Annotated in this window: 41 protein-coding genes; 24 read left to right on the top strand and 17 right to left on the bottom strand. The window is 64.2% G+C overall.

Features of this window, described 5'->3' with window-relative positions:
• Positions 1 to 101: 101 nt before the first annotated feature.
• The 4 genes from feaR to AC1RCO_RS04650 form a co-directional block, all read right to left on the bottom strand.
• The gene (gene feaR / locus AC1RCO_RS04665; protein WP_019095317.1) at positions 102 to 1,040 is read right to left on the bottom strand and encodes a transcriptional regulator FeaR; all 939 of its coding nucleotides are present in this window, start codon (positions 1,038 to 1,040) and stop codon (positions 102 to 104) included.
• Between the two features lie 149 nt (positions 1,041 to 1,189).
• Positions 1,190 to 1,783, bottom strand: coding sequence for a DUF3156 family protein (locus AC1RCO_RS04660; RefSeq protein WP_210458657.1), 594 nt, complete (start codon positions 1,781 to 1,783; stop codon positions 1,190 to 1,192).
• A complete protein-coding gene (locus AC1RCO_RS04655) occupies positions 1,749 to 3,269 on the bottom strand; it encodes an APC family permease (protein WP_019095319.1) in 1,521 nt (506 codons plus the stop codon). Before AC1RCO_RS04655 ends, AC1RCO_RS04660 begins: the two co-directional genes overlap by 35 nt.
• 251 nt (positions 3,270 to 3,520) lie before the next feature.
• On the bottom strand, positions 3,521 to 5,008 hold the full coding sequence (locus AC1RCO_RS04650; RefSeq protein WP_210458653.1) for an aldehyde dehydrogenase family protein: 1,488 nt from the start codon (positions 5,006 to 5,008) through the stop codon (positions 3,521 to 3,523).
• A gap of 284 nt (positions 5,009 to 5,292) precedes the next feature.
• Between AC1RCO_RS04650 and AC1RCO_RS04645 the strand changes: the two genes are divergently transcribed.
• The 5 genes from AC1RCO_RS04645 to AC1RCO_RS04625 all read left to right on the top strand — a co-directional run bounded on the left by AC1RCO_RS04645 (position 5,293) and on the right by AC1RCO_RS04625 (position 10,599).
• The gene (locus AC1RCO_RS04645) at positions 5,293 to 6,627 is read left to right on the top strand and encodes an aspartate aminotransferase family protein (RefSeq protein WP_019095320.1); all 1,335 of its coding nucleotides are present in this window, start codon (positions 5,293 to 5,295) and stop codon (positions 6,625 to 6,627) included.
• A 175-nt stretch (positions 6,628 to 6,802) separates the two neighbouring features.
• A complete protein-coding gene (locus tag AC1RCO_RS04640; protein WP_492617440.1) occupies positions 6,803 to 7,477 on the top strand; it encodes a helix-turn-helix transcriptional regulator in 675 nt (224 codons plus the stop codon).
• 87 nt (positions 7,478 to 7,564) lie between these two features.
• Complete coding sequence (locus AC1RCO_RS04635) at positions 7,565 to 8,380, top strand: molybdenum cofactor biosynthesis F family protein (protein WP_492617439.1); 816 nt, start codon at positions 7,565 to 7,567, stop codon at positions 8,378 to 8,380.
• 78 nt (positions 8,381 to 8,458) lie between these two features.
• Positions 8,459 to 9,841: an aspartate aminotransferase family protein gene (locus AC1RCO_RS04630; RefSeq protein ID WP_011061506.1), complete on the top strand. Its 1,383-nt coding sequence runs from the start codon at positions 8,459 to 8,461 to the stop codon at positions 9,839 to 9,841.
• Positions 9,838 to 10,599 (top strand): SDR family oxidoreductase, encoded by a 762-nt coding sequence (locus AC1RCO_RS04625; RefSeq protein WP_492617438.1) that lies wholly within the window; start codon positions 9,838 to 9,840, stop codon positions 10,597 to 10,599. Before AC1RCO_RS04630 ends, AC1RCO_RS04625 begins: the two co-directional genes overlap by 4 nt.
• 162 nt (positions 10,600 to 10,761) lie before the next feature.
• Here AC1RCO_RS04625 and AC1RCO_RS04620 read toward each other — a convergent pair whose 3' ends face one another.
• The 4 genes from AC1RCO_RS04620 to AC1RCO_RS04605 are packed head-to-tail and all read right to left on the bottom strand — an operon-like array spanning position 10,762 to position 14,573.
• Entirely contained in the window at positions 10,762 to 11,853 is a 1,092-nt protein-coding gene (locus AC1RCO_RS04620; RefSeq protein ID WP_011061508.1) for a polyamine ABC transporter substrate-binding protein, read from the bottom strand.
• 47 nt (positions 11,854 to 11,900) lie between these two features.
• Positions 11,901 to 12,242, bottom strand: a complete 342-nt coding sequence (locus AC1RCO_RS04615; RefSeq protein ID WP_019095326.1) for a cupin domain-containing protein — start codon at positions 12,240 to 12,242, stop codon at positions 11,901 to 11,903.
• A 57-nt stretch (positions 12,243 to 12,299) separates the two neighbouring features.
• Complete coding sequence (locus AC1RCO_RS04610; protein WP_011061510.1) at positions 12,300 to 13,706, bottom strand: NAD(P)/FAD-dependent oxidoreductase; 1,407 nt, start codon at positions 13,704 to 13,706, stop codon at positions 12,300 to 12,302.
• Positions 13,707 to 13,757: 51 nt separating this feature from the next.
• Complete coding sequence (locus AC1RCO_RS04605; RefSeq protein ID WP_011061511.1) at positions 13,758 to 14,573, bottom strand: helix-turn-helix domain-containing protein; 816 nt, start codon at positions 14,571 to 14,573, stop codon at positions 13,758 to 13,760.
• A gap of 277 nt (positions 14,574 to 14,850) precedes the next feature.
• Between AC1RCO_RS04605 and AC1RCO_RS04600 the strand changes: the two genes are divergently transcribed.
• Complete coding sequence (locus AC1RCO_RS04600; RefSeq protein ID WP_011061512.1) at positions 14,851 to 15,120, top strand: DUF1652 domain-containing protein; 270 nt, start codon at positions 14,851 to 14,853, stop codon at positions 15,118 to 15,120.
• 45 nt (positions 15,121 to 15,165) lie between these two features.
• Here the strand turns inward: AC1RCO_RS04600 and AC1RCO_RS04595 are convergent, their stop codons facing one another.
• On the bottom strand, positions 15,166 to 17,631 hold the full coding sequence (locus AC1RCO_RS04595; RefSeq protein WP_492617437.1) for a UvrD-helicase domain-containing protein: 2,466 nt from the start codon (positions 17,629 to 17,631) through the stop codon (positions 15,166 to 15,168).
• A gap of 275 nt (positions 17,632 to 17,906) precedes the next feature.
• Here AC1RCO_RS04595 and AC1RCO_RS04590 point away from each other — a divergent pair, with 275 nt between their 5' ends.
• Complete coding sequence (locus AC1RCO_RS04590) at positions 17,907 to 18,602, top strand: pirin family protein (RefSeq protein WP_492617436.1); 696 nt, start codon at positions 17,907 to 17,909, stop codon at positions 18,600 to 18,602.
• 73 nt (positions 18,603 to 18,675) lie between these two features.
• On the opposite strand, the gene pgm is transcribed toward AC1RCO_RS04590, so the two are convergent.
• Both pgm and AC1RCO_RS04580 read right to left on the bottom strand, forming a co-directional pair.
• Positions 18,676 to 20,322 (bottom strand): phosphoglucomutase (alpha-D-glucose-1,6-bisphosphate-dependent), encoded by a 1,647-nt coding sequence (pgm, locus tag AC1RCO_RS04585; protein WP_011061515.1) that lies wholly within the window; start codon positions 20,320 to 20,322, stop codon positions 18,676 to 18,678.
• A 212-nt stretch (positions 20,323 to 20,534) separates the two neighbouring features.
• Positions 20,535 to 21,557, bottom strand: a complete 1,023-nt coding sequence (locus AC1RCO_RS04580) for a zinc-dependent alcohol dehydrogenase family protein (protein WP_011061516.1) — start codon at positions 21,555 to 21,557, stop codon at positions 20,535 to 20,537.
• 269 nt (positions 21,558 to 21,826) lie between these two features.
• On the opposite strand from AC1RCO_RS04580, the gene AC1RCO_RS04575 reads away from it, so the two are divergent.
• Entirely contained in the window at positions 21,827 to 22,741 is a 915-nt protein-coding gene (locus tag AC1RCO_RS04575) for a LysR family transcriptional regulator (RefSeq protein ID WP_011061517.1), read from the top strand.
• 166 nt (positions 22,742 to 22,907) lie between these two features.
• Here the strand turns inward: AC1RCO_RS04575 and AC1RCO_RS04570 are convergent, their stop codons facing one another.
• Positions 22,908 to 23,978, bottom strand: a complete 1,071-nt coding sequence (locus AC1RCO_RS04570) for an SDR family oxidoreductase (protein WP_492617435.1) — start codon at positions 23,976 to 23,978, stop codon at positions 22,908 to 22,910.
• A 74-nt stretch (positions 23,979 to 24,052) separates the two neighbouring features.
• Here AC1RCO_RS04570 and AC1RCO_RS04565 point away from each other — a divergent pair, with 74 nt between their 5' ends.
• The 8 genes from AC1RCO_RS04565 (at position 24,053) to AC1RCO_RS04530 (ending at position 36,488) form a co-directional block, all read left to right on the top strand.
• Positions 24,053 to 24,442 carry a MerR family transcriptional regulator gene (locus AC1RCO_RS04565; protein WP_019095332.1) on the top strand — a complete coding sequence of 130 codons (390 nt, stop codon included), beginning with the start codon at positions 24,053 to 24,055 and terminating at the stop codon, positions 24,440 to 24,442.
• 282 nt (positions 24,443 to 24,724) lie between these two features.
• The gene (mexE, locus tag AC1RCO_RS04560; protein WP_011061523.1) at positions 24,725 to 25,972 is read left to right on the top strand and encodes a multidrug efflux RND transporter periplasmic adaptor subunit MexE; all 1,248 of its coding nucleotides are present in this window, start codon (positions 24,725 to 24,727) and stop codon (positions 25,970 to 25,972) included.
• Between the two features lie 15 nt (positions 25,973 to 25,987).
• The gene (locus AC1RCO_RS04555; RefSeq protein ID WP_011061524.1) at positions 25,988 to 29,167 is read left to right on the top strand and encodes an efflux RND transporter permease subunit; all 3,180 of its coding nucleotides are present in this window, start codon (positions 25,988 to 25,990) and stop codon (positions 29,165 to 29,167) included.
• The gene (locus AC1RCO_RS04550; RefSeq protein ID WP_019095825.1) at positions 29,164 to 30,585 is read left to right on the top strand and encodes an efflux transporter outer membrane subunit; all 1,422 of its coding nucleotides are present in this window, start codon (positions 29,164 to 29,166) and stop codon (positions 30,583 to 30,585) included. The genes AC1RCO_RS04555 and AC1RCO_RS04550 overlap by 4 nt, the downstream gene beginning before the upstream one ends.
• Positions 30,586 to 30,923: 338 nt before the next feature.
• Positions 30,924 to 31,823 carry a bestrophin family protein gene (locus AC1RCO_RS04545; protein WP_123473602.1) on the top strand — a complete coding sequence of 300 codons (900 nt, stop codon included), beginning with the start codon at positions 30,924 to 30,926 and terminating at the stop codon, positions 31,821 to 31,823.
• Positions 31,824 to 31,897: 74 nt separating this feature from the next.
• A complete protein-coding gene (locus tag AC1RCO_RS04540) occupies positions 31,898 to 32,953 on the top strand; it encodes a tetratricopeptide repeat protein (RefSeq protein ID WP_065364159.1) in 1,056 nt (351 codons plus the stop codon).
• Between the two features lie 365 nt (positions 32,954 to 33,318).
• The gene (locus AC1RCO_RS04535; protein WP_145711957.1) at positions 33,319 to 34,821 is read left to right on the top strand and encodes an ATPase domain-containing protein; all 1,503 of its coding nucleotides are present in this window, start codon (positions 33,319 to 33,321) and stop codon (positions 34,819 to 34,821) included.
• Positions 34,818 to 36,488, top strand: a complete 1,671-nt coding sequence (locus AC1RCO_RS04530) for an ATP-binding protein (RefSeq protein ID WP_492617434.1) — start codon at positions 34,818 to 34,820, stop codon at positions 36,486 to 36,488. The genes AC1RCO_RS04535 and AC1RCO_RS04530 overlap by 4 nt, the downstream gene beginning before the upstream one ends.
• A gap of 10 nt (positions 36,489 to 36,498) precedes the next feature.
• On the opposite strand, the gene AC1RCO_RS04525 is transcribed toward AC1RCO_RS04530, so the two are convergent.
• The 5 genes from AC1RCO_RS04525 to AC1RCO_RS04505 form a co-directional block, all read right to left on the bottom strand.
• A complete protein-coding gene (locus AC1RCO_RS04525) occupies positions 36,499 to 36,876 on the bottom strand; it encodes a response regulator (protein WP_011061530.1) in 378 nt (125 codons plus the stop codon).
• A gap of 100 nt (positions 36,877 to 36,976) precedes the next feature.
• Entirely contained in the window at positions 36,977 to 38,158 is a 1,182-nt protein-coding gene (locus tag AC1RCO_RS04520) for a hybrid sensor histidine kinase/response regulator (protein WP_011061531.1), read from the bottom strand.
• Positions 38,148 to 38,756 carry a chemotaxis protein CheB gene (locus AC1RCO_RS04515; protein WP_011061532.1) on the bottom strand — a complete coding sequence of 203 codons (609 nt, stop codon included), beginning with the start codon at positions 38,754 to 38,756 and terminating at the stop codon, positions 38,148 to 38,150. Before AC1RCO_RS04515 ends, AC1RCO_RS04520 begins: the two co-directional genes overlap by 11 nt.
• Positions 38,753 to 39,568 (bottom strand): CheR family methyltransferase, encoded by an 816-nt coding sequence (locus tag AC1RCO_RS04510; RefSeq protein ID WP_011061533.1) that lies wholly within the window; start codon positions 39,566 to 39,568, stop codon positions 38,753 to 38,755. Before AC1RCO_RS04510 ends, AC1RCO_RS04515 begins: the two co-directional genes overlap by 4 nt.
• Positions 39,568 to 43,062: a response regulator gene (locus tag AC1RCO_RS04505; protein WP_492617433.1), complete on the bottom strand. Its 3,495-nt coding sequence runs from the start codon at positions 43,060 to 43,062 to the stop codon at positions 39,568 to 39,570. Before AC1RCO_RS04505 ends, AC1RCO_RS04510 begins: the two co-directional genes overlap by 1 nt.
• A gap of 256 nt (positions 43,063 to 43,318) precedes the next feature.
• Here AC1RCO_RS04505 and AC1RCO_RS04500 point away from each other — a divergent pair, with 256 nt between their 5' ends.
• The 8 genes from AC1RCO_RS04500 (at position 43,319) to AC1RCO_RS04465 (ending at position 52,340) form a co-directional block, all read left to right on the top strand.
• On the top strand, positions 43,319 to 43,678 hold the full coding sequence (locus tag AC1RCO_RS04500; RefSeq protein ID WP_011061535.1) for a response regulator: 360 nt from the start codon (positions 43,319 to 43,321) through the stop codon (positions 43,676 to 43,678).
• Between the two features lie 83 nt (positions 43,679 to 43,761).
• Positions 43,762 to 45,060, top strand: a complete 1,299-nt coding sequence (locus AC1RCO_RS04495; RefSeq protein ID WP_492617432.1) for a glycosyltransferase — start codon at positions 43,762 to 43,764, stop codon at positions 45,058 to 45,060.
• Between the two features lie 243 nt (positions 45,061 to 45,303).
• On the top strand, positions 45,304 to 46,209 hold the full coding sequence (locus tag AC1RCO_RS04490) for an AraC family transcriptional regulator (protein ID WP_011061537.1): 906 nt from the start codon (positions 45,304 to 45,306) through the stop codon (positions 46,207 to 46,209).
• A 279-nt stretch (positions 46,210 to 46,488) separates the two neighbouring features.
• Entirely contained in the window at positions 46,489 to 47,337 is an 849-nt protein-coding gene (gene efeU / locus AC1RCO_RS04485) for an iron uptake transporter permease EfeU (RefSeq protein ID WP_011061538.1), read from the top strand.
• A gap of 8 nt (positions 47,338 to 47,345) precedes the next feature.
• Entirely contained in the window at positions 47,346 to 48,545 is a 1,200-nt protein-coding gene (gene efeO / locus AC1RCO_RS04480) for an iron uptake system protein EfeO (RefSeq protein WP_019095342.1), read from the top strand.
• 15 nt (positions 48,546 to 48,560) lie between these two features.
• Complete coding sequence (gene efeB, locus AC1RCO_RS04475) at positions 48,561 to 49,871, top strand: iron uptake transporter deferrochelatase/peroxidase subunit (protein WP_011061540.1); 1,311 nt, start codon at positions 48,561 to 48,563, stop codon at positions 49,869 to 49,871.
• A 35-nt stretch (positions 49,872 to 49,906) separates the two neighbouring features.
• Positions 49,907 to 50,731, top strand: a complete 825-nt coding sequence (gene efeO, locus AC1RCO_RS04470) for an iron uptake system protein EfeO (RefSeq protein ID WP_011061541.1) — start codon at positions 49,907 to 49,909, stop codon at positions 50,729 to 50,731.
• A 403-nt stretch (positions 50,732 to 51,134) separates the two neighbouring features.
• Positions 51,135 to 52,340 (top strand): MFS transporter, encoded by a 1,206-nt coding sequence (locus AC1RCO_RS04465; protein ID WP_011061542.1) that lies wholly within the window; start codon positions 51,135 to 51,137, stop codon positions 52,338 to 52,340.
• Positions 52,341 to 52,603 lie beyond the last annotated feature (263 nt).

Raw genomic sequence — 52,603 nt, 5'->3', positions numbered from 1 at the left:
TCGCCGGCAAGCCGGCTCCTACAGGCGAAGGCGCAATCAAGAGCGACGCATGCCTTGCGGTGCGGCCGCCGGCAACGACGGCGGCCGCAAGGGCCATGCCGTCAGGCGTTCAGGGACCGGGCGCGGAAATCCCGGGGCGATTGTTCGAAATGCTTCTTGAAGGTGCGGCTGAAATGCGCCGAATCGGTGAAGCCCCATTTGAAGGCAATGTCGGTGATGGATTCGTTGCGCAGGTGCGGATTGCTCAGGTCCGCGGCGCTGCGCTTGAGCCGCGAGCGCTGGATGAAGCGGCAAACGCTGTCCCCCTGCTCCTCGAACAGCCGGTACAGCTGGCGCACCGAGATATTCAGCTGGCCGGCCAGTGATACCGGAGTCAGGCCCGGCTCATTGAGGGACTGGCTGATCAACTGCCGCGCCTGATCACGCAGGCATCCGCCATGCAGGCCCTCGTCAAAGCCATCCAGGCTGTTGACGGTCTGGCGCAAGGTCGGACCGAGCAGGGCAATCAGGGCTTCCTGCAAGGCCTGCCCTTCCTGCTGGGCCGCACAACCCTGCAATTCGCCGGCGCAGATCTGCTCCACCAGCAAACGCATCAGGCGCCCGCTGGCGCAATTTTGCGACAGCTTGCCGAACTTGCGCTGCTGGGCCGGCAGGTGGCGGTAGACCTCCTCCCGGCACAGATGGAACGAAGCATGCTCGATCAGGCCATGGGGCACGATCTCGCAGGCTCCGGCGGAGTCCAGCAGCGCCATGTCCCCCGGGGCCAGTTCGACACTTTCGCCGCCCTGGCTCAAGCGCGCATGGCCGCTGCGCTGGATGATGAGGAAGCAATGGCGATCGTCCTCATGATCGACCTTGGTGCTCTGGCGGGAGATCAGCCCGGCGTTGGTGCGGATCTGCGCCACCTCCAGCCCGGCGTAATCCTGCATGCCCACTTCACCAATGAACAAGGCGGGATTGCGCGCCGGACGGGCATCGAATCGACCGCAGACGCCCTGCAGGGCGCCCACCCAGGAACTGAAACTATGCGAAGCAAGCACTGTGCACCTCCAGAAGCCGGTTCCAACCGCCTTTGTTGTTATGGCGATATCATTAACATGTTATCTATTTGCCAGGCAAGGCGCCTGACAGCATGGATAGTCTGTTATGGCTTAAGCAGGCTGTATGCCAGCGCTTACGGTTATGTCCCTCAGAAATCTCGCAGTAGCTTGTACAACTCAGTGAAGCTGCCCAGTAGCGCCGCCCGCTGTTCAGCGCTCAAGCGGATATAGCGGCGGAACCCGGGCAGGCGGTTGACCACTTCGCTGGCGCCGAAATGCTCCAGGTGCACCTGCCAGCCCTGGGCATCGCGCCGCAATTCCAGGTGTTTGAAATCCAGGGGCAACAGGTGCTCCAGCAAGCGCTGGTCACTGCACAGGCGCTGTAGCAGCGGCGCCCATTCAGCGTCCTCCCCCGTGAGCAGCCGAGCCGCGACCCCCTGACGGCGGATCGCGCCAGTGTGACGCAGACGGATCCGCGCCTGCCGGGCCGTGTCGCAGGGCACCGGCAGGCGCCACTCACAGGCCACGATATGCATCAGGAACTGCGCCTGGGCGCGCTCTTGCACCTCGAACCTCAAACCGTTTTGCGGGCAATGAAAACCGCCCTGCACCTGGCTCCGTGGAGTGAAATCAAGCCCCGCCAGATCCCGACGCAACTGCCCCAGGGTCAGCCCCGGGCGATAGCCCGATGGCGCGCGGTTCCACAGTTCAAAGAGGTTTTGCCGCCAGCTTGAAAGATTCATCAGGCGCGCTCTCCCGTAGGTTATGGGCGGTATCCGGGTTCAGGCCCAGCGCCTGTTCCAGCACCTCCTCCACCGGCACCGGGCGAAACGGATTGACCTTCTGCACCAGCAGGGTCCAGACCAGCGCATAGATCGCGGTCAGGCCCAGCATGCTGCCGAAAGGCACATAGATGTCCCGCGGATTCATGCCCGGCGGCGTGATGAACCACATGCCCAGCAGGATGCCCACCGAAGACAGGATCTGCGGCAGCGGAAACCACGGCGACTTGTAGGCCCGGGGCAGGTCCGGCCGGCGAATGCGCAGCATCACCACTGACAGGGTGACCAGCAGATAGGCAGTGCTCCAGGCACAGACCGCCGCCAGCACCAGGTGCATGATGCTGTCGGTGCTGCCCCCCAGCCACCAGGCATGCAGGCAGGGAATCAGCACGGCTACGGCAATGCACAGCAACGGCGTCTTGAAGCGCGGGTGCAGGTAAGTGAAGACCTTCGGCAACGCCCCATCCAGAGCCATGCCGTAAAGGATCCGCGGCAAGCCGGCCATCAGCGTGTTGATGGTGGCGGCGCCGGCGAACAGCAGGCCGATGCCCAGCCAGATACGGCCGAAGGGCCCCATGATCTGCTCGGCAAAATGCGGAATGGCCATGGGCGTATCCAGCAGGTGCACGCTGCCATCCTCGCTCAGGGCGATGTTTTCCACCTGGCGCTTCATCGCCGCGCCATAGATGAACATGCACACCGCTACCCCCACCAGCCCCAGGGCCATGGCCCGGGGAATGGTCCGGGCGGCCTTGCGCACATCCGGCGTCAGGGGCGTGACGAATTCACAGCCGACGAACATGAACATGGCCATGCCCACCAGGGACAGGATGGTCGGCAGGTCGGTACCCACCATCGAGGCGCCGAACCAGCCATCGAGCTGCACCGCCGGGGCCTTGAGCACCCCGAGCACGCCAAAGATGATCAGGGTGGTCCACATGCCGAAGGTCAGGATCACCTCGGCACGGCTGAAGGCGGTGATGCCCACGGCGTTCAGCGCACCGAAGAACAGCACCAGCCCCACCCCCACCAGCCAGGCGCTGCCGCTCTGCTCCAGCAGGGTGTTGAGGGACTCGAAGTTAACCAGGGCCATGACTCCACTGAGAATGGTCTCCGCGGTACCGGCGAACACGTGCACGATCAGGTAGGCGGACAAGGTCCCGGTGATGGCGAAAAAACGCCCCAGGCCACAGGCCAGGTAGTCATAGACCGAACCGTTGGTGGGCAGCAGGCAGGCCGCTTCGGCGAAGGTGGTGGATTGCGCCAGCATCATCACCAGGGCGATCACCATCGCCATGGCAAAGGCGCCGCCGCCGATACCAAAGCCCGTGGTGGCCGTGAGGATCACCGGGCTGGCCATGATCAAGCCCACGGCACTGGCCAGGGCCGTGGGAAAGCCGACTACACCTTGATCCAGGTGGCGACTGAGTCTGTCGTTGAGCGACATGGTGGTAAACCTCGAAAGCATGGGTTGATGATTGTTGTTCTAGGCATTTCAAGGGCACGCCTGATGGCGGAGTGCTTGGCTGTCTGACGCAGCTGTCTTCATGTTCACACCCTGTAGGAGCTGGCTCGCCACGAAGGCGTCGGCAAGATCACCGCCCAATCCGGGGGCCTCTTCGTCGGCCAGCCGGCTCCTACAGTAAACCGGTTGGCCCTGCCCCCGCAGGGGCCGGCTGGCCGGCGAAGGCGTTCGGCTCAATAAGCGATGCACACCGACTTGTTCTCGGTGTAGGCCTCGATGGCCGCATGGCCCATCTCGCGACCGATGCCCGACTGCTTGTAGCCACCGAAGGGCATCGACGGGTCCAGCATGTTGTGGGTGTTGACCCAGACAGTGCCGGCCTTGATCTGCGGAATCAGCTGCATGACCCGCCCCAGGTCGTTGGACCAGATGCTCGCCCCCAGCCCGTACTGGTTGTCATTGGCCAGGCCCACCACTTCGTCCAGGGTGTCGAACGGCGTGGCCACCACCACCGGGCCGAAGATCTCCTCGCGCACCAGTTGCTGGTCGGCGTGCACATCGGCCACCACCGTCGGGCGCACATAGAAGCCCCGCTCGCCATGGGCGACACCGCCACAGAGCAGCCGGGCGCCCTCTTCGACTCCGCGCTGGACCATCTGTAGCACGCGTTTTTGCTGCTTGGCGGAAATCAGCGGATTGATCTGTGCCTGCTCGTCCAGCCCCGGCCCGATGCTCAGGGACCCGGCAATGGCCACCAGGCGCTCCAGCACCTCGTTATAGATGCGGCGCTGGATGTACAGCCGCGAACCCGCCGTGCACACCTGCCCCTGGTTGAAGAAGATCGCCCCGGCGGCGCCGGCGGCGGCGGTCTGCGGGTCGCAGTCGTCAAGCACGATCACCGGCGATTTGCCACCCAGCTCCAGGGAAAAACGGGTCATGTTGTCCACCGCGGCATGGCCGATCAGCTTGCCCACCTGGGTCGAGCCGGTGAACGCCAGCTTATCGATTCCCGAATGGGCGGCCAGGGCCGCGCCGGCCTGGGCGCCACTGCCGGTGACCACGTTGACCACCCCGGGGGCGATCCCCGCTTCCAGGCACAACTGGCCCAGGCGCAACGCGGTCAGCGGGGTTTCGTCCGCCGGCTTGAGCACCACGGTGCAGCCACAGGCCAGGGCCGGAACGATTTTCCAGATGGCCATCAGCAGCGGGAAGTTCCACGGCACTATGGCCCCCACCACGCCCACCGGCTCCGGCACGGTGTAGGCCCGGTACTGCGCCCCGGGCACTGCGGCGATGGAAACATCCAGGCTCTTGCCCTCGATCTTGGTGGCCCAGCCAGCCATGTAGCGGGTGAACTCTGCGGCCGCTCCCACCTCCAGGGCCCGGGCCAGGTGGATCGACTGGCCGTTGTTGAGGGTTTCCAACTGCGCCAGTTCCTCGCCATTGGCTTCCAGCAGGTCCGCCAGCTTCAGCAGCAGGCGCTCGCGGTCGGCGGGGCGCTGCGCCTTCCAGCTACCCTCGAAGGCCCGACGTGCGGCGCTCACCGCCAGGTCGATATCGGCCTGGGCAGCTGCCGCGACCTCGGCCAATTGTTCGCCACTGGCGGGGTTGTACACCGCCATCCGCGCACCGCTGAGGGCCGGCTGGCTGTGACCGTCGATCAGCAGGCCATGCTGACTGTCTATGAATGCAGCGACACGTGGGTCGATGGCAACGCTCATCTTGAATCCTCGCAGGTAGACCTAGTTCGAGATGGACTTTGAGCGCAAAGACGCACGCCGTCTTGACCCTGGCTGCCGCGAAACTTGGCCCTGGCTGCCAGCCCCGCCAGGGCCTTCGCTGGCAAGCCAGCCCCCGCAGGTGCGCGCCATTGGCCGGCGAACAGGCGCGCAAACCCGCCACTGGCAGCCTGGGTCAAGTGCCCTGGCACACAGAGGCAAGCCAGGGGCGCATAAATGACGCACTAATATCTCCACGCTGTCCGTGCGTTATCAGGAGACTCAACGTGAGCGAACCAAGCCGTTTCTGGCACCCCATGCTGCACCCCAACGAAATGAAGCAACGCGAGCCGATCCGCATCGTCCGTGGCGACGGCTGCTATGTGTATGACGACAAGGGCCACCAGCTGGTGGATGGCGTTGCCGGGTTGTGGAACGTCAACGTCGGCCACAACCGCAAGGAAGTGAAGGCGGCGATCACCGCGCAACTTGATGAACTGGAATACTTCCAGCTGTTCGACGGAGTCAGCCATCCCCGGGCCGAAGAACTGTCGCGGGTGGTGATGAACCTGCTGGAACCCGAGGACATGCGCCGGGTGGCCTTCAGCTCCGGCGGCTCGGACGCCATCGAAAGCGCTTTGAAGCTGGCCCGCCAGTACTGGAAGCTCGAAGGCCAGGCCGACCGCACCAAGTTCATTTCCCTGCGCCAGGGCTACCACGGCACCCACTTCGGCGGCGCCTCGGTCAACGGCAACACGGTGTTCCGCCGCAACTACGAGCCGCTGCTGCCGGGCTGCTACCACATCGATACCCCCTGGCTGTACCGCAACCCCTACAGCCAGGACCCGGAAGAGCTGGGCAAGATCTGCGCCGACCTGCTGGAGCGGGAAATCCAGTTCCAGAGCCCGGACACCGTCGCCGCCTTCATTGCCGAGCCGATCCAGGGCGCTGGCGGCGTGATAGTGCCACCGGCCAACTACTGGCCGCTGATCCGCGAAGTCTGCGACAAGTACGGCGTATTGCTGATCGCCGACGAAGTGGTCACCGGCTTCGGTCGCAGCGGCTCGATGTTCGGCAGCCGCCTGTGGGGCGTCAAGCCCGACATCATGTGCCTGGCCAAGGGCATCACCTCGGGCTACATCCCCCTGGGTGCCACGGTGGTCAACCGGCGCATCGAGGAAGCCTTCGAGAAGAACGCCAACTTCACCGGGGCCATCATGCATGGCTACACCTACTCCGGGCACCCGGTAGCCTGCGCCGCCGCCCTGGCGTGCCTGGACATCGTGGTCAAGGAGGACCTGCCGGCCAACGCCGCGAAAATGGGCGACTACATGCTCGACAAGCTGCAGCCCTTCGTCGAGCGCTTCGACACCGTCGGCGAAGTGCGCGGCAAGGGCCTGATGCTGGCCCTGGACCTGGTGGCGGACAAGACCACCCGCGAACCCATCGACCCCATGAGCGGCTACGCCAATCAGGTGGCACAGATCGCCCGGGACAACGGGGTCATGGTGCGCCCGGTGGGCACCAAGATCATTCTCTCGCCGCCCCTGGTGATCCAGCAGGCACAGGCCGATGCCATAGTCGACGCCCTGGCCGAAGGCTTGAGCAAGGCCCGCCGCTAACCCCGGCAGCAGGCTGCGATCGAGGCAATCACGATCGCAGCCTGCGGCGCTGGAGGCTTGCCAGGCACGCCCAGCAGGGTTTCACTGTGGCAGTCCGGGTTCCGGACAGGATCAATCCACGTCCTTGCGCCCCTTTCACCGAGCCACTGCCCCAGGTGCAGCCAGGAGCCATCCGATGAACGCACCCGCCTCCCTGCCCGGCCCCCATGAACTGGGCCACCGCTGCATCGCCGCTTTCACCCGGGTAGTACCCGCCAGCCTCTGCGCCTTCTACCGCATCGATGCCCAACTGCAGGCTCGGGATTTTTCGCTGTACCGCATGCCGGAGCAGATGCACCAGGCCTACCTGCAGCACTTTCGCCACTACGACCCCCTGCAACCCCGTCACTGCGCCGCGGCGGGGCGCCCGGTGCTGTCTCTGCACATGGGCATGGCCCACCAGGGCCATCACGAGAGCGAGGTTTATCAGGGGTTCCTGCAGCGCCATGGGGTACTGGATGTGGTGGAAATCCTGGCCCGCGATGGCGAACGGCCGGTCGCCGGCCTGTCGCTGCTGCGCGACGCCGGGCTGGGGCACTTCAGCGTGGAGGAACTGGGCACCCTGCATGCCTTGCAGGGCCTGCTGGAGATTGCCGCCCTGGCGCCCTGGTCCCAGGTCGATGAGCGCCTGTCGGGCCTGACACCCCGGGAGCGGGAAATCGCCTGGCTGCTGCGCGACGGCGCAGACAACAAGACCATCGCCCGGCGCCTGGACCTGGGCCTGCCCACGGTCAAGACCCACTTGATCAACCTGTTCCGCAAGGTCGGCGCCAGTAACCGTACGGAGCTGGTCAGGGCGCTGTTCCTGTAAAGCCCGGGCACTTCAACCATAAGGTTGATGGGCAACCCGGGGCTGGCGGCCGAACATGCAGCTCTCCTTGCTGACAAGAGCCTTGCCATGAACCCGCAACCTGAATGGATCACCGTCGGAGCCCTCGCCGACGGCTTTGCCGAAGACAATCACATCCTCCCGGCGGTCGACGACCTGGCCGGTCGCCGCCTGACCCTGCACTTCGACAACCACTGGCAGATCGAACACCATTTCGCCGCCCACACCCTGCGCTGGAACAACGTCGGGGAAGCGGCCGGCGCCGAGTTGCCCTATCGCGCAACCTGCCTGCGCCCCGGCATCTACCTGGTGGACTTCCTCAAGCACGAACAGGGGCAGATCCACTCGGTGAGCCTGGTCCTGGACCTTGAGCAGCAATGCTTCAGCGCCGTCATCGGGCAGATGCCCAGCCAGGCCGAATCCAGCGTCGACCTGTTCAGCCGGGCCCTGGCCGGTGGCGAGCTGACCTCGGTCAAGGTCCAGTTTCTCCACGGCGCCATCGACACGCCGGTCACCGCCGGCACGCCACGCCATGAACCCACCGATGAACTGGTGGGCCTGCGCAACCGGTACATCTACAGCGCCAGCGAGGCCTACGAGCACATCTACCTGAATGCCAACTTCTACAGCTGGCAATGCCTGCGGGGCGTCGAACAGGGGCTGGCGGATACCGACCGCTGCCACTACTACAAGATCGCCGAGCAGCTGTACCTGTTCGTCTGGCGAGAAAAGATCGTCCCGACCCTGGGCCTGGTGCTGATCGACCTCAAGGCCGGTCGCAGCGACGGCAAGATCTTCGGCTACCAGGGTGCCGACTTCAGCAGCGCCGCCAACTTTCCGGTGGGAGCCCTGGCAGAGGTGCTCAACCGTACCCGGCACCGCTGATACCCGCCCCCTGGCTCCAGGCTGCCGGCCCAGGCCGGCACCTGGGCCAGCCAGCCCTCTTCCTCACAGGACACTGCCATGACTCTGGGCCTCGATCTGCAACGCGTCGCCAGTTGCTACCAGACCGAACTGCAACTGTTTGCCGAGAAACACCCGCGCTCCGGCGCTTTCTACCAGGAAAACCTCCAGCATTGGCTGTACGGCGCGCCCTTGCACTGGATGCAGCAATGGCCCGGCTCCTACCCGATCATGGTGGCCGACGCCCAGGGCGCGACCCTCACCGATTGCGACGGTCATCACTACGTGGACTTTGCCCTGGGTGACACCGGAGCGATGTTCGGCCACGCCCAACCGGCGGTCGCCGCTGCCATCGCCGAACAGGCACTGCATGGTTCGACCCTGATGCTGCCCACGGCCGACAGCCTGTGGGTCGGCAAGGAACTGACCCGGCGCTTTGGCCTGCCCTACTGGCAGGTCACCACCTCGGCCACCGACGCCAACCGTTTTGTCCTGCGCCTGTGCCGGATGATCACCGGGCGGCAGAAAGTCCTGGTGTTCAACTGCAACTACCACGGCAGCGTCGACGAGTCCCAGGTGGAGTTCGACGCCCAGGGCCAGATGATCCCGCGGGACGGCGTGCACGCCAACGGCCTGCAGCACCAGGCCACCACGCGGCTGGTGGAGTTCAACGACCTGCCGGCCCTGGAAGCGGCCCTGGCCCATGGCGACGTGGCCGCGGTACTCACCGAACCCTTCATGACCAACGTCGGCATGGTGCCGCCAGCCCCGGGCTTTCATGATGGCCTGCGGGAGCTGACCCGGCGCTACGAGGTGCCGCTGATCATCGACGAGACCCATACCCTGTCCTGCGGCCCCGGCGGCTATTGCGGCGAGCACGGGTTGCAGCCGGATTTCTTCGTTCTCGGCAAATCCATCGCCGGTGGCATTCCCACGGCGGTCTGGGGCGCCAGCCAGGCCATGGCCGAACGGATCTGGCAGGTGCTGCCGCATTTCCAGCCGGGCCAGGCGATCAACCATTTCGGCTTCGGCGGCACTCTGGCCGGCAACGCCCTGCAGATGGCGGCCATGCGCGCCACCTTCAGCGAAGTGATGAACGAGGCCAGCTACGCCCATATGTTCCATCTCGCCGAGCGCCTGCGGGCCGGGGTCGAAGCCATCATCCACAAGCACCGCCTGCCCTGGCACGTGACCCGCATCGGCGCCCGGGTCGAATACCTGTTCATGCAGCAGCCTCCGCGCAACGGCGGTGAGGCCCATCATGCCCGCCATGGGCTGATCGAAGCCTATCTGCACCTGTACCTGCTCAATCGCGGGGTGTTGCTGACGCCGTTCCACAACATGGCGCTGCTGTGCCCGACCGCCAGCGAGGCGCAGGTCGACCTGCACAACCGCCTGCTGGACCAGTGCCTGGCCCAGGTTCTGCCAGGAGCCGGCTCATGAGCCAGGATCTGCGTGGGCGCATCGCCCTGGTCACCGGTTCCGGCCAGGGCATCGGCCGGGCCATCGCCCAACTGTTCGCCGCCCAGGGGGCCAGGGTCATGCTGGCGACCCGCAGCGCGGCATCAGGCGATGAAACCCTGCGGCTGATTCGCCAAGCCGGCGGCACCGCCGAACTGCTGCCTGTGGACCTGGGCACCCGCAATGCCGCCGAACAGGCAGTGGCGGCAACCCTGGAGGCCTTCGGCGGCCTCGACCTGCTGCTGCACAATGCCGCGATCTTTCCGATGCAGAAGCTGGCCGAACTGGAGGATGAAACCTTGGACAGCACCCTGGCGGTGAACCTGAAAAGCTGCTTCTGGCTGACCCGGGCCGCCTTGCCGGCGTTGCGCCGATCCCAGCAGCCGAGGATCGTCATTACCTCCTCGGTCACCGGCCCGCGCACGGTGATTCCCGGGCTCGCCCACTACGCGGCCTCCAAGGCCGGGGTCAATGGTTTCATCCGCGCTGCCGCGCTGGAGCTGGCGGAATATGCAATCACGGTCAACGGCGTGGAGCCCGGGCTGATTGCCACCCAGGCCATGGACAATCTCGGCGACGCTTCGACCCTGGCTTCGAGCATTCCCCTGAAGCGCCTGGGCAGTGCCGAGGATATTGCCTGGGCCATGCTGTTCCTGGCGTCACGGCAAGCGGGCTATATCACCGGCCAGACCCTGGTGGTGGATGGCGGCGCCCTACTCCCGGAAAACACCCAGCTATAGAAACTGCCGCCCCCCACACCGGCACCTAAGAGGCGGACCGGCTGGCGCCCTCCATGGAGAACGACGGGCGTAGGAGCTGGCCTGCCAGCGAAGGCGACCCCGAGCGCAACACAGGGCTTGAGGCCCTCTTCGTCGGCAAGCCGGCTCCTACGAAGGGTCAAGTCAGCTGCCGCTGCGGATCTTGTTCCACAGGCGGGTGCGGATGCGGTCGATGTCCAGCGGCATGGCCTCCAGGGCAAACAGCTTGTCCATCATTTCCGGGCTCGGATAGACCTTGGTGTCGTTCTTGATGGCCGGGTCGATCAGGCTGTCGGCCTGCAGGTTGCCATTGGCGTAGTGCACGTAGTTGCTCACGCCGGCCATCACTTCGGGGCGCAGCAGGTAGTTCATGAAGGCATAGCCGGCCTGCTCATCCGGGGCATCCACTGGCATGGCCACCATGTCGAACCAGATCGGCGAGCCTTCCTTGGGAATCGAGTAGCCGATCTCCACCCCGTTCTTCGCCTCCCTGGCACGGCTTTCCGCTTGCAGGATGTCGCCGGAGAATCCCACCGCCACGCAGATATTGCCGTTGGCCAGGTCGCTGGTGTACTTCGACGAGTGGAAGTAGCTGACATAAGGCCGGACCTTCATCAACAACGCCTCGGCCTGCTTGTAGTCAGCCGGGTTCTTGCTGTGGTGCGCCAGCCCGAGGTAATTGAGAGCGGTAGGGATCAGTTCCGGGCCGTTGTCGAGGATCGCCACCCCGCACTTCTGCAGCTTCTGCATGTACTCGGGCTTGAAGATCAGGTCCCAGGAATCCAGTGGGGCATCGTTGCCCAGCACTTCCTTGATCTTGGCCACGTTGTAGCCAATGCCGGTGCTGCCCCAGAGGTAGGGGAAGCCGTGCTGGTTGCCCGGGTCGTTGACCTCCAGGGCCTTGAGCAGCACCGGGTTGAGGTTCTTCCAGTTGGGCAGCTGGCTCTTGTCGAGCTTCTTCAGTGCCCCGCCCTGAATCTGCCGGGCCATGAAGTGGTTGGAAGGAAACACCACGTCATACCCGGATTTTCCGGTCATCAACTTGCCGTCCAGGGTCTCGTTGCTGTCATAGACGTCGTAGGTGAAACCAATCCCGGTTTCCTTCTGGAAGGCCTTGGTGGTGTCCGGGGCGATGTAGTCCGACCAGTTGTAGATCTTCACCGTATCGGCCTGGGCCAGGGACGTGGCCAGGAACAACGGGCTGAGCAATAGCAACGCGCAAGTCTTGCGGATCATGAGTCGATACCTGTGGCTGGTTTTGTTGTTGGCAGGCAATCAAGGGATCAGAAAATCAAGACGTAGGTCTTGCGCACCGTTTCCTGGATATCCCAGATCCCGGTGCTGTTGGCCGGCAACATCAGTGCATCGCCGGCTTCTATGTGCAGGGTTTCGCCGTTGTCCGGGGTGAAGGTGCAACGGCCCTGGATGAAGTGGCAGAACTCCTGGGCGACGATCTGCCGCCGCCAGCGCCCCGGGGTGCATTCCCAGATGCCGGTCTCGACCCCGTCGTTGCGTTCGACGGCGGTCACCGAGGTCACGGCCACCGGAGTGCCCAGGGGCACCGCCACTGGTGCCGATTCGGCCAGGGTGGCGGTGGCGGTTTGCTTGAATTGGGTGATGCTCATGGTTCTACCTTTCGACGGAAAATCCGAACGGACAGCGTTCGGTACATAGAGGCCGGCTCAGTGCATGAAACCTTCCATGAAGCCGGCGATCCGGCTGGCCATCCTGCGCCGCCATGGAGCCGAGGCCGGGTTGGCCAGGGTCTGGTCCTCGTGCACGAAGCTGCGAATGATCGCGTTGTAGCCCAGCCAGCGGCACGGCTCCGGCTCCCAGGCCCGCAGGGCCTCCAGGCCGCACTCGGGCATGACCCAGGGCTGGTGTACCAGAGGGCTGTCGCGTTCCAGGATCAGGTCCGCCAGGGTCCGGCCGCCGAGGTTGCTGGCGCCCACGCCCTCGCCGCCATAGCCGCCGGACAGGGCGATGCCCTTGCGCCGGTCGCAGAGCATGTGCGGCTTGAAGTGCCGGGACATGCCCAGGTTGCCGCCCCAGGAATGGCTGATGCGCACGTTCTTGAGTTGCGGGAACAGCTCGCCGAACAGGTAGCGGCGCAGTTCCACTTCGTCACGGGTCAGGTCGAAGTCATGGCGCAGCTTGCTGGCGAACTGATAGCCGCCCCGGGCACCGAACACCAGCCGGTTGTCCATGGAGCGCTGGCCATAAGTCACCTGTCGGCTGCTTTCGCTGAAGGCCTGGCCCTGGCTCAGGCCGATCTCTTCCCAGACGGACTCCGCCAGCGGCTCGGTGGCCACCAGCAGGCTTTGCACCGGCAACTGGTAGCGGCCCAGGGGCGGCAAGGTGACCGAATAGCCTTCCACTGCCGGCACTATCCAGCGGCTGCGCACCGAAGCCTGGGCCGTCTGCAGGCTGCCGGACTGCCAATGGGTCACCGGGCTGTTTTCATAGAGGGTCACCCCCAGGCGCTCAACCGCCCGGGCCAGGCCGCGCACCAGCTTGGCAGGCTGGATGGTGGCGCAATGCGGGGCAAAGATACCGCCATAGGGCTTGGCCAGGCGGATCTGCTGGGCCAGTTGCTCGGGGTTGAGCCATCGGTAGTCGTCCTGGTTCAGGCCCTGGGCATAGAGCTTGTCCAGATAGTGGCGCAGGCTGGTTTCCTGCTCCGGGTAGCGGGCGGCGCAATACAGCACCCCGCCCTTGCGGTAATCGCAGTCGATGCCCTCACGTTCGATGACATTGGCCACTTCATCAGGGATGCCGTGCAACAGATCGAAGGAGGCCCGGCGCTGCTGCGGCGACAGAGCGGCCAGCAGCCGGTCTTCTCCCAGCAGGTTGCCCATCAGCCAGCCGCCATTGCGGCCCGAGGCACCAAAACCGGCGGTTTGCGCTTCGATCACCGCAATATTCAACTGCGGCGCCTGGCGCTTGAGGTAATAGGCGGTCCACAGCCCGGTATAGCCGGCGCCGATGATCGCCACGTCCAGGTCCAGGTCTTGCGCAAGCTGCGGCCGCGGCAATAGCGGCTCGTCGAGCTGGTCCATCCACAAACTGATACTGCGCCACGCTGGCATGCAAGCACTCCGCAACCCGAATTTCGAATGCGGCGATCCTAGTGCCTGGCCTCAGGGGCTGTCTTGCGCGCGTGCACGCAAAGAAATTTGCTTCGCGTAGGCCTTGGGCGACTGGCCGGTGTGCTGGCGAAAACAGCTGTAGAAGGCCGACAGCGAGTTGAACCCTGCGGCAAACGCCAGCTCGTCGATGCGCAGCGGCGGCGTGGCCTGGTCCAGCGCTGCCAGCAGATGCTGCAGGCGCGCCTGGTTGACGTAGCGGTAGAAGCTCTGCCCCAGCACCTGATTGAGCAGGTAGGAAATCTGGTTGCGGCTGTAACCGCATTCCCGGGACACCCGCTGCAGGTCCAGCTCGGGGTCCAGATACGGCTGCTGGCGCTGGAAATACTGCTGCAGGTCCTCGGCCATGAAACTCAACTGGCGCGGCGACAGCCCCAGCCGGCTGGCCGCCGGGCGCAGTCTGGCGGAGGACTTGCTCGGTGCCGGCTCCCGGACCAGTGAGGCGTACTCGTTGACCCGCCAGATCAGCCCGTCGCGCACGGTGATCGCTTCACTGGAGCGAAATGACACCAGGCCCTGGCCGCCGCGCAGGGTCACCTGGTACTGGATAAACGCGGTGTTGCCATCCAGGCGGATGCGATCGCTGTGCTCCAGGGCCTCGTCGGGAGCCCGGGGCATGCTGGCCCGCACGTATTCGCGCAGCTCCTCCAGGCCCAGGGTACGGTTCTGGAAAAAGTCGTTGTACTGGATGTCCGGGTGGTACAGCGCCATTACTCCATCCAGGTCCCGGTGCTTCCAGCACAGGTGGTAGCGCATCACGGTTTCACCGGTGGCCTGGGTGTGCAGCGGCCCGTCATCGGGGGCAGACATAGGTTTCTCGAACAGGAAAAGGCGCAGCTTGCCGAACTTCGCCAAGGGCTTCAACGACCGGCCGCCGGCCAGATACGGCAGCCGCCGGGGGGTGCCTGGGAGATGACATGACTTGCATCAATAATCCGTGAGTGAACCGCCGGACGGTGGGCAAAAAAACTGCGAACCGTCACAAGCCAATGCTATTTTTAAAACCTCAACCGATCGGGTCATTGACGATCCGGTCGTTCCTACCGCGAGCACAAGGAAGCGCTCAATGAATCAAGGTGGGCCACCGATGAACAGAGTCTGGGCCAGTAAAGTCACCTTTCCCAACGCCTGCCAGCTGATGCGCTGGCATTTTCATCCCATGGGTTTCGAAGCCAGCATGGATGCGCCCGGCAGCATGATCGCCCGGCTCTTCGATCGCGCCAGCGGCGAAACCATGATCGCCATCGCCGGCATTCCCTGTGCCACGGTGATGAGCGCTGCGGATGTCGAACGAATAATCGAGGCGGTGGAAGATGAACTGGAGGCCTTTTCCCCGTCCCTGGCACTCAAGGCCTGAAGCCCCGCTGCCTCACCCGAAGCCCGCCTCGCCAGCGGGCTTTTTTCATGTCGCCTGGCGCAAGTCCTGGAAGTACGGCTTGTCTCGCGGTACCCGGTCCGAAGCCTTGGGCGCATTGCCCGAGGGGCCTTCCTGGCGGTCCACATACCAGTAGCAATGCTTGGCGGCCCGGGTGATGCCCACATAGGCCAGCCGCAGGATCTCGTCCTTCTGTGCGCTGTCGTAGGGCTCGGCATCGCCGTCCTTGCCCAACCCGGCCATGCGATAGACCTGGTTCTTGTACGGCGAACTGCTCAGGTGCTGGCAGTCGCCCAGCAGGAATACCGCATCCGCCTGCAGTCCCTTGGCGCTGTGATAGGTCAGCTGTTTCAGGCGCCGCGACCCTGAAGGCAGACTAGAATCAACATTAACTATTTGTGAAATAACGTTTTCAATCAATAATTTATCGCTACTTTTTCGAAACAACATCAAGATCGAATCACCCTGCTCATAGTGCTCAGCCAGACTCTGGGCCAGGCCCTGGTCATCGCGATCGAGCACCTGCACCGGCCACAGCTCTGTAGCTTCGCCGCTGGCCTTGGCCTTCTTTCCGGCAATGGCCGGCGCCGCGCGGACAATATGCTCCGCGGCATCGATCACATGCTGATGGCTGCGGTAGTTCTCGCTGAGCATGACCCGGGTGGTGCCCGGGGACGGGAACTCCTTGTTGAACTCGATGAAGTACTTGGGCGAACTGCCCCGCCAGCCGTAGATCGACTGCCAGTCGTCACCAACGCAGAGCAGCGAGGAATGCTGGGCGGCGCGCCCGATGTGCAAGGCGGCGCCTCGGCTGCGGATCGCCGCAAGGCTGGCCCTGATCCAGGAAACGATCTGCGGCGAAACATCCTGGAACTCGTCGATCATCAGGTGTGACATCGGGCGCAGGCAGGCATCGCTGAGCAGCTTGAAGTTCTCCGGCGAGCGCTCGCTGAACAGGGCGAACATGCGGTTGTAGCTCATGATGGGCGGCGACTGATCCAGCAGATGGTCCTCCAGCGCTCGCCAGAACAGGCTCAGGGCCTCGAAGAAAAACCGGTCCGGATCGTCCTGGGCAAAACTCATGCCCGCGACGGCATCGCCCACTTCCAAGCCCAGGTTCTCGATAAAGCCTGCGGCGGCGACAAAGCAATCGAGCAGCGGCGCCGACGCCAGCTCACCCTTGACCTTGTAATCGAAACCCGGACCGCCATTGACCTGGGCCGAAAAGGCGCCGGCAGAACGCTTTGAAGCTTCGTAACTATCAAGCCAAATCAATGGCTTACGACAAAAAGCTTGAAACAGGGTGCGCTTTACAGCCCACTCCGCCCGCACCGTCAGCTTGGCCCCGGGCCGGGTCAGCTGCGGGCTCTCGCGCGGGTCGAAACCCAGCACCACCCAGGCGTCCAGCTCCGCACAATAGCCATGGCTGTGAAAGGTCGCACCGTTGATTTCGAACCGCTGGCGCTGCGGCTCGATGCCCTTGATCGGCCAGGCGCCCGCGCGAAACCACAGGTCCTCCACGGTGTCGCAGAGCTCTTCATCGCGCTTGGCCGCCAGTTCGGTCACCGCCATGCGCTTTTGCACGTCCGGGTGATCGCGCTCCAGTTCCTTGAGCTGCAGGGCGTGGCGCACCAACGGCTGCAACGCCAGGCGAAAGCGCGGGTCATCGCGGTACAGTGCCTGGTAGCAGGCATTCAGGTGCCGGCGCTGGGCGTCGTTGATGCGCAGATCGAATGGGTTGCTGTCCACCTCGTCTTCGCCGCCCTGGAGCCGATCGCTGAGGTTCTCGAAGGCCTGCAGGCGCTCGAAGCCCGGCAGGCTGCGAACCATGGGCAGAATCCGCGAGTGGAAGGTCCGCACCAGCTCCCGGGCTTCCCTGGCGCCCAGTTGCCGCCCCCACAGGGCAAAGACTTGCGTGAGCTTGGTGATGAAGTCCTTGCGCGACTCCCGGGTGAAGGTCACCACGGTCATGGCGTCCAGTTCGAAGCCCAGATAGTGATGCAACAGCAGCAGGCGCAGCACCAGCGAGGTTGACTTGCCGGCGCCGGCCCCGGCGATCACCGCGGTGGCGGGTGTGTCGCTGAAAATCATCTTCCACTGCGCGGCGCTGGGTTGCGCCGCGGCGGGCAGCAGGCGGGCGACATCGGCCTTGAAGCGCTTTTTCAGCTCGGCGCTCAACGGCAGGCGCCAGTCATCGAACAGCCGGTCATCCACCCCGGGCGGGCGGTGCTCGGTGTTGCGGCTGTCGCGGATCAACAGCACCTGGCGGCCTTCCTCCAGCCCCTCGAGCCGGCCTTCCTGGTAGCCGTATTCCACGCCGGCAGTGTGGCCACTGCGAAAGCCATCGGCCTGACCATGCAGCCAGGAAGCCCGATGCTGGGCCCGCAGGCGGTTCAGGCCATGGCCGAAGAAGCGCGCCGCGAGGCGTTTCAACAAGGGCATCTGGGCCAGGGGCAAAAGCTCGGGGGGCAGATCGGGGGTGTGTTGCGACACGCGGACTCCAGGGTGTGAGGCTGAGCAGTAATCTTCGGCGGATTGTTCCACGGTATCCAGCCAATTGCTTGCAGGTCATTAACTTAAGCGATGAACCGAAGGTTTAACACCAACTTTGCGACAAAATAATCATCTAATTTTACGATTGGATTACGGCATTTTTTGCGCTTTTTATCGATCTATACCTAATGGAAGATGCTCGCCATCAACCAACGGTTATCGTTTTCTGGCCCGGGTACAACGTGCCATGACGAGCCCTTAATGAGGAGAAGATCATGCTTGAACTCAGACCTTTCAGCTCCCTGGGCGGCACGCACCACGGCTGGCTGGATGCCCACCACCATTTTTCCTTCGCCGAGTACCATGACCCCAAGCGCATGCACTGGGGCAACCTGCGGGTCTGGAACGATGATGTGATCGCCCCTGGCACCGGCTTCCCCCAGCACCCGCACCGGGACATGGAAATCATCACCTACGTTCGCGAAGGGGCCATCAGCCACCAGGACAACCTGGGCAACAAGGGCCGCACCGAAGCCGGTGATGTGCAGGTGATGAGCGCCGGCACCGGGATCGCCCACAGCGAGTACAACCTGGAAGCCACGCCAACCAAGATCTTCCAGATCTGGATCATCCCCAACCAGGCAGGCTCCGCGCCTTCCTGGGGTGCCAAGCCTTTTCCCAAGGGCCAGCGTGAAGGTTTCGTGACCCTGGCCAGTGGCAAGGATGGCGATGAGGAAAGCCTGCGGATTCGCGCCGATGCGCGGCTGGTGGCGGCCAACCTGAAGGCCGGGGAAACGGCCGAGTATCACCTGGACGACGGGCGCCGGGCTTACCTGGTTCCGGCGACCGGCGCGATTGAAGTCAACGGCTTGCGCGCCGAAGCTCGAGACGGCGTCGCGGTTGAGAATGAGCCGGTGCTGCGGGTGACGGCCCTGCAGGACAGCGAGATCGTGCTGGTGGATCTGGCGTGAAATACAGCGGCCAATAAAAAGGGGCGACCGTGATGGTCGCCCCTTTTTTTGCCTGACGGGCCCGGAGCGCCGCTCAGTTGCCGCTGATGGCGGTGTCCACCAGGGTCTGGGCTTCCTGCACCAGCTGCTTGAGGTGGTCGTCGCCGATGAAGCTTTCAGCGTAGATCTTGTAGATGTCTTCAGTACCCGACGGGCGTGCGGCGAACCAGCCGTTCTCCGTCATGACTTTCAGGCCGCCAATGGCCTGGTCGTTGCCCGGTGCATGGCTGAGGATCTGCTGGATCGGCTCGCCGGCCAGTTGGGTCGAAGTCACCTGCTGTGGCGACAGCTTGCTGAGCAGGGCCTTCTGCTGCGGGTTGGCCTTGGCATCGACGCGGACCGAGAACGGCTCACCCAGCTCGTCGCACAGGGCGCGGTAGGCCTGGCTCGGATCGCGACCGGTACGCGCGGTCATTTCCGCCGCCAGCAGGGACGGGATCAGGCCGTCCTTGTCGGTGCTCCAGACGCCACCGTCGCGGCGCAGGAAAGAGGCACCGGCGCTTTCTTCGCCGCCAAAGCCCAGTGAGCCGTCGAACAGGCCATCGGCAAACCACTTGAAGCCCACCGGCACTTCATACAGACGGCGGCCCAGGCGTGCAGCGACCCGGTCGATCAGGCCGCTGCTGACCACGGTCTTGCCCACCGCGGCATCAGCGCGCCATTGCGGGCGATTCTGGAACAGGTAATCGATGGACACCGCCAGGTAGTTGTTCGGCGCCAGCAGGCCGCCGCTCGGGGTGACGATGCCGTGGCGATCGTGATCGGGGTCGCAGGCGAAGGCCACGTCGAAGCGTTCCTTGAGGCCGATCAGGCCCTGCATGGCGTAGCTGGAGGACGGGTCCATGCGGATCTGCCCGTCCCAATCCACCGACATGAAGCGGAAAGTGGCGTCCACTTGCTTGTTAACCACCTCCAGGTCCAGGCGGTAGTGCTCGGCGATCGCCGACCAGTAGCGCACCCCTGCTCCGCCCAGCGGATCCACGCCCAGGCGCAGCTTGGCGTTGCGGATGGCGTCCAGGTCGATGACGTTGATCAGGTCGGCGACGTAGGTGTTGAGGTAATCGTGGCGATGGGTGGTGTCGGCCTTCAGCGCCTGTTCGTAACTGATGCGCTTGACCCCGGCCAGCTTGGCTGCCAGCAATTCATTGGCCTTGGCTTCGATCCACTTGGTGATGTGGGTGTCGGCCGGGCCGCCGTTGGTGGGGTTGTACTTGTAGCCGCCGCTTTGTGGCGGGTTATGGGACGGGGTGATGACGATGCCGTCCGCCAGGCCCGATGTACGCCCACGGTTGTAGCAGAGGATGGCGTGGGACACCGCTGGGGTCGGGGTGTACTCGTCGCCGGCAGCAATCATCACGGTCACGCCATTGGCCGCCAGCACTTCCAGGGCGCTGGCCCCGGCCGGGGTCGACAGGGCATGGGTGTCGATGCCGACAAACAGCGGGCCGTCGATGCCCTGGGATTCGCGGTACAGGCAAATGGCCTGGCTGATGGCCAGCACATGCCATTCGTTGAAACTCAGATCGAACGAGCTGCCACGGTGCCCGGAGGTGCCGAAGGCCACACGCTGGGTAGACACCGATGCATCAGGCTGACCGGTGTAATAAGCCGTAACCAGTCGCGGGATGTCGACCAACAATTCAGCCGGTGCCGGTTTGCCCGCAAAAGGACTGAGAGTCATGCAAAACCTCTGGAAAAGGATGGTTCGGAAATGGGCCGCAGTTTACTGGCAGTTTGACCGCAGCGCGATGGAATCTATCCCGGCGCCCCGGCCCTTTTATGCGGCAGCCGGCTTGCCGGTAAAAAGGATTCCCAGGGAGAAAACGAAAAAGCCGGCGCAAGGGCCGGCAAATCGAGGCAATAAAAAACGCCAGGCTTTGCCTGGCGTTGGGATCAGACCGGTTCGACCTGAAGCGCGACCCGTTCGCGGCATGGGCATTCATCCATGTAGCGGTGCGCCTCGACAAACTCGTTGAACGCGAATACCCGGGTCTTCAGGGGGAGCAGCACCCGGTCCGCGGTGAGCTGGTTGATGTCGCGCAACGCACGCTGCAGCGCGACCTGATCCTGGACAATTCCCAACTCCGGCTTGCCAGTGAAGTTGCCGATGCAATGGACGAAGAACTGGATGTTCTTCTGGAACGCCGCGCAGGCCGGGAACGGCGTCTGGTTGCCGCCTTGCAGGCCATAGAGCACCAGGCTGCCACGGGGCGCCAGGACATCGCCGAGCATGGACATCTGCGGGCCGCCCAGGCCGTCGAACACCACGTCGACACCGCGGTTGTCGGTGAGCTTGTTGATCTGCATCAGCAGGTCCTGTTCCTCGGTGACAATCACCTTCTCGGCACCCAGGGACAGCAGGTATTCACGCTCTTCAGCGGTCTTGGTGGCGGCAATCACCCGCACACCCAGGGCCTTGCCCAACTGGACAAAGGACGGCCCGGCGCAATGGCTGGCGTCCGTGACCAGGGCAAACTGCCCCGGCTTGACCCGCGCCAGGTCGGCGTAGGCGAAATAGGCGATCAGCAGCGGCGTGTAATGAACAGCAGCCTCGATCGGGCTGAGAACATCGGGATAACGGGTCAGGGCCGAACGCGGCAGGACGATCAGCTCGCCATACACAGGGTAATCGTTGGGGCTTTCGGCGGGAAAACTCGCCACCTTGTCACCTACCGCCAGGTCGTCGACGCCCTCGCCCACGGCCGTGACCACACCGGCCATTTCGTGCCCGAGGCCCGAGGGCAGGCGCGCATGGGACGACGCCAGGTTCTGCCGCCAGAGCACGTCATACCAGCTGATACCGATGGCTTCGACTCGTACCTGCACTTCGCCTGGCGCAGGCAACGAGGCCGCATGCTCTTCGCATTTGAGCACCTCGGCCGGTCCAAACTTGTGAAAACGAATCGTGCGGGACATCGCAAACCTCGTCAAATTAACCTCTAATGCCGCGAACTTTATCCGGGCTTTGCAAGCAAGACTATCAGTGCCTATTAATAGTCGACATGCCTGGCATTGATTTCGTGCCCTTGAAAATCGGGGCGTACAGCGTGCTCGAACCTTGCCCGGCTACAAACAAACAACATTTAGCCGATGCAGAGTACCAGCCTTTCCCCGTAAGATTCACGCCGGCCATTGTTCCGATATGGTCGCTCCCGTCAAGCTCGCTGACTCTGCCAGGACTCCAGATGAATCGTAATGACCTGCGTCGTGTCGACCTGAATCTGTTGATCGTATTCGAAACACTGATGCACGAACGCAGTGTGACCCGCGCCGCCGAGAAGCTGTTCCTCGGCCAGCCGGCCATCAGTGCAGCCCTGTCGCGCCTGCGCAACCTGTTCGACGATCCGCTGTTCGTGCGTACCGGGCGCAGCATGGAGCCCTCGGCCCGGGCAGTGGAAATCTTCGCCCTGCTCTCGCCGGCCCTGGATTCGATCTCCACCGCCGTCAGCCGCGCCGCCGAATTCGACCCGGCCACCAGCACCGCCGTATTCCGTATCGGTCTTTCCGACGACGTGGAATTCGCCCTGCTGCCGATGCTGCTCAAACGCCTGCGCGCCGAAGCCCCGGGCATCGTGCTGGTGGTACGCCGCGCCAACTACCTGCTGATGCCCGCGCTGCTGGCCTCCGGCGAAATCTCCATCGGCGTCAGCTACACCGCCGACCTGCCGGCCAACGCCAAGCGCAAGGTCCTGCGCCGCAGCCTGCCCAAACTGCTGCGGGCCGACACCGTGCCCGGCCCCCTGACCCTGGACGACTTCTGCGCCCGCCCCCACGCCCTGGTGTCGTTCGCCGGGGACCTGAGCGGGTTCATCGATGAGGAGCTGGAGAAGCTCGGACGCAAGCGCCACGTCGTGCTCGCCGTACCGCAATTCAACGGCCTGAGCACCCTGCTGGCCGGCACCGACATCCTTGCCACCGTGCCCGACTACACCGCCGACGCCCTCACCGCCGCCGGCGGCGTACGCGCCGAAGACCCGCCGCTGCCAGTACGCAGCTTCGAACTGCACATGGCCTGGCGCGGTTCACAGGACAACGACCCGGGCGAGCGCTGGTTGCGTTCAAGAATTCAGATGTTCTTTGGCGATCCAGACAGTCTTTGATCAAGTGCCACAGGCATCCATAGATTCTTCTGAAAAGAGTCCTTTAGCGACTAATTCGGTCTGTAGCTTTCCGTCAGGTTCCGCTGGCTTGCGAAGTATTCGGGGGCATAAGTGGGGGCAAACCCTGGCTGCTTGAAAGGGATGCCCCCAAGGAAGAAGTCAGCGGCTAGCCCTTGCCTATGAAACATGCGTTGACGAACGTTGCCGTGTGCCGCAAGGCCTGACGGATATCCGGCTTGGCTAGCCCATGCCTGTTGGCAAATTGCTCGACGGCCGCGGTATCAAATCGAGTGGTCTGGATAAAGTCCAAGGCTTCGGGTTTTGTATTCATGAACCGCGCCACGAGAGGAATGCTCAGCAGCCACTTCAGCAATCGGAGCGAGATGTGATGCCTGGGAGGCTTTAAGCCCAAAGGTTGCGCCACCTGGACCAGGAGTTCTCGCAAATTGGGAGTTTGCGCATCCAGCGCCAGCAGCTCCTCACCCGCCATGGCGGGATCAAAAGCACAAGCCGCCACCAGCTCAACCAGGTAATCCACGGTAACCAGTGGCAGCCAGTGCTGGGCGGTACCGGGCACTGCCGTCAGTTTTCCCAGCACAAGGTTGCGGATCAGCTCCACCAGTGGCTGGCCGTCAAGGATATGCCCCGTGCGGCTGTGGCCACAAACCGTCGCGGGGTGGACAACGGTGATCTCCCCGCCCTTGGCGGACAGGAGCTCCAAGGTCGCAAAATGCGCCTCCAGCTTGCTCGCCTCGTAACCACCGACATGGCGGTAGACGGCAGGCCAGTTCGTCCGCCGCGGATAACGAGGATCGATGCCGATGCGTTGCAGATGCTCATGGTTTTTCAGCATGTAGCCGCCGATCATCACTAACCGGCTGTTTTGCTCAGCCGCCAACAACGCCACCCGCTTCGCCCCTTCGACATTCACCGCACGAGACTGCTCCAATGACAGCCCCCAGGCGAAGTGTGCGCCCAGGTGGAATACGACTCTGGCGTGCCTTAGCACTTCCCGGTCAGCAGGACTCAGCCCTAGGTTATCCCGCTCCAGATCGCCGGCCACGGCAAATACCCGGCTTGCGTCTCCTCCCAAATTGACGACTTGATCCCGCAATTCAGCCAGTCGCTCTGGGCGACGCATCAACACCCCGACGGTGTGGCCTTTTGCGCTCAGGCATGCCAGCAAATGTTGACCGATGAAGCCGGTACCCCCGGTGACAAAGCACTCCACGCTCATTTCCCTGTTCCTTGTTCAAGGTAAGGAACCAAACGTAAACTATCGACCCAACTCTATGGTCAAGCGGTGTTTTCATGAAAATTGGCGAAATCGAGGCCCGTAGCGGCGCCAGCCGCCATACGCTGCGTTACTACGAGCAAATCGGCCTGATCTCACCGCAGCGGCGAACTAACAACTACCGCGTTTACACGGCACAAACGCTGCAGGACCTGGACTTTATCCAGCGCGCGCAAAGCATGGGCTTTTCCCTGGGGGAGATAGGCGAGATTCTGGAGGCGCAGCGCAACCAGATGATCGATTGTGCGGACGGCGCCAAGCTCATTGAAAGAAAAATGGCAGAGATCGAACAGAAAATCGCCAACCTCCAAAGCATTTATCGGTACCTGGATCAAGAGCGTGCAAACCTCGAAGCCAGCGCCGCCAGGCAACTTGAGCTTCAGCAACTCAACAGCTCTTCCATCTGATTGGAAATGCACTACGAACTGAGCTGGCAGACCATGGACCTCGACGCACGGGGCTACGATGGCCAGCCAGCCGGCTCCTGCGACAACAGCCAATGTTGCGTCAGCCGCAATAACTAATTGCACGCCAGGGAATTGATAGCAGCCTAACGAAAGGTGCATGCTAGAGGGCTTGCTTGGCGCTTATATCATTCCGAATGATAGTTACCTTCGCTTCATTCGATTCGTGAGATACAACCCTGCCGAGCATCATCCGCCCATCTCAAATACAGTGGCGGATGCACCATGGACCAGTCAGTCAAACTCCTACGTTTTCCACTCGCCGTTCTCGCCGTGCTGGTGATGAGCGCGTGCGGCAAAGCCCCTGAGACCGCCTCCGCCCCGCCCGCTGCCAAAGTCAGCGTGGCCAAGGTGCTGGAACAGCCGGTCAACGAATGGGATGAATTCACCGGGCGCCTGGAAGCCCCGGAAACCGTCGAGATCCGGCCTCGGGTCTCGGGCCAGATCGATCAGGTGGCCTTCACCGAAGGCGCCCTGGTGAAGAAAGGCGATCTGCTGTTCCAGATCGACCCACGGCCTTTCCAGGCTGAAGTACGCCGCCTCGAAGCCCAGCTGCAACAGGCTCGGGCCACCGCGACCCGCAGTGCCAACGAAGCCCAGCGCGGCCAGCGCCTGCTGACCAGCAACGCGATTTCCGCCGAGCTGGCCGACACCCGCACCAGCGCCGCCCAGGAAGCCCGGGCCGGGGTCGATGCGATCCAGGCCCAGTTGGACGTGGCCAAGCTCAACCTGAGTTTCACCCGGGTGGTGGCGCCCATCAGCGGCCGGGTCAGCCGCGCGCAGATCACCGCCGGCAACCTGGTGACCGCCGATGTTACCCCGCTCACCAGCCTGGTCTCCACCGACAAGGTCTACGCCTACTTCGACGCCGACGAGCGCGTGTACCTCAAGTACACCCAACTCGCCCGCCAGGGCCAGCGCGGCCAGACCACCCCGGTGTACCTGGGCCTGTCCAATGAAGAAGGCCACCCGCACCTGGGGCAGATGAACTTCGTCGACAACCAGGTCAACCCCAAGACCGGCACCATCCGTGGCCGCGCGGTGTTCGACAACAGCGACGGCAGCTATACCCCGGGCCTCTATGCGCGCCTGAAACTGGTGGGCAGTGGCACCTACTCGGCGATGCTGATCAACGACGAAGCCGTGGGCACCGACCTGGGCAAGAAGTTCGTGCTGGTGATGGACGCCGACAACAAGCCGGCCTACCGCGCCGTGGAACTGGGGCCGAAGATCGAAGGCCTGCGCATCGTGCGCAACGGTCTGAGCAAGGACGACACCATCATCGTCAAGGGCTTGCAGCGGGCACGTCCCGGCGCACCGGTCACGCCTGAAGTGATCCCCATGGCCAGCAAGGAAACCCTCGCCGCCCTGGCCCAACAACGCCAAGCACTGGAAGCCAGCAACCTGCCGCAGGTCACCCCTGCCAAGGCGGCTCCGGCTGTGAAACTCGCCGCTGCGACACCGCGCGGTTAAGGGACGACTCTCAAGATGAATTTTTCCCAGTTCTTCATTTCAAGGCCGATCTTCGCCGCGGTGCTGTCGCTGCTGATCCTGATCGCCGGCGCCATCTCGCTGTTCCAGTTGCCCATCAGCGAATACCCGGAAGTGGTGCCGCCCACCGTGGTGGTGCGCGCCAACTTCCCGGGGGCCAACCCGAAAGTCATCGGTGAAACCGTGGCCGCGCCCCTGGAACAGGCGATCACCGGGGTCGAGAACATGCTCTACATGTCCTCGCAATCCACCGCTGACGGCAAGATCACCCTGACCATCACCTTCGCCCTGGGCACCGACCTGGACAACGCCCAGGTGCAGGTACAGAACCGCGTGACCCGTACCCAGCCCAAGCTGCCCGAAGAAGTGACGCGCATCGGTATTACCGTGGACAAGGCCTCTCCGGACCTGACCATGGTGGTCCACCTGACCTCGCCGGACAAACGCTACGACATGCTCTACCTGTCCAACTACGCCCTGCTCAACATCAAGGATGAGCTGGCGCGCCTGGGCGGCGTGGGGGACGTGCAGCTGTTCGGCATGGGCGACTACTCGCTGCGGGTCTGGCTGGATCCGAACAAGACCGCTTCGCGCAACCTGACCGCCACCGACGTGGTCACCGCCATCCGTGAGCAGAACCGCCAGGTCGCCGCCGGTGCCCTGGGCGCGCCGCCTGCGCCCACCGCCACCAGCTTCCAGCTGTCGGTCAACACCCAGGGCCGCCTGGTCACCGAGGAAGAGTTCGAGAACATCATCATCCGCTCCGGTGAGGACGGTGAAATCACCCGCCTGAAGGACATCGCCCGCATCGAGCTGGGGTCGAGCCAGTACGCTTTGCGTTCCCTGCTCAACAACCAGCCGGCGGTGGCGATCCCGATCTTCCAGCGCCCGGGCTCCAACGCCATCGAGATCTCCAATGAAGTGCGGGCCAAGATGGCCGAACTCAAGCAGAGCTTCCCGCAGGGCATGGACTTCAGCATCGTCTACGACCCGACCATCTTCGTCCGCGGCTCCATCGAGGCCGTGGTGCACACCCTGTTCGAAGCCCTGATCCTGGTAGTGCTGGTGGTGATCCTGTTCCTGCAGACCTGGCGTGCCTCGATCATCCCGCTGGTGGCCGTACCGGTGTCGCTGATCGGCACCTTCGCGGTGATGCACCTGTTCGGTTTCTCGCTCAATGCCCTGTCGCTGTTCGGCCTGGTGCTGGCCATCGGCATCGTGGTGGACGACGCCATCGTGGTGGTGGAGAACGTCGAACGTAACATCGGCCTGGGCCTGAACCCGGTGGAAGCCACCAAGCGTGCCATGCGTGAAGTGACCGGCCCGATCATCGCCACCGCCCTGGTGCTGTGTGCGGTGTTCGTACCGGCGGCCTTCATCAGTGGCCTGACCGGGCAGTTCTACAAGCAGTTCGCCCTGACCATTGCCATCTCCACGGTGATCTCGGCCTTCAACTCCCTGACCCTGTCGCCGGCCCTGGCCGCGGTACTGCTCAAGGAACACCATGCGCCCAAGGACCGCTTCTCGAAGATCCTCGACAAGCTGCTGGGGGGCTGGCTGTTCAAACCCTTCAACCGCTTCTTCGATCGCGCCAGCCATGGTTATGTCGGCACCGTGCGCCGGGTCATCCGCGGCAGCGGCATCGCGCTGTTCCTCTATGCAGGCCTGATGGTGCTGACCTGGTTCGGCTTCGCCCACACCCCGACCGGTTTCGTCCCGGCCCAGGACAAGCAGTACCTGGTGGCCTTCGCCCAACTGCCGGACGCCGCCAGCCTGGACCGCACCGAAGACGTGATCAAGCGCATGTCCGACATCGCCCTCAAGCAGCCCGGCGTGGAAAGTGCGGTGGCCTTCCCTGGCCTTTCGATCAACGGCTTCACCAACAGCCCGAACAACGGCATCGTCTTCGTCACCTTGAAGCCCTTCGATGAGCGCAAGGACCCGAGCATGTCCGCCGGTGCCATCGCCGGTGCCCTGAACGGCAAGTACGCGGATATCCAGGACGCCTACATGGCGATCTTCCCACCGCCGCCGGTACAGGGCCTGGGAACCATCGGCGGCTTCCGCCTGCAGGTGGAGGACCGCAGCGGCCTGGGCTACGACGAGCTGTACAAGGAAGTGCAGAACGTCATCACGAAGAGCCGCAGCGTGCCGGAACTGGCCGGGCTGTTCACCAGCTACCAGGTCAACGTGCCCCAGGTGGATGCTGCCATCGACCGGGAAAAGGCCAAGACCCACGGCGTGGCGATTTCCGACATCTTCGACACCCTGCAGATCTACCTGGGTTCGCTGTATGCCAACGACTTCAACCGCTTTGGCCGCACCTACCAGGTCAACGTCCAGGCCGAGCAGCAGTTCCGTCTCGAGCCCGAGCAGATCGGCCAGCTGAAAGTGCGCAACAACAAGGGCGAGATGATCCCCCTGGCCACCTTCATCAAGGTCAGCGACACCGCAGGTCCCGACCGCGTGATGCACTACAACGGCTTCGTCACCGCGGAAATCAACGGCGCAGCGGCCCCGGGCTACAGTTCCGGGCAAGCGGAAGCGGCGATCGAGAAACTGCTCAAGGAAGAACTGCCCAACGGCATGACCTACGAATGGACCGAGCTGACCTACCAGCAGATCCTGGCCGGTAACACCGCGCTGTTCGTCTTCCCGCTCTGCGTGCTGCTGGCCTTCCTGGTGCTGGCCGCTCAGTACGAAAGCTGGAGCCTGCCACTGGCGGTGATCCTGATCGTGCCCATGACCCTGCTGTCGGCCATTACCGGGGTGATCGTCTCCGGGGGCGACAACAACATCTTCACCCAGATCGGCCTGATCGTTCTGGTGGGCCTGGCCTGCAAGAACGCGATCCTGATCGTCGAGTTCGCCAAGGACAAGCAAGAGGAAGGCCTCGACCCGCTGGCCGCGGTGCTGGAAGCCTGCCGCCTGCGTCTGCGGCCGATCCTGATGACCTCCTTCGCCTTCATCATGGGCGTGGTGCCCCTGGTGATCTCCAGCGGCGCCGGTGCGGAAATGCGTCATGCCATGGGTGTCGCGGTGTTCTCCGGGATGCTCGGGGTGACCTTCTTCGGCCTGCTGCTGACTCCGGTGTTCTATGTACTGATCCGCAACTACGTGGAGCGCAGCGAGGCGCGCAAAGCCGCCCGCGCTCTGCAACTGGAGGCGCAACAATGAGTTCCAAAGTCTTCCTGCCGAGCCTGCTGGTGCTGGCCCTGAGTGCCTGCGCCGTCGGTCCGGACTACCAGAGCCCAACCACCGAGGCGGCGCACATCAGCGCCGCCACCGATGGCGCTGCGGGCCAGAAGAACTTCGACCGCGCACGCTTCGAAGGCATCTGGTGGCAGCAGTTCGATGACCCGACTCTCAACCAGCTGGTGAGCAAATCGTTGCAGGGCAACCGTGAACTGCGGGTGGCCTTCGCCCGCCTGCGGGCCGCCCGGGCGATTCGCGATGACGCCAGCAATGACGCCATGCCCACCATCACCAGCCGCGCCAGCAGCGACCTGGCCAAGGGGCAGATCCCCGGCCAGACCACCAAGCGAGTGAACAGCGAGCGCTACGACCTGGGCCTGGACATGGCCTGGGAGCTGGACCTGTTCGGCCGCATCCAGCGCAACCTGGAAGCCACCGACGCCGACCAGCAGGCCGCCGAGGCCGACCTCTACCAACTGCAGGTGACCATGATCGCCGAGCTGGTGGACGCCTACGGCCAGCTGCGGGGCGCACAGCTGCGAGAAAAGATCGCCCTGGCCAACCTGGACAACCAGCAGGAGTCGCGCAAGATCACCGAAAGCCTGCGCGACGCCGGGGTCGGCGACCAGCTCGATGTGGTCCGCGCCGACGCCCGCCTGGCTTCGGTGGAAGCCAGCGTGCCGCAGTTGCAGGCCGAGCAGACCCGCCAGCGCAACCGCATCGCCACCCTGCTGGGTGAACGCCCGGACAAGCTCAGCGTCGACCTGTCGCCGGCGCAGCTGCCGGCCATTGCCAAGGCCCTGCCGATTGGCGACCCGGGCGAGCTGCTGCAACGCCGGCCGGACATTCTCAGCGCCGAACGCAAGCTGGCAGCGGCCACCGCGCGCATCGGCGTGGCCAAGGCCGACCTGTTCCCACGGGTCAGCCTCAGCGGCTTCCTCGGCTTCACTGCCGGGCGCGGTTCGCAGATCGGCTCCTCGGCGGCCAATGCCTGGGCCCTGGGCCCGAGCATCACCTGGGCGGCCTTCGACCTGGGCAGTGTGCGAGCCCGTCTGCGCGGCGCCGACGCCAATGCCGACGGCGCCCTGGCCAGCTACGAGCAGCAGGTGCTGCTGGCCCTGGAGGAATCGGAAAACGCCTTCAGCGACTACGGCAAGCGCCAGCAACGGCTGATCTCCCTGATTCGCCAGAGCGAATCCAGCCGCGCCGCCGCGGACCTGGCCGAGATCCGCTACCGCGAAGGCACCGTGGACTTCCTGGTGCTGCTCGATGCCCAGCGTGAACGCCTGGCCGCCGAAGACTCCCAGGCCCAGGCCGAAGTCGACCTGTACCGCGGCATCGTCGCCATCTACAAGGCCCTGGGTGGTGGCTGGCAACCGGAGACGGTAGCCAGCAAGTAAGGATTTGCAACGAGCTCCTTTGGTTGGCCGCAACCAACCAATGTTTGGCCCCGTGGATCATTCGGTCGCGGGGCTTTTTTTTGCCCGGCTCAAGGGCCTCTTCGCCGGCAAGCCGGCTCCTACAGGAGCCCGCGCAACGCTTGGCCCCAAACGCATGGCCCCGAATACATGGCCCCGGTAGGCGCTGGCTTGCCAGCGAATGCGCCCGCCAGAACACCGCCCACCCCAAGCCCATTGATAGAGGCCGTCGATCATGCGGTTGGCCATTGCGATTGGACAGCCCCACAGCACGCTCCTACTCTTCACTCGCCGCGTAATCGCCCTGGCCTCAGCCCCCCATGATTGTCCGCCCCAAGCCGAACCTGATCGGCATCCTCTTCGCCCTCAAGGGCTCGATTGCCAAGCGCATTGCCCTGCGCTGCGTGCTGGTCACACTGCTGGCCTCGGTGATCGTGCTGGTGGAAACCCTGCAACCGAGCTATTTCTCCAAGGTCAACGCCACGCCCTTCACCCTGCTGGGGCTGTCGCTGTCGATCTTCATGAGTTTTCGCAACAACGCCTGCTACGACCGCTGGTGGGAAGGCCGCAAGCAATTGGGGCAGTTGATCATCGAGGTGCGTTCGCTGATCCGTGAAAGCCTGATCATCGACGGCCACCCCGAGCGCGAGGGCATGCTGCGCGACCTGTGCGGCTTTGCCCACAGCCTGATCGCCCGCCTGCGCCATGAAGACGAGGCCGCCGCCCTGCGCCCCTGGGCCCAGGCCAGCCTCGACCCCGGCCACCCGAACCTCACCGACGCGCAGTTGCAACGCATCGGCCAGCGCTGCTCGCGGTGGGCCCAGCAGGGGCTCATCAGCGAATGGCGCTACACCCAGCTGGAAACCCGGCTGGTCAGCCTGAGCCTGGTGCAGGCCGCCTGCGAGCGGATCCAGAACACCCCGCTGCCCTTCCCCTACACCCTGCTGCTGCACCGCACCATCTACCTGTTCTGCATCCTCCTGCCGTTCGCCATGGCCGAGCCCCTGGGCTGGCTGACGCCGATCTTCACCGCCATTGTCAGCTACACCTTCCTTGGCCTGGACGAGATCGGCGACGACCTCGAAGACCCTTTCGGCTATGACGACAACGACCTGCCGTGCAGCGCTCTATTGCGCGGCCTGGAGCGCGAAGTCCTGGCGGCACTGGGGCAAACCGAGCTGCCGCCGCTGCTGGAGCCGCAGGAGTACGTGCTGACCTGAACCGGGGTTTGACTCAAGCCGGTTCCTGACCGAAGCTTGCGCCTTCCAAAAGTCGCCAGCTTCCGGATTCCTGCATGTCCCAGCCCCGCCGCTACCTGCTGATCAGCCTGCTTACCGTCGTCGTCCTGGCCCTGGCCTGGAGCTTTCTGCGCAGTAGCCCGCCGCAGGTTCCCGAGGCCATCAAGCATGGCTACAGCGCGGCACTGGAAAAAGCCCGCAACGGCCAGCCTGGCGCGGCGCGCGTGCTCTACCAGCAGCTGGGCCGGCCCGACCTCGACGACCAGCAGCGCATCCGCTTGCTGGCAGTGCTGGCCAACTACCCCAGCCCCCAGGCATTGAAACTGGCGGACGCCGACCTCTATCACCCTTCTGCCGAGGTGCGCAAAGCGGCGATCAAGAGCGTGCTCGGCCTGGTGCCCAGCGGCCAGCGCAGCCTGCTGCTGGGGCCATTGCTGGACGATCACGAACAGAGCGTGCGCTTCGCCGCGGTGGACGCCCTGCTGGGCCTGAGCCCCGACGACCAGGGCCTGTACTTCGGCCCGTTGCAGCAGGTGATCGACGAATACACCCAAGTGCTCAAGACCCGCGGCGACAACGTCGAGGCCCAGTACCAGCTGGCTCGCCTGTACCTGCACAATGCCGACCTGATCAAGGCCCAGCAGACCCTGGAACAGGCCCTGCGCCTGGCCCCGGACAACCTGCAGGCAGTGGTGCTGCAGATCGAAGTGCTGGACAAGCAGGGCCAGAGCGATGCCGCCCGCCAATTGCTGGCCAAGCAGTTGCAGGCACAGCAGGATTCGGCCTACCTGCAACATGCCCTGGGGCTCTGGCTGCTGAACCATGGCCAGGGCGAGTTCGCCCTGCTCGGCTTGTCCCGGGCGGTGGAACTGGAGCCTAACAACGCCGCCTACCGCTACGACCTGGCCACCACCCTGCACAGCGAACAGGAGCTGGAAGCGGCGCAGAAGCAACTGGAGGAAATCGTCCAGCGCCAGCCCTACAACCGCAAGGCGCGGGTGCTGCTGATCAGCTACTGGAAGGAAAGCGGCCAGTTGCAGAACGTCCAGGTCCTGCTGGCCCAGCTGGAACAGCAGAACCCCGACGACCCGGCCCTTCAGCAGGGCCTGTAGCCGCCCCCCGGGCCTTGCCTCGCGATCCCCAGCCGAACCTTTGGCGCCCTTGAGCCCCCGCGCCTGCTGCGTCGGAATGCCGCCCAAGCCGTTCGCAGCCTGCGCCAGCGGCTACAAGAGCCAGCACAAAACCTGTAGCCGCTGCCGAGCCTGCGAGGCTGCGAAAAGGCCCGAGGGCCTTGCCTGGCAATCCCCAGCCGCACCTTTGGCACCCTTGCCCCCCCTGCGCCTGCTGTGCTCAGCAGCGGCTCCACGGCGACAAAAGGTTGAACCGTGCCAGCGGCAGGCGGTCAAGTGATTTATCAGCGATATCAAGGTGCTCGACGCCGTCGCCGATCACTTGGACCTATTTGCGAGGGCATTGTTTGTCGACCTCATCTGCGTTGCTCAGCGAAAAAGCCGCCACCGGCATCGAAGGCCTGGACGATATCCTCTCCGGCGGATTGTCACGTAGCCATGTGTTCCTGCTGGAAGGCGAACCCGGTACCGGCAAGACCACCGTGGCCTTGCATTTTCTGCGTGCCGGCGCCGCCGCCGGCGAGCGCTGCCTGTACATCACCCTCTCGGAAACCGAGCGCGAGTTGCGCCAGGGCGCGCAATCCCACGGCTGGCAACTGGACGAGAACATCCACATCTTCGAGCTGATCCCGCCGGAAAGCCTGCTCAACGCCGAGCACCAGCAAAGCCTGCTGTACTCCTCGGACCTGGAGCTGGGGGAAGCCACGCGGCAGATCTTCGAAGTGGTGGAGCGGGTCAAGCCGACCCGGGTGGTGCTCGACAGCCTTTCGGAAATCCGCCTGCTGGCGCAAAGCTCCCTGCGCTACCGTCGGCAGATCCTGGCGATCAAGCACTACTTCGTGCGCTATGACGCCACCGTCCTGCTGCTGGACGACCTGACCACCGAATCCCTGGACAAGACCGTGCACAGCGTGGCCCACGGGGTGATCCGCCTGGAAGAACTGACCCCCAGCTACGGCGCCGAACGCCGGCGCATCCGGGTGGTGAAATACCGCGGCCAGAAGTACCGCGGCGGCTTCCATGACTTCACCATCATGGGCGACGGGGTCCAGGTGTTTCCGCGCCTGGTGGCCGCCGAGCACCGCGGTCAATACCAGCGCCTGACCCTGACCAGCGGCATCACCGAGATGGACGCGCTGCTGGGGGGCGGCATCGAGACCGGCTCCAGCACCCTGATCCTCGGCCCCGCCGGCACCGGCAAATCGCTGATCTCGATGATCTTCGCCGCGGCCGCCGTAGCCAGGGGAGAGAAAGCCGCGCTGTTCATCTTCGACGAGGAACTGGGGCTGCTGTTCGAGCGCATGCGCAACATGGGCATCGACCTCAAGGCGCTGCAGGCCAGCGGTAACCTGATCATCGAACAGGTGGACGCCGCCGAGCTCTCGCCGGGGGAGCTGTCCCACCGGGTGCGACGCTGCGTCGACCAGGAGCGGATCAAGACCGTGGTGATCGACAGCATCAACGGCTACCAGGCAGCGATGCCCGAGGAAAACGCCCTGGTGCTGCACATGCACGAATTGCTGCTGTACCTCAACCGCCAGGGCGCCGCCACTTTCATGACCGTGGCCCAGCATGGCCTGGTGGGCGACATGCAGGCCCCGGTGGACATCACCTACCTGGCCGACACCGTAATCCTGCTGCGTTACTTCGAGGCCCTGGGCAAGGTGCGCCGGGCCATTTCCATCATCAAGAAACGCACCGGCAGCCACGAGTCGACCATTCGTGAATACCGCATCAGCGCTCGTGGCCTGACCATAGGCGAGCCCCTGGAAGCCTTCCAGGGCGTGCTGCGGGGCGTACCCACCTACCTGGGCGAGAGCAAACCCCTGCTCAGGGATGAGGGCCAATGAGCCCCGACCTGGACTTTTCCGAACGGGCTCTGGTGCTCACGCCCCACGGGCGTGACAGCCAACTGGCGCAGATGATGCTCAAGGAGGCCGGCTTCAGCAGCCTGATCACCCCGCACCTGCCCGCCCTGTGCGAGCAGCTGGAGCACGGCGCCGGGCTGGTGATCATCGCCGCCGAAGCCTTGCGCGGGGTCGACCTGGAGCCCCTGCTGCGCCACCTGGAACAGCAACCGGCGTGGTCGGACCTGCCCATCGTGCTGCTGACCCAGCACGGCGGCCCCGAGCAGAACCCGGCATCGCGCTTCAGCGAGCCCCTGGGCAACGTCAGCTTTCTGGAACGGCCCTTCCACCCGGCGACCCTGATCAGCCTGGTCAGCGCCGCCCTGCGGGGCAGGCGCCGGCAGTACGACGCCCGCGACCGGCTGATCGACCTGAGCCAGAGCGAACTGCGCCTGCAACGCACCCTGGAGACCCTGGAACAGCAGGTGGAAGAACGCACCGCACAACTGCGGCACAACGAAGAAGCCCTGCGCCAGTCACAGAAGATGGAGGCCGTGGGGCAACTCACCGGCGGCATCGCCCACGACTTCAACAACATGCTCACCGGCATCATCGGCAGCCTGGAGCTGTTGCGCCGGCGCCTGGCCCGGGGCCGCACCGAGGACCTGGACAGCCTGATCGACCTGGGGGTGACCTCGGCCAACCGCGCCGCCGGCCTGACCCACCGCCTGCTGGCCTTCTCCCGGCGCCAGTCGCTGGACTCCAAGCCGGTGGAGATGAACGCCCTGGTGACCTCCATGGGCGAGCTGCTGCAACGCAGCCTCAGCGAAAGCATCGAGCTGGACATGCGCCTGGACCCGCAGCTATGGGTGGCCGAAGCCGACCCCAACCAACTGGAAAGCGCCCTGCTCAACCTGGTGCTCAACGCCCGGGACGCCATGCCCAACGGCGGCCGGCTGCTGGTGGAAACCCTCAACCAGCGCCTGGCCCCGGACTTCGCCCAGGCCCACGACAACCTCAAGCCGGGGGACTACGTGCTGCTGCGAGTCAGCGACAACGGCTGCGGCATGCCCGAGGCGATCATCAACCGCGTGTTCGATCCGTTCTTCACCACCAAGCCCATCGGCCAGGGCACAGGGCTGGGGCTGTCGATGATCTACGGCTTCAGCAAGCAGTCCCGCGGCCATGTGACCCTCAACAGCACGCTGGGCCGGGGTACCGAGGTCAGCCTGTACCTGCCGCGTTTTGTCGGCGACCTGGAGCAGGCCGAACACCCTCTGGTGCAACAACCGCCCCATGCGCAGAACGGTGAAACCGTGCTGATCGTCGAGGACGACCCGGCGGTGCGGGTGCTGGTCTGTGCGGTGCTCAGCGAACTGGGCTACGCCTTTGTCGAAGCCGGCGATGCCCGCAGCGCCATGCCGATCCTCGACTCGGCGCAGCGCATCGACCTGCTGATCAGCGATGTCGGGCTGCCGGGCATGAATGGCCGGCAACTGGCGGAAATCGGGCGGCAGATCCGCCCGGAGCTCAAAGTCCTGTTCATCACCGGCTACGCCGAGCACGCGGCGGCCCGTGGTGGCTTTCTCGAACCCGGCATGCAACTGATCACCAAGCCGTTCACCTTCGACCTGCTGACCGCCAAGGTGCGGGAAATGATCCGCGACTGATAGCCGGGCTTCAAGCCAGCAATTGCTGGATCTGTTCCTGCAGGCTGTTGAGGTCGAAGGGCTTGGCCAGGATCGGCGCCTTGCGGGTGATGGGGCTGCCGCATTCGAGGATTTCGTTGGGGTAGCCGCTGATGAAAATCACCTTCAGATCCGGACGCAGCTTCACGGCGGGCTCGGCGATCATCACCCCGGTGATCCCGCCCGGCAGGCGGTAATCGGTGATCATCACGTCCAGGTGCGGCTTGCTGGCGAGAATCTCGAACGCCTGCTCGCCATTCTCGGCCTGCAGCACCCGGTATCCCAGGCCCGACAGGTAGTCGGCCAGAAGCATCAGGATCACTGGTTCATCTTCGACGATCAGTACGACGTCTTGTGCATCTTCACTCATGGAAAACCTTTGCTCGGTCAATTGCTGCTGTTACGACCATTGGGTCACGCAGAGGTTGCGTGCGCGTTACGCTTTTAATGATTCACCGGCCAACGGGCCTCTACAGCGGCAGGCTGACGCGAAACAGCGCGCCCTCGCCGATCCGGCTCTCGACACTGATGGCGCCGCCGTGGGCGGTGACGATCTGCTCGGAAATGAACAGCCCCAGGCCCAGCCCCGCCGCCACGTGGTTGGCACTGACCCGTTCGAACTGCTGAAAAATGCGCTTCTGGTTGTCTTCGCTGATACCGATGCCGTGGTCACGCACCTCGACCCGAGCCTCGCCGTCCTGGGCATAGACCCGCACTTCGATCGGGCTCTTGGCGCCGTAGCGCAGGGCGTTGGTCAGCAGGTTGGAAACCACCTGTTCGATGCGGAACTCGTCCCAGTTGCCCTCCAGGGGCTGCTCGGCCTGCAGGCTCAGGGACGACTGCGCCGCTTCCACCTGAGGCGCGAAGTTTTCCACCAGCCCGCGCACCAGCTGCGCCAGATCGAACCGCGAGGGGCGGATCGACAGCTTGCCGGTACGGATGCGCGAGATGTCCAGCATGTCCTCGATCAGGCGGATCAGGCTTTTGATCTGGCGCTCGTCGCGGTCGACCATGGCGTGCATCTTGTCCAGGCTGAAGGCCGCGGCGTTCTCCCGGGCCAGGTGCATCTTGCGCAGCTGGGTCTCGAGAATCAGGCCATTGAGCGGCGTACGCACTTCGTGGGCGACGATGGACATGAAGTCATCGCGCATGCGCACCGCCTGCTCCAGCTCGTTCTGAGTGGCCTGGAGCTTCTGGAGCAGCGCTTCCTGCTCGCGCCGGCTCTGCTCCAGGGCCTCGACCTGCTGCTTCATGGCCTTGCTCTGGCGGTACAGGTCGACGAATACGTTGACCTTGCTCTTCACCGCGTGGATGTCCAGGGGCTTGTGCAGAAAGTCCACCGCCCCGCTCTCGTAGCCCTTGAAGGCGTAGTTGAGCTCGCGCCCGGCGGCGCTGACGAAGACGATGGGAATGTTCTTGGTCTTCTCGGTGCCGCGCATCAGCTCGGCCAGCTCGAAGCCGTTCATGCCGGGCATCTGCACATCGAGGATAGCCATGGCGAACTCATGCTGGAGCAGCAGCGACAAGGCTTCGTCAGCCGACAGCGCCTTGTACACCGTACGGTCCTCGCGCTTGATCAGCGCCTCCAGGGCCAGCAGGTTCTCCGGCAGATCGTCGACGATCAGCAGCTTGGCTTGAATATTACTTAACATGGGTTCCTTCCAGCTCGGCAAGCAGACGGCTGATGCCGCGCAAAGGGAGAATGTAGTCCGGTTGATGCAGGGCCAGGGCGGCGTCCGGCATGGTCGAGACATGGGCCTCATTGGGGTCCTGGACGATGGTCAGGCCACCCTGGCGCTTGACCTCGGCCAGGCCGCGGGCGCCATCCTGGTTGGCCCCGGTCAGGAGCACCGCGGCCAGGTTCCGGCCATAGGCGTCGGCGGCGGACTCGAACAGGTAGTCGATGGCCGGGCGTGAGTGATGCAGGCGTTCTTCCTGGCTCAGGGACAGGCTGCGGTCCTGCTCCACCGACAGGTGATAGCCGGGCGCGGCGAAGTACAGGGTGCCAGGCACGATCTGCTCCTTGTCGTCGGCTTCCTTCACCGCCAGCGCCAGACGCCGGTCGAAGACTTCGGCCAGCTGGCTGCGGCGCTCGTCGGGCAGGTGCAGGACCACGATCACCGGCAGGCGGAAACCCTGGGCGAAACCGCTGAACAGCTTCAGCAAGGCTTCGACCCCACCCGCAGAGGCCCCTACCACGATCGCCTCGATCTGCGGCCAGAAACCCTGGCTGACAATCTCCTGGCTCATGTCTTGCGATAGATCCGTTCTTGTTTGACCAAGGGCTCGAAGTGCTTGCCATAGGCGGAGAAGTCCAGGGTTTCCTTGCTGCCCAGCACCAGGAAACCACGATGGCAGAGGGACTCGTGAAACAGTCCGAAGGCACGATCCTGCAATTTTTTATTGAAATAAATCAATACGTTACGACAAGAAATTAATTGAGTTTCGGAGAATACACTGTCGGTCGCCAGGCTGTGATCGGCGAAGGTCACGTTCTCGCGCAGGCTCTTGTCGAAGATCGCGTAGTCGTAGGCCGCGGTGTAGTAGTCGGCAAAGGAGCGCTGGCCGCCGGCCTGCTGGTAGTTGTGGGTGTAGGCCCGCACGTTCTCCAGGGAAAAGATGCCTTGCTTGGCCTTCTCCAGGGAGCTGGGGTTGATGTCGGTGGCATAGATGATGGTGCGCTCCAGCAGCCCCTCTTCGCGCAGCAGGATGGCCATGGAGTAGACCTCCTCCCCGGTGCTGCAGCCGGCGATCCAGATCTTGATCGAAGGATAGGTCTTGAGCAGCGGCACCACTTCCTGGCGGATCGCCAGAAAGTGCGACGGGTCGCGAAACATCTCGCTCACCGGAATGGTCAGGAACTGCAGCAACTGCATGAACGCGGTCGGGTCGTGCAGCACCCGCTCCTGCAACGCAGAAATGGTCTTGCATTCGAACTGGCGCAAAGCGTGGTTGACCCGGCGCTTGATCGAGGCACCTGAGTAGTCGCGGAAGTCGTAGCTGTACTTGAGGTAAATAGCTTCGATCAGCAAACGCAGTTCGATCTCGGTATTACGCTCCACTAAATTCTTTCCATCTTGGGTAGCCACACACGGATAAGGGAAAACAGCCGGTCCAGGTCAATGGGCTTGGCCAGGTAATCGTTGGAGCCGGCCTGCAGGCAGCGCTCCTGGTCATCCTTCATGGCCTTGGCGGTGACCGCGATGATCGGCAGCTTGCGCCAGCGCGGGTCCTTGCGGATCTGCACCGTGGCTTCGAAACCGTCCATCTCCGGCATCATCACGTCCATCAGCACCAGGTCGATATCCTCGACCTCATTGAGCCTGGCAATGGCTTCATGGCCGTTACGGCCGATCACCACTACCGCGCCCTTGTGTTCCAGGGCGCTGGTCAGGGCAAAGATGTTGCGCACGTCATCATCCACCAGGAGGATCTTGCGGCCCTCGAAGACCTTGTCGCGGCTGCGGGCGGTCTTGAGCATCTTCTGCCGTTCATGGGACAGCTGGGATTCGACTTTGTGCAGAAAAAGCGTCACTTCATCCAGCAGGCGCTCCGGCGAGCGCGCGCCCTTGATGATGATCGAGCGCGAATACTTGCGCAGCTCGGCCTCTTCATCCCGGGTCAGGTTGCGCCCGGTGTAGACGATCACCGGCGGGAAGGAGCAGATATCCTCGGTGGACATGCGCTTGAGCAGGTCGTTGCCGAGCATGTCCGGCAGCTTGAGGTCGATGACCATGCAGTCGTAGACGTTCTCGCGCAGCAGGTCCAGGGCATCCTGGGCCAGGCCCACGGCGGTGATCTCGATGTCATCGTCACCGATCAACCGGGCAATGCTGTCGCGTTGCAGGTCGTCGTCCTCCACCAGCAGCACGCGCTTGACCTTCTGCGTCAGCTTGGCTTCCAGGCGGGCGAAGACATCCTTGAGCTCCTCGCGGGTGGTGGGTTTCACCGCATAGCCCACGGCGCCCATGTGCATGGCCGCTTCCACCCGGTCTTCCACCGAAATCACGTGCACCGGGATGTGCCGGGTCTGGGCGTTCTCCTTGAGGCGCTGCAACACGGTCAGGCCGGAGTGGTCCGGCAGGCGCATGTCCAGCAGGATGGCGTCCGGGATGAACTGGGCAGCCAGGCTGTAGCCTTCGTCGGCGCCGTGGGCCACCAGGCAGTGGTAACCCAGCTCGTGGGCCAGGTCGAAGAGGATGTGTGCAAAGTTCGCCTCGTCTTCCACCACCAGGATGCAACGACTGCTGAACGGCGCCTTGTCGCGGTCATCGGCGAAGCGCGGAATGTCCGCCCCCGGGGCCTCGACCACCGGCTGCGGCAGGCTGGCAGGCTGAGGCGCGGCCACGGGCGCGACTGGGGCCGGCGGCGCCACCAGCGGCTCGGCGGCCTCCTGGTACTGCTCCGGCAGCACCAGGGTGAAGATACTGCCGCGGCCGGGTTCGCTGCTGACGCTGATGGAGCCGCCGAGCAGGGTCGCCAGATCCCGGGAGATCGACAGCCCCAGGCCGGTGCCGCCATAACGCCGGTTGGTGGTGCCGTCGGCCTGGCGGAAGGCCTCGAAGATGCTTTGCTGCTGATCCTGGGCAATGCCGATCCCCGAATCCTGCACGGCAAAGGCGATACCGGCCCCCGGCTGAGCGGACACCGTGAGGCTCACCTGGCCCTTCTCGGTGAACTTGACCGCATTGGACAGCAGGTTCTTGAGAATCTGCTCGACCCGCTGGCGGTCGGTGAACAGCATCTGCGGCGCTCCCGGTTGCAGCTCCACCTTGAATTCCAGGCCCTTGTCCTGGGTCAGCGGCTGGAACAGGCTGCGCAGCCCGTCCACCAGGCGCGGCACGCTGGCGTTCTCCGGGCGCACTTCGAGCTTGCCGGCCTCGACCTTGGAGATGTCGAGGATGTCGTTGATCAGGTTCAGCAGGTCATTGCCCGCGGAATAGATCGACTCGGCGAACTTGACCTGCTCGGGGCTGAGGTTTTCCTGGGGGTTTTCCGCCAGCAGCTTGGCCAGGATCAGCGAACTGTTGAGCGGCGTGCGCAGCTCGTGGGACATGTTGGCAAGGAACTCGGACTTGTACTTGCTGGAGCGCTGCAACTCTTCGGCGCGCTCCTCGAGCTGGGTCTGAGCCTCGTTGAGCTCGTTGTTCTTGCGGTCCATGGCGTCGCGCTGATCGGCCAGTATCTGCGCCTGCTCCGCCAGTTGCTCGTTGGTCTGCTCCAGCTCCACCTGCTGGGTTTCCAGGTGCACCTGGGATTCCTTGAGGATCCGCGACTGCTCTTCCAGCTCCTCGTTGGCGGTCTTGAGCTCTTCCTGCTGCACTTGCAGCTCTTCGTTGAGCTGCTGGGTCTCGGCCAGCACTTCCTGCAGGCGCTGGCGATAACGCGCGGCCTCGATGGAGGTGCCGATATTGCCGGCAATCAGTTCCAGCAGCTCGACGTCGCGCTCGCTCAAGGCCCGCAGGAAGCCCAGCTCGATCACCCCGTTGACCCGGTCGTCGTCACGGGTCGGCACCACCAGCACGCTGCGCGGCGAACCATCGCCCAGGCCGGAGCTGACCTTGAAGTAATCGGCGGGCACCTCGTCCAGACGGATCAGGCGCTTGTGCTGCGCGGCCTGCCCTACCAGCCCTTCGTCACTGTACAGCGACTGTTCCTGGGCTTCCTGTTCCCGGGAGAAGCCATAGGACGCCACGCGCCTGAGGCCCCCGTGCTCCTCGCGCACATAGAGCGCCGCCACCGGTGTGCCCAGGTACTGGGCGCAGAATTGCAGGATGTTGCGCCCCAGCAGGTTCAGGCTCAGCTGGCCGAGCATCTGCTCGGCCAGTTCGGTCTGGCCGTTGCGCAGCCAGGCCTGCTGTTCCAGGCGCCGGGCGCTCTTTTCCTGGGCTTCGAGGTTGTCGCTGTAGCTCTTGGACAGTGCCAGCAGGTCACGACGGCCGATGTAGGCCAGCAGCGCGCTGATGCCCACCACGAACAGCAGGTACAGCACCACGCTGAAAATGGTGGTGCGCGTAACGTTCTCGTTACGCTCCAGGCGCAACTGCTGCTCCATGGCCACCGCGTCGTCGTATTCCTTGCGGATCTCGTCAGTCAGGCGCTTGCCACGCCCGGCCTGCACCGCCCCGCGGTAATCACCGCTCTGGCGGCGCAGGTCGATCATGCCCTGGGCAAAGTTGTTCCACTCCACCTGCAGGGCTTCCAGGCGCTTGAGCCGGTCCACCTGCTGCGGGTTGTCCGCCACCAGCTCCTGCAAGCTGCGCAGTTCGCTGACGATGCGCGGCTTGGCCACTTCGTAGGGGTCCAGAAAGTGCTCGTCGCCAGTGATCAGGAAGCCGCGCATGCCGGTTTCCAGGTCGATGGTCAGGCGCGCCGACTCGTTGAGGTTGTTGATCACTCGATCAGTGTGCTGCACCCACTGGATGACCGAGAGCAGGTAGGTGATCAGGGACACGAAAAAAATCGCGCTGAGTACACCGACACCCAGCGGCAGGCTGATGTTGCGGGTCAGCAGCTTGCGGAAACTCTGTTCATCAACCGAGGACGGACGAATCATTTGATGGGCCTTGGCGCTGGTGAAAAAAAACGAAGTTTGCCCCACATTCAGCCAGGACAGCTATTTTTTATAACCAAGGTAGCGCTCGCTTGCGATTTGTCCTGCCGTGGGACAAAGGAAGCGGTTATTCTTGCCGACGCTTGTACAAGGGGAATTTTTTGTACAGCTTCGGGAACTTGTGGCAAGCCGGCACTTACTGATGCACAGGGCTGCCTGCCGCACTGCCCCGCCGAATTCATTTCTTGAGAGTGTCCCTATGCCCGCCAGCGCCTCCACCATCCTAGTCGTCGAAGACGATGCCATCGTGCGCATGCTGATTGTCGATGTCCTTGAAGAACTGGAGTTCAGCGTGCTGGAGGCCGACGGCAGCGAAGCGGCCCTGAGCCTGCTGGAGGACGCCGGGCAACATATCGACCTGCTGATGACCGATGTCGGCCTGCCCGGGATGAACGGCCGCGAGCTGGCGGAGCGTGCCCGCACCCTGCGGCCGCAGTTGCCGGTGCTGTTCGCCAGTGGTTACGCCGAGTCCATCGAGGTGCCGGCCGGCATGTCGGTCATCGGCAAGCCGTTCTCCATCGACCAGCTGCGCGACAAGGTGCGCAGCATTCTCGGCTGAGGCCAGGCAGCCTGCTCGGGCGCTGGCGCGCTGTGGTTTAATGGCGGCCTTTTTTACCCCCCGCCTGCCAGGAATGCCCGCTCATGAGCCCCACCGCCGCAACCAAAGTCCTGATCATTGGTTACGTCTGGCCCGAACCCCGCTCCTCTGCCGCCAGCGGGCACATGATGCAGATCCTCCAGAGCTTCCTCGACCAGGGCTGGGAGCTGACCTTCAGCAGCCCGGCCAACGAGGGCGAACACAAGGAAGACCTGACGGCCCTGGGCATTCGTGAATGCCCGATCGAACTCAACAACGCCAGCTTTGACCGTTTCGTCGCCGAGCTGGCACCGGATATCGTGCTGTTCGACCAGTTCATGATGGAGGAACAGTTCGGCTGGCGGGTGGAGCAGCATTGCCCGAATGCCCTGCGGGTGCTGGAGACCTCCGACCTGCAATGCCTGCGCCATGCCCGGCACCAGCGCCTCAAGGATGTTCTCAAGGAGGGCACCGAGGAAGACGACTTCAGCCCGCTGTTCGCCCAGGCGCCGGAGCAGGAATTCCAGCACATGGCCGTCACCGACCTGGCCAAGCGCGAGATCGCCGCCATCTATCGCTGCGACCTGAGCCTGATGATCTCCGAGGTGGAAATCGAGCTGCTGGTGCAGCAGTTCCACTTGCCGCCGGCCCTGCTCCACTGGTGCCCGCTGATGCTCGAGCAACTGCCGCAGGGCTTTGCTCCCTTCGAGCAGCGGGCGCACTTGCTGAGCATCGGCAACTTTCGCCATGCGCCGAACTGGGACGCCGTGCTGTGGATGAAGAACCGCGTATGGCCGCTGATCCGCCAGCAATTGCCCGGCGCGCAATTGCACCTGTACGGCGCCTACACCCCGCCCAAGGCCGCGGCGCTGCACAACCCGGCCCAGGGCTTTCACATCATGAACTGGGCCGAGGATGCGCTGCAGGTGATGAGTGCAGCGCGGATCTGCCTGGCGCCCCTGCGTTTCGGCGCCGGGATCAAGGGCAAGCTGCTCGATGCCATGCTTTGCGGCACGCCCAGCGTCACCACCCCGGTGGGCAGCGAATCCATGTCCCAGGACGGCCTGCCATGGCCAGGGGCGGTGGCTGAATCCGCCAGTGGCCTGGCGGCGGCCGCGGTGCGCCTCTATCAGGACCGGCAGCTGTGGGAGCAGGCCCAGGCGGATGGCCGGCAGTTGCTCGAAGCGCGCTACCGCCAGCAAGTCCACGGCCCGGCGCTGATCCAGCGCCTGCAACACTGCCGCCAGCACCTGGAGCAACTGCGCCGGGACAACTTCACTGGCGCCATGCTGCGTCACCACCATCACAAGAGCACCCAGTACATGGCGCAGTGGATCGAAGCGAAAAACCGCCCGGCCTCCTGACCCTTCTTCGCTGGCGCACTGCCGGCGGTGCGCTTGCCGGCGAACAGGCCCTGGGATTTGCGCCGAACGTGAGGCCGCCTTCGCTGGCAAGCCAGCTCCTGCAGTTGGCGTGATATCGGCGGTGTTCTTGTAGGAGCCGGCTTGCCGGCGAACAGGGCGCCAACCCTGAGAACGCCTTCTCTGGTGCGCGAGCGGGCCACGAGGCATTATCAGCCGGGCCTACAACAAGAACAGGCCCGCGCCATGAGCCGACCCGGCAAGATCACCGACCCCTCCTATGAGTTGATGGACGACCACAACGGCCTGTCCATCATCTATCGCCAGCACGGCTTCCCCTGCCCTCTGGTGCGCTGGCACTTCCACAAGGAATACGAGCTGCACCTGATAGTCGCCAGCTCCGGCAAGGTGTTCATCGGCGACTACATCGGCAACTTCTACCCGCAGACGCTGTTTCTCACCGGCCCCAACCTGCCCCACAACTGGATCAGCCAGGTGGCCGAGGACGAAGTGGTGGCCAAGCGCGACATGTTGGTGAACTTCACCGATGAGCTGTTCGACAGTGGCAGCCAGGTGTTCGCCGAGCTGAAGAACCTCAGCCCGCTGCTGGAGCGGGCGCAGTACGGCATCGAGTTCCGCTGCCCGCAAACCATCGCCCAGGCCCTGCCACTGATGCAGCGCATCGCCGACTCCAGCGGCATCACCCGCCTTGGCCACTTCCTCATCCTCATGGAGCTGCTGGCGGCCTGCGACGACTACCAGTTGCTGTCCGGCGCCACCAGCGTGCAACTGGCGGACGAACACAGCGTCGACCGCACCAACCGCGCGGTGGACTACATCTTTGCCCACTACGCCCGGGAGTTGCCCCTGGAGGAAGTGGCCGACTACCTGGGCATGAAGCCCAGCTATTTTTCCCGGGTGTTCAAGCAGGCCACCGGGCGCTGCTTCGTCGAGTTCGTCAACCGGCTGCGCATCAGCAAGTCCTGTGAACTGCTGGCCGACGGCGACAAACCGGTGACCGACGTGTGCTTCGAGTCGGGCTTCAACAACATTTCCAACTTCAACCGGCGCTTCCAGCAGCTCAAGGGCATGACCCCCTCCCACTACCGCCGCCTGGCGGTGCAACGCCTGACCGAACAGAACCTCGGCTGAGTACCCACGCCCGGCGCAGGTCTCAAGGGCCTCTTCGCCGGCAAGCCGGCTCCTACAAGAGCCCCCAATATCACGCCAGCTGTAGGAGCTGGCTTGCCAGCGAAGGCGCCCCCACGCCCGGCGCAGGGAACAATCGCCCCCCAGAGCCAACAAACCGGTCCAGGCTTGGTAAACGAGACCCGTTCAGCTTCCGTTCAGCAGTTGTCAATAATCTTCATTTGGCAATGAGTATCATTATGTTACAAATTACCCCCTAGCCTATTTGCCCACCGGTGCTGAATGCTCGTTCCATTTCTGATCATGTTGCGCGAAGGGATTGAAGCCGCGCTTATCGTTGGCATCATCGCCAGCTACCTGAAACAGACTGGCCGTGGCCAGTGGATGCCCGCCGTGTGGATCGGGGTCTTCCTCGCCGCGGCCCTGGCCCTGCTGGTGGGCGGCGGCCTGGAACTGATGAGCGCCGAATTCCCGCAGAAGCAGCAGGAACTCTTCGAAGGCATCGTCGGCCTGGTGGCCGTCGGCATCCTCAGTTCCATGGTGTTCTGGATGCGCAAGGTGGCGCGTTCGATCAAGCATTCCCTGCATGTCTCCCTGGACCACGCCCTGGCCGGCTCCAAGCACCAGGTCACGGCGCTGATCGCCATGGTGTTCTTCGCCGTGGCCCGCGAAGGCCTGGAAACCGTGTTCTTCCTGCTGGCGGTGTTCCAGCAGAGCGAAGGCCCGGGCGCGCCCATAGGCGCCCTGCTGGGCCTGATCTCAGCGATCATCGTCGGCTTCCTGATCTACACCGGCAGCATGCGCCTGAACCTTGGCGCCTTCTTTCGCTGGACCGGGCTGTTCATCCTGGTGGTGGCCGCCGGCATCCTCGCCAATTCGGTGCAGGCCCTGCATGAAGCCGGGGTCTGGAACCACCTGCAGACCGTACTCTTCGACTTCAGCGCCAGCCTGCCCATGGATGGCCCGGTGGGCTCGGTACTGGCCGGCATGTTCGGCTACCAGGACGCCCCCACCATCAGCACCCTCGGCGCCTATGTGCTGTACCTGGCCGTGACCCTGGTGCTGTTCTTCCTGCCCGGCGGCGCCCCAGCCAAAGCGCCCGGCTCAACGTCTTCCGTTTCCAGTCAGTAAGGCTCCCCATGACCCAGCAAGCCTCTCCCCAGGCCTCGCCTCCCCGCGCTCTGCGCTGGGCGGTTGCCGGTTCGGTGATCGTCATGATCGCCGCCGGCGGGCTGTTCTACTACGCCTCGCAACTGGCCGCCAGCAAGCGCCAGGCCCACCAGGGCGAGATCACCGTGACCATCCACCCCAAGAGTTGTGAACCCAACGCGCTGACAGTCCCGGCCGGGCGCGCCAGCTTCCGCATCGTCAACCGTTCGGATCGCGCCGTGGAGTGGGAAATTCTCGACGGCGTGCTGGTGGTGGAGGAACGGGAAAACATCGCCCCGGGCCTGAGCCAGGTGATCAACGCCAACCTGCAGCCAGGGGACTACGCCATCACCTGCGGGCTTTTGAGCAACCCCCGCGGCACCCTGCACGTGACCCCGACCGCCGAGTCCGACGCCCAGGCCAAGGCGCGGCCGTCGATGGTGGCCTTTATCGGCCCGCTGTCGGAGTTCCGGGTCTACCTCAGCACCCAGGGCAGTGTCCTGGTCAAGGCAGTGAACGCCTTGCAGCAGGCCATAGACGCCGGCGACCTGAAACAGGCCCAGGCGCTGTACTTGCCGGCCCGCGCAGCCTATCAGCGCCTGGCCCCGGCAGCTCAGCGCCTGGCCGAGCTGGACAACACCATCAACGCCCGTGCCGATTATTTCGAACAGCGCGAACAGGATCCGGGCTTCAGCGGTTTCCACCGCCTGGAATACGGCCTGTTCCAGAAAAATGACCTGGCAGGCCTGGCTCCCGTAGCTCAGCGCCTGTCCAGCGACGTGGTCAGCCTCAAGGAACAGTTGCTGGCCCAGACCCTGCCACCGGAGCAATTGGTGAGCATCGTCGCGCGCAACATGCGCAGCCTGGCCGACCTGCGGGCCAGCAGCGGTGAAGAGGAACGCTACAGCCACAGCGACCTCAACGGCTTTGCCGCCAACCTGGAAACCACGCGCAAGGTCATCGACCTGCTACGGCCGCTGCTGGCCAAGTCCGCGGCCCAATTGCTACCCCAGGTGGACAGCGCCGCCGATGCCCTGGCCACTCGCCTGGCCAGCCTGCGCGACGGCTTCGGCTATGTGGCCTACGACCAGGTCGACGCCCGGCAGCGCAAAGAGATCGCCGACAAAGCCAAGGCCCTGGCCGACGCCCTCGACGCTATTGATCCCGCACTTGGCCTTTCCGGCCTGTAACAAGACGAGTTTTCAATGAACGATTCAGATCAGCCCAATCCGTCTTTTTCCGCCCAGCGTCGGCGCGTGCTGCTGGGCATGGGCGCCGCCGGCGTGGCCCTGGCCGGCAGCAGCCTGAGTTGCCCGGCCATGGCCGCCGCGCCCGCCCAGGTCACCGAAGCCCCCAGCAGCGACAAGACCCAGGACCGCCACGACTTCCATGGCCAGCATCAGAGCGGCATCGTCACCCCGCGCCCGGCTGCGGGCATGCTGGTGTCCTTCGATGTGCTGGCCAGCGACCGCGACGACCTGGAACGGCTGTTTCGCACCCTCGACCAACGCATTGCCTTTCTCATGCGCGGTGGCCCGGTGGCCCAGGTGGACCCGAAGCTGCCGCCCTTGGATTCCGGCATCCTCGGCCCGGTGGTGACCCCGGACAACCTGACCATCACCGTCTCGGTGGGCGAATCGCTGTTCGACGAGCGCTTCGGCCTGGAGGCGGCCAAACCCAAGCGCCTGATCCGCATGGTGGGCTTCCCCAACGATGCCCTGGAGCCCGCCTGCTGCCACGGCGACCTGAGCCTGCAGTTCTGCTCCAACACCGCCGACACCAACATCCACGCCCTGCGCGACATCGTGAAGAACCTGCCCGACCTGCTGCTGGTGCGCTGGAAACAGGAAGGCAGCGTACCGCCCCAGGCCCCGGCCAAGCCCGGCGAGCCGGCGCAGAGTGCGCGCAATTTCCTGGGCTTTCGCGATGGCTCGGCCAACCCCGACTCCAACGACCCGAAGGCCATGCAGCAGATCGTCTGGGTCCAGCCCGGCAGTGACGAACCGGCCTGGGCGGCCCATGGCAGCTACCAGGCAGTGCGGATCATCCGCAACTTCGTCGAACGCTGGGACCGCACCCCGCTGCAAGAGCAGGAAAGCATCATCGGCCGGATCAAGACCAGTGGCGCGCCCATGGACGGCCAGAAGGAAAGCCAGGTGCCCGACTACGCCCGGGACCCCCATGGCAAGGTCACCAAGCTCGACGCCCACATCCGCCTGGCCAACCCGCGCACTGCCCAGAGCCAGCAGAACCTGATCCTGCGCCGGCCGTTCAACTACTCCAACGGGGTCAACAAGAACGGCCAGCTGGACATGGGCCTGCTGTTCATCTGCTACCAGGCCGACCTGGAGAAAGGCTTCATCGCCGTACAGACCCGTCTGAACGGCGAACCCCTGGAGGAGTACCTCAAGCCCACTGGTGGCGGTTACTTCTTCACCTTGCCGGGGGTCACCGGCGAAGAGGATTTCATCGGGCGTTCGCTGCTCGATGCCACCCGACCTAAAAGCACTGCCTGACACCCCTAACACAACAACCCCCACGGAAAAGTCCCATGAAAAAGTCGCCTCTCGCTGTGTTGCTGACCCTTGGCTTGCTCCACGCGCCGCTTTCGGCGTTCGCCGCAACTGCGCCCCTGGAGCTGGTGGGGCCGATCTCCGACTACAAGATCTACGTCACCGAGCAGCTCGACGAACTGGCCAGCCACACCCAGCAGTTCACCGATGCGGTGAAAAAGGGCGACCTGGCCGCCGCCAAGAAGCTCTACGCGCCGACCCGGGTCTACTACGAGTCGATCGAACCGATCGCCGAGCTCTTCAGTGACCTGGACGCGTCCATCGACTCCCGGGTCGACGACCACGAGAAAGGCGTCAAGGCCGAAGACTTCACCGGCTTCCACCGCCTGGAATACTCGCTGTTCTCGGAAAACAGCACCGAAGGCCTGGGCGAGCTGGCCGACGGCCTGAACAAGGACGTCAAGGACCTGCAGACCCGCGTCGCCGGCCTGACCTTCCCGCCGGAAAAAGTCGTGGGTGGCGCCGCCGCGCTGCTGGAAGAAGTGGCCGCAACCAAGATCTCCGGTGAAGAAGACCGCTACAGCCATACCGACCTCTACGACTTCCAGGGCAACATCGACGGGGCGAAGAAAATCGTCGACCTGTTCCGTCCGCAGATCGAGAAGCAGGACAAGGCCTTTGTCGCCAAGGTGGACAAGAACTTCGCCACGGTGAACAAGATCCTGGCCAAGTACAAAACCCCTGACGGCGGCTTCATGACCTACGACAAGGTCAAGGAAAACGACCGCAAGGCCCTGGTAGGCCCGGTCAATACCCTGGCCGAAGACCTCTCCACCCTGCGCGGCAAACTGGGCCTGAACTGAGCCCGGACCCCAACACGCCATCCTCCCTGTAGGAGCTGGCTTGCCAGCGAAAGCGGCCCAGGGCACAGCACCCGCCTCAAGGCCCTCTTCGCCGGCAAGCCGGCTCCTACACAGGCAGAACAGCACCCCGCCCCCCCGTAGGAGCTGGCTTGCCAGCGAAAGCGGCCCAGGGCACAACGCCCGGCTCAAGGCCCTCTTCGCCGGCAAGCCGGCTCCTACACAGGCAGAACAGCACCCCGCTACCCCCGTAGGAGCTGGCTTGCCAGCGAAAGCGGCCCTGGGCACAGCACCCGGCTCAAGGCTCTCTTCGCCGGCAACATCATCACGAATGCAGATAAGCCTGGGCTGTGACACGTTATCCCGTTAACGTTCACGGCCCATCGACTTTCATGGAAGACCCTTCATGCCTCGCTCCACAGCCGCCAGCGCGCCGCTGACCGTCAGACCCTTCTCGCTGGTTCCACTGATGGCCGCCTATATGGCCTGCACCATGTCGATGATGGCCTTCGTCTCGCTGATCGGCCCGATCTCCCGGGCCCTGCACCTGGAAACCTGGCATGCCGGCGCGGCCGTCACCGTTTCCGGGGTGATCTGGATGCTCCTGGCACGCCCCTGGGGCCAGGCCAGCGACCGCTTCGGCCGGCGCCGGGTGCTGCTGCTGGGCACCGCCGGCTTCACCCTCGCCTACTGGGCCTTGTGCCTGTTCATCGACCTGTCGCTACAGTCGCTGCCCAGCGTCGCCATGGCCTTTCTCGGCCTGATGCTCGGCCGCGGCTTGATCGGCGCCTTCTACGCGGCGATCCCGGTGGGCGGCTTCGCCCTGATCGCCGATAACGTCGAACCTCAGCACCGCGCCCGTGCCATGGCCACTCTGGGCGCCGCCAACGCCGTGGGCCTGGTGCTGGGCCCGGCGGTGGCCGCGCTGCTGGCGCGCTACAGCCTGAGCCTGCCGTTCTACGCCATGGCGGTGCTGCCGTTGCTGGCATTCCTGGTGCTGCGCTACCAACTGCCGCGCCAGGAACTGCACCTGGCCCAGGCGCCGACCCGGGTACGCCTGGGCGACCCGCGACTGCGCCGGCCCATGGTGGTGGCCTTTGTCGCCATGCTCTGTGTGTCGGTGGCCCAGATCACCGTCAGCTTCTATGCCCTGGACCGGCTGCACATGAGCCCCGCCGATGCCGCCCAGACGGCCGGGGTGGCCCTGGCCATGGTCGGCGTGGCGCTGATCTGCGCGCAGTTGGTGGTGCGCAAGCTGGAATGGCCGCCGCTGCGGATGATCCGCTACGGCGCCCTGCTGTCCGCGCTGGGTTATGCCGGCAGCATGCTGGTGGACAGCGCCTGGGGCTTGTGGCTGGCGTTCTTTGTATCGGCGGCAGGCATGGGTGGGGTGTTTCCGTCGTTCTCGGCCCTGGCGGCGAATGCCGTAGAGGCCTCGGAACAGGGCGCGACTGCCGGCAGCATCGGCGCCGCCCAGGGCCTGGGCGTGGTCATCGGGCCCATGGCCGGCAGCCTGATCTACGCCATCGAACCGCGCCTGCCCTACCTGCTGGCGGCGGTGCTGCTGGTACTGATCGCGATCTGGCCCGCCCCGCAGCCCAAAGACCTGTAGCCGCTGCTGCGGGCTGCGAACGGCTGCAAATCAGACGCCGTTCTTGAGGTTGCTGAAGGCCCTGCGGACCTTTGCGCAGCCTCGCAGGCTTGGCAGCGGCTACAGGTACTGCGCTGCTTTTGTAGCCGCTGCCGCAGGCTGCGAACGGCTGCGAAGCAGACGCCGCTCTTGAGATTGCTGAAGGTCCTGCGGACCTTTGCGCAGCCTCGCAGGCTTGGCAGCGGCTACAGGTACTGCGCTGCTTTTGTAGCCGCTGCCGCAGG

Source organism: Pseudomonas sp. GW823-FHT03E05, from assembly GCF_058796855.1.
Note: the sequence above shows the minus strand (reverse complement) of the source record. Positions and strands in the feature narration are given on the sequence as shown.

Bases quoted from the DNA above. Each gene is read 5' to 3' on its own strand.
- AC1RCO_RS04555 (WP_011061524.1), top strand. From the start codon at position 25,988: ATGAATTTTTCCCAGTTCTTCATTTCAAGGCCGATCTTCGCCGCGGTG.
- AC1RCO_RS04640 (WP_492617440.1), top strand. From the start codon at position 6,803: ATGAACGCACCCGCCTCCCTGCCCGGCCCCCATGAACTGGGCCACCGC.
- AC1RCO_RS04500 (WP_011061535.1), top strand. From the start codon at position 43,319: ATGCCCGCCAGCGCCTCCACCATCCTAGTCGTCGAAGACGATGCCATC.
- AC1RCO_RS04495 (WP_492617432.1), top strand. From the start codon at position 43,762: ATGAGCCCCACCGCCGCAACCAAAGTCCTGATCATTGGTTACGTCTGG.
- AC1RCO_RS04570 (WP_492617435.1), bottom strand. From the start codon at position 23,978: ATGAGCGTGGAGTGCTTTGTCACCGGGGGTACCGGCTTCATCGGTCAA.
- AC1RCO_RS04620 (WP_011061508.1), bottom strand. From the start codon at position 11,853: ATGATCCGCAAGACTTGCGCGTTGCTATTGCTCAGCCCGTTGTTCCTG.
- AC1RCO_RS04505 (WP_492617433.1), bottom strand. From the start codon at position 43,062: ATGATTCGTCCGTCCTCGGTTGATGAACAGAGTTTCCGCAAGCTGCTG.
- AC1RCO_RS04630 (WP_011061506.1), top strand. From the start codon at position 8,459: ATGACTCTGGGCCTCGATCTGCAACGCGTCGCCAGTTGCTACCAGACC.
- efeO (WP_019095342.1), top strand. From the start codon at position 47,346: ATGACCCAGCAAGCCTCTCCCCAGGCCTCGCCTCCCCGCGCTCTGCGC.
- AC1RCO_RS04600 (WP_011061512.1), top strand. From the start codon at position 14,851: ATGAACAGAGTCTGGGCCAGTAAAGTCACCTTTCCCAACGCCTGCCAG.
- AC1RCO_RS04565 (WP_019095332.1), top strand. From the start codon at position 24,053: ATGAAAATTGGCGAAATCGAGGCCCGTAGCGGCGCCAGCCGCCATACG.
- AC1RCO_RS04625 (WP_492617438.1), top strand. From the start codon at position 9,838: ATGAGCCAGGATCTGCGTGGGCGCATCGCCCTGGTCACCGGTTCCGGC.
- efeO (WP_011061541.1), top strand. From the start codon at position 49,907: ATGAAAAAGTCGCCTCTCGCTGTGTTGCTGACCCTTGGCTTGCTCCAC.
- AC1RCO_RS04605 (WP_011061511.1), bottom strand. From the start codon at position 14,573: ATGTCTGCCCCCGATGACGGGCCGCTGCACACCCAGGCCACCGGTGAA.
- AC1RCO_RS04615 (WP_019095326.1), bottom strand. From the start codon at position 12,242: ATGAGCATCACCCAATTCAAGCAAACCGCCACCGCCACCCTGGCCGAA.
- AC1RCO_RS04660 (WP_210458657.1), bottom strand. From the start codon at position 1,783: ATGAATCTTTCAAGCTGGCGGCAAAACCTCTTTGAACTGTGGAACCGC.
- AC1RCO_RS04550 (WP_019095825.1), top strand. From the start codon at position 29,164: ATGAGTTCCAAAGTCTTCCTGCCGAGCCTGCTGGTGCTGGCCCTGAGT.
- AC1RCO_RS04515 (WP_011061532.1), bottom strand. From the start codon at position 38,756: ATGAGCCAGGAGATTGTCAGCCAGGGTTTCTGGCCGCAGATCGAGGCG.
- efeB (WP_011061540.1), top strand. From the start codon at position 48,561: ATGAACGATTCAGATCAGCCCAATCCGTCTTTTTCCGCCCAGCGTCGG.
- AC1RCO_RS04610 (WP_011061510.1), bottom strand. From the start codon at position 13,706: ATGCCAGCGTGGCGCAGTATCAGTTTGTGGATGGACCAGCTCGACGAG.
- efeU (WP_011061538.1), top strand. From the start codon at position 46,489: ATGCTCGTTCCATTTCTGATCATGTTGCGCGAAGGGATTGAAGCCGCG.
- AC1RCO_RS04520 (WP_011061531.1), bottom strand. From the start codon at position 38,158: ATGTTAAGTAATATTCAAGCCAAGCTGCTGATCGTCGACGATCTGCCG.
- AC1RCO_RS04490 (WP_011061537.1), top strand. From the start codon at position 45,304: ATGAGCCGACCCGGCAAGATCACCGACCCCTCCTATGAGTTGATGGAC.
- AC1RCO_RS04655 (WP_019095319.1), bottom strand. From the start codon at position 3,269: ATGTCGCTCAACGACAGACTCAGTCGCCACCTGGATCAAGGTGTAGTC.
- AC1RCO_RS04580 (WP_011061516.1), bottom strand. From the start codon at position 21,557: ATGTCCCGCACGATTCGTTTTCACAAGTTTGGACCGGCCGAGGTGCTC.
- AC1RCO_RS04465 (WP_011061542.1), top strand. From the start codon at position 51,135: ATGCCTCGCTCCACAGCCGCCAGCGCGCCGCTGACCGTCAGACCCTTC.
- AC1RCO_RS04650 (WP_210458653.1), bottom strand. From the start codon at position 5,008: ATGAGCGTTGCCATCGACCCACGTGTCGCTGCATTCATAGACAGTCAG.
- AC1RCO_RS04525 (WP_011061530.1), bottom strand. From the start codon at position 36,876: ATGAGTGAAGATGCACAAGACGTCGTACTGATCGTCGAAGATGAACCA.
- mexE (WP_011061523.1), top strand. From the start codon at position 24,725: ATGGACCAGTCAGTCAAACTCCTACGTTTTCCACTCGCCGTTCTCGCC.
- pgm (WP_011061515.1), bottom strand. From the start codon at position 20,322: ATGACTCTCAGTCCTTTTGCGGGCAAACCGGCACCGGCTGAATTGTTG.
- AC1RCO_RS04590 (WP_492617436.1), top strand. From the start codon at position 17,907: ATGCTTGAACTCAGACCTTTCAGCTCCCTGGGCGGCACGCACCACGGC.
- AC1RCO_RS04575 (WP_011061517.1), top strand. From the start codon at position 21,827: ATGAATCGTAATGACCTGCGTCGTGTCGACCTGAATCTGTTGATCGTA.
- AC1RCO_RS04540 (WP_065364159.1), top strand. From the start codon at position 31,898: ATGTCCCAGCCCCGCCGCTACCTGCTGATCAGCCTGCTTACCGTCGTC.
- AC1RCO_RS04545 (WP_123473602.1), top strand. From the start codon at position 30,924: ATGATTGTCCGCCCCAAGCCGAACCTGATCGGCATCCTCTTCGCCCTC.
- AC1RCO_RS04530 (WP_492617434.1), top strand. From the start codon at position 34,818: ATGAGCCCCGACCTGGACTTTTCCGAACGGGCTCTGGTGCTCACGCCC.
- AC1RCO_RS04635 (WP_492617439.1), top strand. From the start codon at position 7,565: ATGAACCCGCAACCTGAATGGATCACCGTCGGAGCCCTCGCCGACGGC.